58 protein-coding genes and 2 pseudogenes (1 of these 60 only partly in view) are annotated in these 55,446 nt (G+C 71.8%); 34 read left to right on the forward strand and 26 right to left on the reverse strand.

All coding sequences use genetic code 11. The features are described 5' to 3' along the window. Positions 1-174: 174 nt before the first annotated feature. Positions 175-1,215 (reverse strand): diacylglycerol kinase family protein, encoded by a 1,041-nt coding sequence (locus ACFVYR_RS28570; protein WP_384260369.1) that lies wholly within the window; start codon positions 1,213-1,215, stop codon positions 175-177. A gap of 155 nt (positions 1,216-1,370) precedes the next feature. Here ACFVYR_RS28570 and ACFVYR_RS28575 point away from each other — a divergent pair, with 155 nt between their 5' ends. Next, positions 1,371-2,654, forward strand: a complete 1,284-nt coding sequence (locus ACFVYR_RS28575; protein ID WP_384260367.1) for an adenylosuccinate synthase — start codon at positions 1,371-1,373, stop codon at positions 2,652-2,654. A gap of 118 nt (positions 2,655-2,772) precedes the next feature. Here the strand turns inward: ACFVYR_RS28575 and ACFVYR_RS28580 are convergent, their stop codons facing one another. After that, a complete protein-coding gene (locus tag ACFVYR_RS28580; RefSeq protein ID WP_384260365.1) occupies positions 2,773-4,668 on the reverse strand; it encodes a serine/threonine-protein kinase in 1,896 nt (631 codons plus the stop codon). Between the two features lie 175 nt (positions 4,669-4,843). On the opposite strand from ACFVYR_RS28580, the gene ACFVYR_RS28585 reads away from it, so the two are divergent. Both ACFVYR_RS28585 and ACFVYR_RS28590 read left to right on the forward strand, forming a co-directional pair. Continuing rightward, a complete protein-coding gene (locus tag ACFVYR_RS28585; RefSeq protein ID WP_384260362.1) occupies positions 4,844-5,506 on the forward strand; it encodes a DUF4956 domain-containing protein in 663 nt (220 codons plus the stop codon). After that, complete coding sequence (locus ACFVYR_RS28590) at positions 5,503-6,309, forward strand: VTC domain-containing protein (RefSeq protein ID WP_384260359.1); 807 nt, start codon at positions 5,503-5,505, stop codon at positions 6,307-6,309. Before ACFVYR_RS28585 ends, ACFVYR_RS28590 begins: the two co-directional genes overlap by 4 nt. Here the strand turns inward: ACFVYR_RS28590 and ACFVYR_RS28595 are convergent. The 3 genes from ACFVYR_RS28595 to ACFVYR_RS28605 all read right to left on the reverse strand — a co-directional run bounded on the left by ACFVYR_RS28595 (position 6,248) and on the right by ACFVYR_RS28605 (position 8,749). Continuing rightward, complete coding sequence (locus tag ACFVYR_RS28595) at positions 6,248-7,606, reverse strand: sensor histidine kinase (protein ID WP_384260357.1); 1,359 nt, start codon at positions 7,604-7,606, stop codon at positions 6,248-6,250. The genes ACFVYR_RS28590 and ACFVYR_RS28595 overlap by 62 nt on opposite strands. Before the next feature lie 3 nt (positions 7,607-7,609). After that, positions 7,610-8,305, reverse strand: coding sequence for a response regulator transcription factor (locus ACFVYR_RS28600; RefSeq protein ID WP_384260354.1), 696 nt, complete (start codon positions 8,303-8,305; stop codon positions 7,610-7,612). A gap of 99 nt (positions 8,306-8,404) precedes the next feature. Further along, positions 8,405-8,749, reverse strand: coding sequence for a hypothetical protein (locus ACFVYR_RS28605; protein WP_384260352.1), 345 nt, complete (start codon positions 8,747-8,749; stop codon positions 8,405-8,407). 34 nt (positions 8,750-8,783) lie between these two features. Between ACFVYR_RS28605 and ACFVYR_RS28610 the strand changes: the two genes are divergently transcribed. The 6 genes from ACFVYR_RS28610 to ACFVYR_RS28635 all read left to right on the forward strand — a co-directional run bounded on the left by ACFVYR_RS28610 (position 8,784) and on the right by ACFVYR_RS28635 (position 15,711). After that, complete coding sequence (locus ACFVYR_RS28610; protein ID WP_384260349.1) at positions 8,784-8,963, forward strand: hypothetical protein; 180 nt, start codon at positions 8,784-8,786, stop codon at positions 8,961-8,963. Between the two features lie 550 nt (positions 8,964-9,513). Continuing rightward, positions 9,514-10,872, forward strand: a complete 1,359-nt coding sequence (locus ACFVYR_RS28615; protein ID WP_384260347.1) for an aspartate aminotransferase family protein — start codon at positions 9,514-9,516, stop codon at positions 10,870-10,872. A gap of 127 nt (positions 10,873-10,999) precedes the next feature. Then, complete coding sequence (locus ACFVYR_RS28620) at positions 11,000-11,695, forward strand: GntR family transcriptional regulator (RefSeq protein WP_384260345.1); 696 nt, start codon at positions 11,000-11,002, stop codon at positions 11,693-11,695. After that, positions 11,692-14,160 carry a dolichyl-phosphate beta-glucosyltransferase gene (locus tag ACFVYR_RS28625; RefSeq protein ID WP_384260343.1) on the forward strand — a complete coding sequence of 823 codons (2,469 nt, stop codon included), beginning with the start codon at positions 11,692-11,694 and terminating at the stop codon, positions 14,158-14,160. Before ACFVYR_RS28620 ends, ACFVYR_RS28625 begins: the two co-directional genes overlap by 4 nt. 113 nt (positions 14,161-14,273) lie before the next feature. After that, on the forward strand, positions 14,274-14,924 hold the full coding sequence (locus ACFVYR_RS28630; RefSeq protein ID WP_384260340.1) for a hypothetical protein: 651 nt from the start codon (positions 14,274-14,276) through the stop codon (positions 14,922-14,924). A 142-nt stretch (positions 14,925-15,066) separates the two neighbouring features. Continuing rightward, positions 15,067-15,711: a dihydrofolate reductase family protein gene (locus ACFVYR_RS28635; protein WP_384260338.1), complete on the forward strand. Its 645-nt coding sequence runs from the start codon at positions 15,067-15,069 to the stop codon at positions 15,709-15,711. Positions 15,712-15,775: 64 nt separating this feature from the next. Here ACFVYR_RS28635 and ACFVYR_RS28640 read toward each other — a convergent pair whose 3' ends face one another. Further along, complete coding sequence (locus ACFVYR_RS28640) at positions 15,776-16,579, reverse strand: SLATT domain-containing protein (protein WP_384260335.1); 804 nt, start codon at positions 16,577-16,579, stop codon at positions 15,776-15,778. A gap of 255 nt (positions 16,580-16,834) precedes the next feature. Between ACFVYR_RS28640 and ACFVYR_RS28645 the strand changes: the two genes are divergently transcribed. The 8 genes and pseudogenes from ACFVYR_RS28645 (at position 16,835) to ACFVYR_RS28680 (ending at position 22,845) form a co-directional block, all read left to right on the forward strand. Further along, positions 16,835-17,176 carry a YbaB/EbfC family nucleoid-associated protein gene (locus ACFVYR_RS28645; RefSeq protein WP_384260333.1) on the forward strand — a complete coding sequence of 114 codons (342 nt, stop codon included), beginning with the start codon at positions 16,835-16,837 and terminating at the stop codon, positions 17,174-17,176. A gap of 69 nt (positions 17,177-17,245) precedes the next feature. Continuing rightward, a complete protein-coding gene (gene recR, locus ACFVYR_RS28650) occupies positions 17,246-17,845 on the forward strand; it encodes a recombination mediator RecR (protein WP_384260331.1) in 600 nt (199 codons plus the stop codon). Next, positions 17,838-18,497, forward strand: a complete 660-nt coding sequence (locus tag ACFVYR_RS28655) for a DUF5063 domain-containing protein (RefSeq protein ID WP_384260328.1) — start codon at positions 17,838-17,840, stop codon at positions 18,495-18,497. Before recR ends, ACFVYR_RS28655 begins: the two co-directional genes overlap by 8 nt. 124 nt (positions 18,498-18,621) lie before the next feature. Then, on the forward strand, positions 18,622-19,005 hold the full coding sequence (locus tag ACFVYR_RS28660; RefSeq protein WP_384260326.1) for a type II toxin-antitoxin system RelE/ParE family toxin: 384 nt from the start codon (positions 18,622-18,624) through the stop codon (positions 19,003-19,005). Further along, complete coding sequence (locus ACFVYR_RS28665) at positions 19,005-19,337, forward strand: helix-turn-helix domain-containing protein (RefSeq protein ID WP_384260324.1); 333 nt, start codon at positions 19,005-19,007, stop codon at positions 19,335-19,337. The genes ACFVYR_RS28660 and ACFVYR_RS28665 overlap by 1 nt, the downstream gene beginning before the upstream one ends. An 89-nt stretch (positions 19,338-19,426) precedes the next feature. Then, positions 19,427-19,741 (forward strand): trypco2 family protein, encoded by a 315-nt coding sequence (locus tag ACFVYR_RS28670; protein ID WP_384260321.1) that lies wholly within the window; start codon positions 19,427-19,429, stop codon positions 19,739-19,741. 1,770 nt (positions 19,742-21,511) lie between these two features. After that, positions 21,512-22,057, forward strand: a pseudogene (locus ACFVYR_RS28675) (tetratricopeptide repeat protein); the annotation flags it as partial. A 56-nt stretch (positions 22,058-22,113) separates the two neighbouring features. Next, positions 22,114-22,845, forward strand: coding sequence for a tetratricopeptide repeat protein (locus ACFVYR_RS28680; protein ID WP_389613037.1), 732 nt, complete (start codon positions 22,114-22,116; stop codon positions 22,843-22,845). Here the strand turns inward: ACFVYR_RS28680 and ACFVYR_RS28685 are convergent. After that, positions 22,835-23,233, reverse strand: coding sequence for a hypothetical protein (locus ACFVYR_RS28685; protein WP_384260319.1), 399 nt, complete (start codon positions 23,231-23,233; stop codon positions 22,835-22,837). The two genes, ACFVYR_RS28680 and ACFVYR_RS28685, sit on opposite strands and share 11 nt — an antisense overlap. Before the next feature lie 84 nt (positions 23,234-23,317). Between ACFVYR_RS28685 and ACFVYR_RS28690 the strand changes: the two genes are divergently transcribed. The 8 genes from ACFVYR_RS28690 (at position 23,318) to ACFVYR_RS28725 (ending at position 30,993) form a co-directional block, all read left to right on the forward strand. Next, the gene (locus ACFVYR_RS28690; RefSeq protein ID WP_384260317.1) at positions 23,318-24,124 is read left to right on the forward strand and encodes a helix-turn-helix domain-containing protein; all 807 of its coding nucleotides are present in this window, start codon (positions 23,318-23,320) and stop codon (positions 24,122-24,124) included. After that, positions 24,121-24,321 carry a DUF397 domain-containing protein gene (locus tag ACFVYR_RS28695; RefSeq protein WP_384260315.1) on the forward strand — a complete coding sequence of 67 codons (201 nt, stop codon included), beginning with the start codon at positions 24,121-24,123 and terminating at the stop codon, positions 24,319-24,321. Before ACFVYR_RS28690 ends, ACFVYR_RS28695 begins: the two co-directional genes overlap by 4 nt. Positions 24,322-24,596: 275 nt before the next feature. Beyond that, complete coding sequence (locus tag ACFVYR_RS28700; protein ID WP_384260313.1) at positions 24,597-25,535, forward strand: hypothetical protein; 939 nt, start codon at positions 24,597-24,599, stop codon at positions 25,533-25,535. 50 nt (positions 25,536-25,585) lie between these two features. Beyond that, positions 25,586-26,269, forward strand: coding sequence for a Uma2 family endonuclease (locus ACFVYR_RS28705; protein ID WP_384260310.1), 684 nt, complete (start codon positions 25,586-25,588; stop codon positions 26,267-26,269). 230 nt (positions 26,270-26,499) lie between these two features. After that, positions 26,500-27,771, forward strand: a complete 1,272-nt coding sequence (locus ACFVYR_RS28710) for an aspartate kinase (RefSeq protein ID WP_384260308.1) — start codon at positions 26,500-26,502, stop codon at positions 27,769-27,771. Further along, positions 27,768-28,826, forward strand: a complete 1,059-nt coding sequence (locus ACFVYR_RS28715; RefSeq protein WP_384260306.1) for an aspartate-semialdehyde dehydrogenase — start codon at positions 27,768-27,770, stop codon at positions 28,824-28,826. Before ACFVYR_RS28710 ends, ACFVYR_RS28715 begins: the two co-directional genes overlap by 4 nt. A gap of 437 nt (positions 28,827-29,263) precedes the next feature. Continuing rightward, positions 29,264-29,839 carry a SigE family RNA polymerase sigma factor gene (locus ACFVYR_RS28720; protein WP_062774674.1) on the forward strand — a complete coding sequence of 192 codons (576 nt, stop codon included), beginning with the start codon at positions 29,264-29,266 and terminating at the stop codon, positions 29,837-29,839. Further along, on the forward strand, positions 29,836-30,993 hold the full coding sequence (locus ACFVYR_RS28725) for a hypothetical protein (RefSeq protein WP_384260302.1): 1,158 nt from the start codon (positions 29,836-29,838) through the stop codon (positions 30,991-30,993). Before ACFVYR_RS28720 ends, ACFVYR_RS28725 begins: the two co-directional genes overlap by 4 nt. A gap of 65 nt (positions 30,994-31,058) precedes the next feature. On the opposite strand, the gene ACFVYR_RS28730 is transcribed toward ACFVYR_RS28725, so the two are convergent. Continuing rightward, entirely contained in the window at positions 31,059-31,832 is a 774-nt protein-coding gene (locus tag ACFVYR_RS28730; protein ID WP_384260300.1) for an SURF1 family protein, read from the reverse strand. Between the two features lie 48 nt (positions 31,833-31,880). Next, on the reverse strand, positions 31,881-33,698 hold the full coding sequence (locus ACFVYR_RS28735; protein WP_384260427.1) for a prolyl oligopeptidase family serine peptidase: 1,818 nt from the start codon (positions 33,696-33,698) through the stop codon (positions 31,881-31,883). A 130-nt stretch (positions 33,699-33,828) separates the two neighbouring features. On the opposite strand from ACFVYR_RS28735, the pseudogene ACFVYR_RS28740 reads away from it, so the two are divergent. Continuing rightward, a pseudogene (locus ACFVYR_RS28740) lies at positions 33,829-34,653 on the forward strand (class I SAM-dependent methyltransferase). Between the two features lie 85 nt (positions 34,654-34,738). Here ACFVYR_RS28740 and ACFVYR_RS28745 read toward each other — a convergent pair. Beyond that, positions 34,739-35,272: a hypothetical protein gene (locus ACFVYR_RS28745; protein ID WP_384260298.1), complete on the reverse strand. Its 534-nt coding sequence runs from the start codon at positions 35,270-35,272 to the stop codon at positions 34,739-34,741. A gap of 219 nt (positions 35,273-35,491) precedes the next feature. Between ACFVYR_RS28745 and ACFVYR_RS28750 the strand changes: the two genes are divergently transcribed. Continuing rightward, positions 35,492-36,361 (forward strand): RNA polymerase sigma factor SigF, encoded by an 870-nt coding sequence (locus ACFVYR_RS28750; protein ID WP_384260424.1) that lies wholly within the window; start codon positions 35,492-35,494, stop codon positions 36,359-36,361. A gap of 37 nt (positions 36,362-36,398) precedes the next feature. Here the strand turns inward: ACFVYR_RS28750 and ACFVYR_RS28755 are convergent, their stop codons facing one another. The 4 genes from ACFVYR_RS28755 to ACFVYR_RS28770 form a co-directional block, all read right to left on the reverse strand. Beyond that, the gene (locus ACFVYR_RS28755; protein WP_384260296.1) at positions 36,399-37,019 is read right to left on the reverse strand and encodes a hypothetical protein; all 621 of its coding nucleotides are present in this window, start codon (positions 37,017-37,019) and stop codon (positions 36,399-36,401) included. Then, a complete protein-coding gene (locus ACFVYR_RS28760) occupies positions 37,016-38,068 on the reverse strand; it encodes a DUF6286 domain-containing Asp23/Gls24 family envelope stress response protein (RefSeq protein ID WP_384260294.1) in 1,053 nt (350 codons plus the stop codon). Before ACFVYR_RS28760 ends, ACFVYR_RS28755 begins: the two co-directional genes overlap by 4 nt. Beyond that, entirely contained in the window at positions 38,065-38,250 is a 186-nt protein-coding gene (locus ACFVYR_RS28765; RefSeq protein WP_384260292.1) for a hypothetical protein, read from the reverse strand. The genes ACFVYR_RS28760 and ACFVYR_RS28765 overlap by 4 nt, the downstream gene beginning before the upstream one ends. Before the next feature lie 119 nt (positions 38,251-38,369). Next, entirely contained in the window at positions 38,370-38,891 is a 522-nt protein-coding gene (locus ACFVYR_RS28770; RefSeq protein WP_384260289.1) for an Asp23/Gls24 family envelope stress response protein, read from the reverse strand. A 277-nt stretch (positions 38,892-39,168) separates the two neighbouring features. Here ACFVYR_RS28770 and ACFVYR_RS28775 point away from each other — a divergent pair, with 277 nt between their 5' ends. From ACFVYR_RS28775 to ACFVYR_RS28785, 3 genes are all read left to right on the forward strand, one after another. After that, a complete protein-coding gene (locus tag ACFVYR_RS28775; RefSeq protein WP_384260287.1) occupies positions 39,169-39,780 on the forward strand; it encodes an RNA polymerase sigma factor in 612 nt (203 codons plus the stop codon). Between the two features lie 71 nt (positions 39,781-39,851). Beyond that, a complete protein-coding gene (locus ACFVYR_RS28780) occupies positions 39,852-40,547 on the forward strand; it encodes an Asp23/Gls24 family envelope stress response protein (RefSeq protein ID WP_384260284.1) in 696 nt (231 codons plus the stop codon). Beyond that, positions 40,544-40,894, forward strand: coding sequence for an Asp23/Gls24 family envelope stress response protein (locus ACFVYR_RS28785; RefSeq protein ID WP_384260282.1), 351 nt, complete (start codon positions 40,544-40,546; stop codon positions 40,892-40,894). The genes ACFVYR_RS28780 and ACFVYR_RS28785 overlap by 4 nt, the downstream gene beginning before the upstream one ends. Before the next feature lie 28 nt (positions 40,895-40,922). Here the strand turns inward: ACFVYR_RS28785 and ACFVYR_RS28790 are convergent, their stop codons facing one another. The 5 genes from ACFVYR_RS28790 to ACFVYR_RS28810 all read right to left on the reverse strand — a co-directional run bounded on the left by ACFVYR_RS28790 (position 40,923) and on the right by ACFVYR_RS28810 (position 43,851). Continuing rightward, entirely contained in the window at positions 40,923-41,408 is a 486-nt protein-coding gene (locus ACFVYR_RS28790; RefSeq protein WP_384260280.1) for a hypothetical protein, read from the reverse strand. Positions 41,409-41,598: 190 nt separating this feature from the next. Beyond that, on the reverse strand, positions 41,599-41,997 hold the full coding sequence (locus tag ACFVYR_RS28795; protein WP_384260277.1) for an ATP-binding protein: 399 nt from the start codon (positions 41,995-41,997) through the stop codon (positions 41,599-41,601). Between the two features lie 161 nt (positions 41,998-42,158). Then, entirely contained in the window at positions 42,159-42,374 is a 216-nt protein-coding gene (locus ACFVYR_RS28800) for a hypothetical protein (RefSeq protein ID WP_384262936.1), read from the reverse strand. A 198-nt stretch (positions 42,375-42,572) separates the two neighbouring features. Beyond that, positions 42,573-42,980, reverse strand: a complete 408-nt coding sequence (locus tag ACFVYR_RS28805; RefSeq protein WP_384262933.1) for a rodlin — start codon at positions 42,978-42,980, stop codon at positions 42,573-42,575. A gap of 460 nt (positions 42,981-43,440) precedes the next feature. After that, on the reverse strand, positions 43,441-43,851 hold the full coding sequence (locus ACFVYR_RS28810) for a rodlin (protein ID WP_384262930.1): 411 nt from the start codon (positions 43,849-43,851) through the stop codon (positions 43,441-43,443). Between the two features lie 239 nt (positions 43,852-44,090). Here ACFVYR_RS28810 and ACFVYR_RS28815 point away from each other — a divergent pair, with 239 nt between their 5' ends. The 3 genes from ACFVYR_RS28815 to ACFVYR_RS28825 all read left to right on the forward strand — a co-directional run bounded on the left by ACFVYR_RS28815 (position 44,091) and on the right by ACFVYR_RS28825 (position 45,932). After that, positions 44,091-44,489, forward strand: coding sequence for a rodlin (locus ACFVYR_RS28815; RefSeq protein WP_384262928.1), 399 nt, complete (start codon positions 44,091-44,093; stop codon positions 44,487-44,489). 308 nt (positions 44,490-44,797) lie between these two features. After that, entirely contained in the window at positions 44,798-44,989 is a 192-nt protein-coding gene (locus ACFVYR_RS28820; protein WP_384262943.1) for a chaplin, read from the forward strand. Between the two features lie 121 nt (positions 44,990-45,110). After that, positions 45,111-45,932, forward strand: coding sequence for a chaplin (locus ACFVYR_RS28825; protein WP_384262925.1), 822 nt, complete (start codon positions 45,111-45,113; stop codon positions 45,930-45,932). A 180-nt stretch (positions 45,933-46,112) separates the two neighbouring features. Here the strand turns inward: ACFVYR_RS28825 and ACFVYR_RS28830 are convergent, their stop codons facing one another. Together ACFVYR_RS28830 and ACFVYR_RS28835 are read right to left on the reverse strand one after the other, a co-directional pair. Continuing rightward, positions 46,113-47,390, reverse strand: coding sequence for an FAD-dependent oxidoreductase (locus ACFVYR_RS28830; protein ID WP_384262923.1), 1,278 nt, complete (start codon positions 47,388-47,390; stop codon positions 46,113-46,115). Continuing rightward, complete coding sequence (locus tag ACFVYR_RS28835) at positions 47,383-48,684, reverse strand: ATP-grasp domain-containing protein (protein ID WP_384262940.1); 1,302 nt, start codon at positions 48,682-48,684, stop codon at positions 47,383-47,385. Before ACFVYR_RS28835 ends, ACFVYR_RS28830 begins: the two co-directional genes overlap by 8 nt. Before the next feature lie 139 nt (positions 48,685-48,823). On the opposite strand from ACFVYR_RS28835, the gene ACFVYR_RS28840 reads away from it, so the two are divergent. Then, entirely contained in the window at positions 48,824-50,026 is a 1,203-nt protein-coding gene (locus ACFVYR_RS28840) for a glycoside hydrolase family 26 protein (protein ID WP_384262920.1), read from the forward strand. Between the two features lie 31 nt (positions 50,027-50,057). On the opposite strand, the gene ACFVYR_RS28845 is transcribed toward ACFVYR_RS28840, so the two are convergent. The 5 genes in view from ACFVYR_RS28845 to ACFVYR_RS28865 are tightly spaced (each overlapping or abutting the next) and all read right to left on the reverse strand, a layout consistent with a single transcriptional unit that may run on beyond the window. Continuing rightward, complete coding sequence (locus tag ACFVYR_RS28845) at positions 50,058-51,176, reverse strand: GNAT family N-acetyltransferase (RefSeq protein WP_384262918.1); 1,119 nt, start codon at positions 51,174-51,176, stop codon at positions 50,058-50,060. After that, positions 51,173-51,823, reverse strand: coding sequence for a lipopolysaccharide biosynthesis protein (locus ACFVYR_RS28850; RefSeq protein WP_384262915.1), 651 nt, complete (start codon positions 51,821-51,823; stop codon positions 51,173-51,175). Before ACFVYR_RS28850 ends, ACFVYR_RS28845 begins: the two co-directional genes overlap by 4 nt. After that, on the reverse strand, positions 51,820-52,962 hold the full coding sequence (locus ACFVYR_RS28855; RefSeq protein ID WP_384262913.1) for a glycosyltransferase: 1,143 nt from the start codon (positions 52,960-52,962) through the stop codon (positions 51,820-51,822). The genes ACFVYR_RS28850 and ACFVYR_RS28855 overlap by 4 nt, the downstream gene beginning before the upstream one ends. Further along, complete coding sequence (locus ACFVYR_RS28860; protein ID WP_384262910.1) at positions 52,959-53,795, reverse strand: polysaccharide deacetylase family protein; 837 nt, start codon at positions 53,793-53,795, stop codon at positions 52,959-52,961. The genes ACFVYR_RS28855 and ACFVYR_RS28860 overlap by 4 nt, the downstream gene beginning before the upstream one ends. After that, positions 53,785-55,446: the 3' portion of a lipid II flippase MurJ gene (locus ACFVYR_RS28865; RefSeq protein WP_384262908.1), read on the reverse strand. Its footprint extends 123 nt past the window's final position; the window shows 1,662 of its 1,785 coding nt (coding positions 124-1,785); its start codon lies beyond the right edge, outside the window — the gene reads right to left on this strand; it ends in the stop codon at positions 53,785-53,787. The genes ACFVYR_RS28860 and ACFVYR_RS28865 overlap by 11 nt, the downstream gene beginning before the upstream one ends.

Raw genomic sequence — 55,446 nt, forward strand, 5'->3', positions numbered from 1 at the left:
CCACCGTAGCACTTATCATCCTTTCCCCCCATTGTCGTGGAAGCTTCCCTCTGGGATAGCGAGTACGCACATACCCCCGCGGCCCCGCCCCACAGACGAGCCACAGGCGCCCCGCCCCACAGACGAGCCACAGGCGCCCCGCCCCCGCCCCCCCCCGCACCCGCACACCCGAACTCACCGAGGCAACACAAGCCCCCAGGCCAGCGGCCGCACCGTCCAGGTCCGCGTCCGTACCGGCCCCGTCACCACCGCGTCCGCGCGATAGCGGAAGTCCGGCCCCGACACCGTCACCGCCCGCGCACGCGCCCGCACCGGTGCCGCCTCCGCCCCCACCGACGCGGGCCTGACCTCCACCTGGGCCAGGCCGCCGTCCACCGTGGTCACCCGTACGCCCTCGACCGGCTGGTCCAGGTCGACCAGGACGACGCCGTCAGCCTCGACCCGCAACCGCACCGGCCCGCGCCCCGCACCGGCCCCCGCCCCCGCGGCCGGTCGCGAAGGCCGCGCCGCAAGCGTGCGGACCAGGGACTGGCAGGTCCGCAACCAGGCGTGCCCCTCGCCGGCCCCACCGGCGGTCACCCTCGACACGACACCGGCCCCGGAACCCGGCCCGGAAGCCGCACCCGGCCCGGAAGCCGCACCCGGCCCCGCCCCGGCGGAGAGAGCCGCAGCCCCCACCCCGGCCCCTGAACCCGCACCCGAACCCGAACCCGAACCCGAACCCGAACCCGCACCCGAACCCGGACCCGGACCCGCACCGGAACCCGCCCCCGCCCCCACCCCCACCCCCACCGGCGGAATCCGCAAATCCGCCAGAACCACCCCATCACTCTCATCCACCAACAGATCGAGCCGCCGCTCCACCCCCTCCAGCACCGCCCGAGCCGCGGCCACCGGCCCCGCCGGCACCCCGAGGGCCCGCGCGAGCGTCTGTGCCGCGCCGACGGGGACGACCGAAACCGCGCAGTCGGCGAGTTCCCGCTCGCGGTGGAGGGAGCCGACCGCCCGCAGCAGCGCTCGGTCGTCGCCGATCACCACGAGACGCCGGGTACCCCTTCTGGCCAGCGCTTTCGTGAAGTCTTCGGGGCCGTCGGGGAGGCAGACGCGGACGGCCGCACCCGCGCCGAGTACGTCCTTCGCGATCCGTACCGACTCACCGTCCGTGCGCCGGGCGACCGGGTCGATGACGACTAGCAGCTGGTCGCGAGCCGACACGTGCGTCCTTCCTCGGGTAGCATCTTTGTGCAAGAGCCCCTTGCGCTATTGCGCCAGGGGCTTCGTCTATTCCGGGGCAGCATCCAAGGCACACCCATACGGCGGCTACGGCCCCCAGACCTTGGACATGCCCCGCCCGGAAGGGGTGTACGCCTGTGCCCGCACTTGTGCTGCTCGGTGCTCAGTGGGGTGACGAAGGCAAGGGAAAGGCCACCGACCTGCTCGGTGGCTCGGTGGACTATGTGGTGCGCTACCAGGGCGGCAACAACGCCGGCCACACGGTTGTCGTAGGCGACCAGAAGTACGCGCTGCATCTCCTCCCTTCCGGGATTCTCTCCCCGGACTGTGTGCCTGTCATCGGCAACGGAGTCGTCGTCGACCCGTCGGTCCTGCTCTCCGAGCTGAGCGGTCTGAACGAGCGCGGCGTCGACACGTCGAAGCTGCTGATCAGCGGTAACGCGCACGTCATCACGCCGTACAACGTCACGGTCGACAAGGTGGGCGAGCGCTTCCTCGGGAAGAGGAAGATCGGTACCACCGGCCGCGGCATCGGTCCGACGTACGCCGACAAGATCAACCGCACCGGCATCCGCGTGCAGGACCTGTACGACGAGTCGATTCTGCAGCAGAAGGTCGAAGCGGCCCTGGAGCAGAAGAACCAGCTCCTGACGAAGGTGTTCAACCGCCGCGCGATCGAGGCGGAGCAGATCGTCGAGCAGCTCCTGGAGCACGGCGAGAACATCAAGCAGTACGTCGCCGACACGACGCTGATCCTGAACAACGCGCTCGACGACGACAAGGTCGTCCTCTTCGAGGGCGGCCAGGGCACGCTCCTGGACGTGGACCACGGCACGTACCCCTTCGTCACCTCCTCGAACCCGACCGCGGGCGGCGCCTGCACGGGTACGGGCGTGGGCCCGACGAAGATCAGCCGCGTCATCGGCATCCTGAAGGCCTACACCACGCGTGTCGGCGCGGGCCCGTTCCCGACGGAGCTGTTCGACCAGGACGGCGAGGACCTGCGCCGCATCGGCGGCGAGCGCGGTGTCACCACCGGCCGTGACCGCCGCTGCGGCTGGTTCGACGCGCCGATCGCGCGCTACGCGACCCGCGTGAACGGCCTGACGGACTTCTTCCTCACGAAGCTGGACGTCCTGACGGGCTGGGAGCAGATCCCGGTCTGCGTCGCGTACGAGATCGACGGCAAGCGCGTCGAGGAACTCCCGTACAACCAGACCGACTTCCACCACGCGAAGCCGGTCTACGAGTACCTCCCCGGCTGGTCCGAGGACATCACCAAGGCCCAGACCTTCTCCGACCTGCCGAAGAACGCGCAGGGGTACGTGAAGGCCCTGGAGGAGATGTCCGGCGCCCCGATCTCCGCGATCGGCGTGGGCCCGGGCCGCACGGAGACGATCGAGATCAACTCGTTCGTCTGATCTCGTCTCCCCGTTCGCTGATCTTCCGGTTCGCCTGATCAGCGCACCCGAAGGGGTGGGCCGCGCCGAAGCGCGACCCACCCCTCTCGCGTCTCCTCCTCATGCCGGAGGGAGCGGTTCAGTACCCCTTGTCATACGTCAGCTCGCGGCTGCCGTCCGTGTCGGCGCGGCGGAGTTTGCCGTTGCCGAGGATCGTGATGACGCTCGGGTGGCCCGGTGTGCAGGACGCCATGGGTTCGCCGACCGTGATCTCGGTGGGGCCGATGAGCAGGCGGTCGCCGGACGCGGACTCCAGTTTTCCCCGGAAGACGCAGTGGTAGGTGCCGCCGGTGTCGGTCGGGCCGTCCGCCGTCACCGAGAGGACCGTGTCGCCCACCTCGCCCTGCCGGAGGGTGAGTTCGCGCGTGCTGTGACCGGTCTTGGTGTCGAGGCCGCCCGTCCAGGTGCCCAGGTACTTGTCGGGGACCGTGCCCTCCTCCGTGTCCGAGGCGGACGGCGAAGGGCTTGTCGGGTCCGGGGTCGAGGAGGTGGGTCCCGGCGTCCGCGAGGCGCTGCCCGCGTTGTTCTTGCGGTCGTGGCCCCCCTTCGTGCCGGTGCTGTCGCCCTTCATGACGGCGTAGACGGCGCCGCCCGCTCCGAGGGCCACTATCAACGCCACGGCGATCAGTGCGGCGGTCGAACGGCCGCTGCGCCGCGGGGACCCGGGCGGCGGGACGGGCCCGTACGGGGGCGTGGCGCCCGGTCCGTAGGGAGGCGTGGAGCCGGGGCCGTACGCGGGGGTGGGGCCGTAGCCGGGCGGTGGCGCAGACTGCTGCTGCGCGTACTGCGGGTAGCCGTAGGCGGCGGCCTGGGGGTGCTGCTGCGGGTAGCCGTACGCCGGTGATCCGGGCGGCTGCGCGGGCGGCGGGGCCTGGCCCGACACCATGGTGGGCAGGTGGTTGAGGGGCGGCGTGGAGCCGGGTGTGCCGGGGGAGGGGGGAGACGGGGGTTGTGGGGGAGTGCCTTCGGCGGGGGCGTCGGCCTCCGAAGCGTCTTCGGCGGGGCCGCCCGTACCTGCCGCGGCGGCCCCGGCCCCCGCCGCCCCCGACGCCTCCTCCGGGTCCTCCGCGTCCAGCAACTGCACCGCGTGCCGCCCGAGTTGGGCCACCAGCGCGCCCGGCAGCCAGGGGTCGATCGTGCGGCCGTCGCCGAGCGCCTCCGCCGCGCCCGTCCGCTCCTGGATCTCGTCGAGCGAGGGCCGGTCCGCGGGGTCCTTGCGCAGGCACGCGGCGATGAGTTCGGTGAGGCTCTCCGGGAGGTCCGTCAGGTCCGGCTCCTCCTGCGCGATGCGGAACATCAGCGCGTGCACCCCGCTGTTGGCCGTACCGAAGGGCAGCGCCCCCGAGGCCGCGTACGCGAGGACGGAACCGAGGCAGAACACGTCGCAGGCCGGGGTGATGCGGTCCCCGCGCACCTGCTCCGGCGCCATGAAGCCGGGCGAGCCGACCAGCGCGCCGGTGCGCGTGAGACCGCCGTCGGTGACCGTCTCAAGGGCGCGGGCGATGCCGAAGTCGATGACGCGCGGGCCGTCGATCGTGACCAGGACGTTCGACGGCTTGAGGTCGCGGTGGACGATGCCCGCGGCGTGGATGTCGCGGAGCGCGCCCGCGAGCCCGGCCGCGAGGATGTTCACGGAACGTTCGGGCAGCGGGCCGTGGTCGTGCGAGACGACGCTCTGCAGCGAGGGCCCCGCCACGTACCCCGTGGCGACCCACGGGATCGCCGCCTCGGTGTCCGCGTCGAGGACCGGCGCCGTCCACGCGCCGCCGACCCGCCGCGCGGCCTGCACCTCCTGCCGGAAGCGGTTCCTGAACTCGTCCTGCTCGGCGAGTTCCTGGCGGACGAGTTTGACCGCCACCGTCCTGCCGCGGTCCGACCGCGCCAGGTACACCTGCCCCATGCCGCCGGCGCCGAGCCGCGCCAGCAGACGGTATGCCCCGATTCTCTGCGGATCTCCGGGTACGAGCTTCTCCATCGCCGCACCGACCTCCCCCACTGGTGTGCAACAGAGTGAGGATAGTGCGGCCGTACGGCAGGGTGGGGCCCTTCTGCGCTCTACGGTTGCATAACGGGTTCGCCGGGGGATCGAAGACGGGCTCTTAACGTCCATGAGGGGCGGCCTTAACCCGCCGTTCCCTAGCGTCCCCGGCATGGACAGCACCAGCACCCTGACCCTCGCCGCCCACCTGGGCGTCGACCTCGCCGCCGTCTCCCTGCTGACCTTCGGCGTCTTCTACCCGAGGCACCGCAGGCGCGAGCTCGTCCCCGCGTACCTCGCCCTGAACGTCGCGTTGTTCACGGTGGTCGCCGGGCTCGGGACCGTCGGCGACTCCGGCGGCAACGGCGGGCTCGCCCTCGGCTTCGGCCTCTTCGGCGTGCTCTCGATCGTGCGGCTGCGCTCCGACGCCCTGCAGCACAGGGAAGTGGCGTACTACTTCGTCACCCTGGTGCTCGGCCTGCTCTGCGGCCTTCCCGAGCTGCGCCTGCCGGTGGCCGCCGGACTCGCCGCCGTACTGCTCGTGGTCATGTACGGCGCGGACCATCCGCGGCTGTTCGCACGCGACCGGCGGGCCGTCGTCACCCTGGACGCCGTCCACCGCGAGGAGGGGCCCCTGCGGGCCGATCTGGCGAGGCGGCTCGGGGAGCCGCTCGGGTGGACCGTCCAGGAAGTGGACTACGTACGCGACCTCATGGTGCTGGAAGTCCGTTTCCGTCAGCCGGAACCATCCGTGCCGCCCCGGGAGTTGACGGTACGACGACGCACGACCCGGTCCGACACGATCGCCCCCAGGTACCCGAAGGAGACCGTGTGAACCCCGCCGTACGCGCCATCGGCCGCGCCGCCCTCGCCGCGCACCCCATCGCGCTCGACGAAGTGAACGCAAGGGCGGAGCTGCTCGCCCGCTACGACAACAGCTATCTCGTGCCCGTGGAGATATTCGAGGACCTCGCGGCCCTGCTGACCGACCCCCGGCGGCCCAGCGGCCCCTTCCGGGCGCTCAGCATCGGCGGCCGGCGCTGGTTCCGCTACCACTCGACGTACTACGACACCCCCGACCTGGGCACCTTCCACGACCACCGGCAGGGCCGCCGATTGCGCTACCGGATCAGGGAGCGGGTCTACCAGGACAGCGGGGAGCGGCAGTTCGAGGTCAAGCTGAAGAGCGGGCGGGGCGAGACCGTCAAGCACCGCCAGCGGCTCGAAGGCGACGACCACGCGCTCGACCCGGTGCGGCTCGGCTTCCTCGCGGGTGTGCTGCGGGGTTCCTACGACATCGAGGCGCCCGGCGGCCTCACCCCGTCCCTCGTGACCGAGTACCAGCGGGCGACCTTCGTCGCCGACGGGCAGCGCGTCACGTGCGACGCGGGGCTCGTCGTGCGGGACACGGTGACGGGACGCAGCGCCGCCGCCGACAGCGGTCTGGTCCTGGTGGAGACGAAGACCAAGGGGCACCTGACGGAGGCCGACCGGGTGCTGCACCGCTACGGGGTGCGGGCCGCCGACTTCACCAAGTACTGCGGGGGGTATGCCGCGGTCCGGCCGGAGCTCGGGATCAACAAGTGGGCGCGCTCGGTGCGGACGGCGTTCCCCCGGGGGGCACGGGCGGGAAGCTGAGGGTGACGCGGGCGCCGGTGGCCTGTCGCGAGGTCCCGGCGCCCCCGTTCGCCGTCTCGAAGCGGCCGCCCGCCTCCTCGGCGGTGCGGCGGGCGATGTCCAGGCCGAGACCCGTGGAGCCCGCGCCGCTCGTGCCGCGGTCGGGGGCGCTCCCGTCGGGGAAGCCGGGGCCCTGGTCGGCGACGGTCAGCTCCGCGCCGCCTTCGGGCGTACGGCGGACCGTGATGGTGAACGCCGTGCCCTGCGGCGTGTGGTCCAGGACGTTGCCGATCAACGCGTCGAGGGCCGCGGCGAGTTCGTCGCCGGGGACCGGCACCAGGACCTCGTGGTCGGGTGTCGTGGTGCGGGTGGCGCGGTTCTGGTCCTCCGCGAGCGGCTCCCAGAACGCGGCCCGTTCGCGTGTCACCGCCGCCAGATCGGCCCGCGGCGCCTCGCGCAGGGGGCGCCGCGCCTTGCGGATCACGTCGTCGACGCTGCGTTCCAGGGCCGCGACGTCCGCCGCGACGCGCCGCGCCCCTTCCGTGTCGCCGAGGGTCTCCGCGTCCAGGCGCAGCGCGGCGACCGGGGTACGGAGGCGGTGGGCCAGGTCGGCGGCGTTCTCCCGCTCGGCGGCGAGCAGTTCGTCGATACGGGCCGCGAGGCGGTTCAGTTCGCCCGCGATCAGGCGCAGTTCGGGCGGTCCCTCCGGTTCGGCGCGGGCCGACAGGTCGCCCGCGGCCAGCCGGTCGGCGGTGCGGGCCAGCCGTCGGGTGGCCCCGACCAGGCGCGCGCCGAGCCGGTCGGCGAGCAGGAGGCCGATGAGGACGAGCCCCACGCCGATGCCGGCGAGCACGAGCCACGACGTGAGGGTGCCCGCGTACAACTGCTTCTCGCCGATCGTCACCTGGACCACCGCCGTGCCGTCCTTCGCGCCCTGGACGGGGACCAGGACGAGGCGGCTGCCGGAACTCGTCTCGTAGGTGAAGGCGCGGCCCGTGCGGGCGAGGCGGACGGGGTCCGTGACGGAGGGGATGTGGTGCGGGTGCTCACCGATGACCGTGCCGTCGGCGAGGATCAGCGAAGTGCTGGGCAGGCCGGGCCCGTTGACGCTCTCCACCGTCTGCTCGGCCGTCCCGCGCTCGTCGGCGGTCGCCAGGGCGGGGCCCAGGGCGTGGGCCACCCACTGGGCGCGGGCGGTGGCCTCGGCGGTGGCGCGGTCGGCGGCGTGGGTGCGGGTCAGCAGGGTGAGCGGGACGAGGAGGGCGGTGAGGACCAGGGCGGTGGTCGCCGCGGTCAGCAGGAGGAGGCTGCGGCGCATCGGTCAGTCCGCGTCCCGGCCCTCGGGGGCCGCGAGCTTCACGCCGACCGTGCGGACCGTGTGCAGGTAGCGGGGCCGCTGGGCGGTCTCGCCCAACTTCCGCCGCAGCCACGACAGATGTACGTCGACGGTCTTGTCGGCGCCGCCGAGCGGCTGCTGCCAGACCTCGGCGAGGAGTTCGCGGCGCGAGACGACCTGGCCGGGGCGGCGGGCCAGGTAGGCGAGCAGGTCGAACTCGCGGGGCGTGAGGTCCAGGGCGGCGTCGTCCAGGGTGACCTCGCGGGCGGCCGGGTCGATGGTGAGCGCCCCGACGCGCAGCGGCTCCTCCGTACCGCTCGCGCCGAGGCGGCGCAGCACGGCCTTGATCCTGGCGTCCAGCTGGGCGGCGCCGAAGGGTTTGACGATGTAGTCGTCGGCGCCCGCTTCGAGGACGGTGACCATCTGGGGCTCGTCGTCGCGGGCCGTCGCCACGATGACGGGGACGTCGCTGACCGCGCGCAGCATCCGGAGGACCTGCGCGCCGTCGACGTCCGGCAGGCCGAGGTCGAGGACGACCAGGTCGGGCCCGTCCGTCACCGCGGCGTCGAGCCCGGCCATGCCGCTGGGCGCGGTCGCCACGGCGTGCCCCTTGTCGCGCAGGGCCCGTACGAGGGCGCCGCGGAGCTGGGGATCGTCCTCGACGACGAGAAGATGTGCCATACAACCACCGTAGTCAGGGGTGGGGGCGGGGCCTTGTCCGGGTCAGGACGTGCTCAGGGCGTGCTCAGGGCCTGCTCAGGACGCGCTCTTAACCGGGCGTTAGGAAACGATGCGGCACAGTGGCGGGATGAGGAAGTGGCGGAACGCCGTCGTGACGGCGGCGTGGGTGGCCGTGGGGACGGCGGCGGGGGCGTTGGGCGCGTGGCAGCTGGCGAGTTCCGACGGGGAGGGCGGGGCGGCGCACAGTCGTCCGTTGGACGAGGCGGCGGTGCGGAGGGCTCTGGCGGCGTCGTCCGCGCACCCTTCGGGTTCCGCGCCCCCGAAGTCCCCCTCGTCCCCGTCCCCCTCGCCCCCGTCCCCCTCCTCCTCGCACCCGTCCTCGTTTCCCTCGGCGACCGCCTCCCCGGAACGTTCCACCGTCCGCTTCACGGGGGGATCGGCCACGGCGGAGTGCCGCCTCGACGGGACGGTCTACCTGGTGTCCTGGAGTCCTGCGGACGGCTTCCACATCGACGACGACGTGGAGCGGGGGCCTTCGGCGGTTGCGCGCCTTGAGGCGGAGCCGGGCGATGACGACGAGCGGGAGGACCTTCCGTACGAGATCCGCTGCGGGCGGTCGGGCCCCTGGGCCAAGGTGGTCCCGGACCTGGACGACTGACGCCCGCTCCTTGTGCCTGCGGCGCGCTTCTTGTGCCTGCGGCGCTCCTTGCGCCTGCGGCGCGCTCCTTGCGCCTGCGGCGCTCCTTCCGTCTGCGGCCCGCCTCTTCCGTCTGCGGCCCGCCCGTGGCTGGTCGCGCAGTTCCCCGCGCCCCTGAAGCAAGACCCGCGGCCCCCACCCGCCAAGGCGACGCTCAGGGCGGCCTCGTCCCCCGGGCCCGCGCCCCTGAAGCAAGACCCGCGGCCCCCACCCGCCAAGGCGACGCCCAGGGCGGCCTCGTCCCCCGGGCCTCGCGCCCCTGAAGCAAGACCCGCGGCCCCCACCCGCAAAGGCGACGCCCAGGGCGGCCTCGTCCCCCGGGCCTCGCGCCCCTGAAGCAGGACCCGCGGCCCCTACCCGCAAAGGCGATGCCCAGGGCAGCCTCGTCCCCCGGGCCCCCGCCCCCCCCCCCAAAAAAAACCCGCCACCCGACACTCTGTCGGGTTCCGCGACACACGTCAGACAAGACGCCCATGTCCCGTCCACTCCGTGGACACTTACCCTCGGCCCCATGACCCCTCAGCCGAATCCCCAGGTCGGCGCCGCCGTGAAGGCCGCGGACCGCGCACACGTCTTTCACTCCTGGTCCGCACAGGAACTCATCGACCCGCCCGCGATCGCCGGCGCCGACGGCTCGTACTTCTGGGACTACGAAGGAAACCGCTACCTCGACTTCACCAGCGGCCTCGTCTACACCAACATCGGGTACCAGCACCCGAAGGTCGTCGCCGCGATCCAGGAGCAGGCGGCGACGATGACGACGTTCGCGCCCGCCTTCGCCGTCGAGGCCCGCTCCGAGGCCGCACGCCTCATCGCCGAGCGGACCCCGGGCGACCTGGACAAGATCTTCTTCACCAACGGCGGCGCCGACGCCGTCGAGCACGCCGTGCGGATGGCCCGCCTGCACACGGGCCGCCCCAAGGTCCTCTCGGCGTACCGCTCGTACCACGGCGGCACCCAGCAGGCCATCAACCTCACCGGCGACCCGCGCCGCTGGGCCTCCGACACCGGCACGTCGGGCGTCGTCCGCTTCTGGGCGCCGTTCCTCTACCGCTCCCGCTTCTACGCGCAGACCGAGGCGCAGGAGTGCGAGCGCGCGCTCCAGCACCTTGAGGACACCCTCGTCTTCGAGGGCCCCGGCACCGTCGCCGCGATCATCCTGGAGACGATCCCCGGCACCGCGGGCATCATGACCCCGCCCCCCGGCTACCTCGCCGGCGTCCGCGCGCTCTGCGACAAGTACGGCATCGTCTTCGTCCTCGACGAGGTCATGGCGGGCTTCGGACGGACCGGCGAGTGGTTCGCCGTCGACCACTTCGACGGCGTCACGCCGGACCTGATGACCTTCGCCAAGGGCGTGAACTCGGGATACGTGCCGCTCGGCGGCGTCGCCATCTCCGCGGAGATCGCGGAGACCTTCGCCAGGCGCCCCTACCCCGGCGGCCTCACCTACTCCGGCCACCCGCTGGCCTGCGCCGCCGCCGTCGCCACGATCAACGTCATGGCGGAGGAAGGCGTCGTCGAGCACGCCGCCGCCCTCGGCGCCCAGGTCATCGAGCCGGGCCTGCGCGCGCTCGCCGAGCGCCACCCGTCGGTCGGCGAGGTGCGCGGCGTCGGCATGTTCTGGGCCCTCGAGCTGGTGAAGGACCGGGAGACCCGCGAGCCGCTCGTGCCGTACAACGCGACCGGCGAGGCGAACGCCCCGATGGCCGCGTTCGGCGCCGCCGCCAAGAAGCAGGGCCTGTGGCCGTTCATCAACATGAACCGCACCCACGTGGTCCCGCCGTGCAACATCACGGAGGCCGCGGCGAAGGAGGGCCTCGCGGCGCTCGACGAGGCGCTGACCGCGGCGGACGAGTACACGGTGTAGCCCGCCCGCACCCCCCGGTGACGACCCCGGTGCCGGAACCCCGACCACGTAGTCTGACGTGCTCGTAAGCAAGACGACAGCACGACGACAGCATGACGACCACGTCAGACTCCGTGGGGGAATCCAGATGCCCGGCACCGACGGCTCCGCCGTCATCCGCAGCACCCTGCGCCAGCAGATCGCCGACGCCCTGCGCGACGAGGTCCTGGCCGGTCGGCTGGAACCCGGCCAGGAGTTCACCGTCAAGGAGATAGCCGAGCAGTACGGCGTCTCCGCGACCCCCGTCCGCGAGGCCCTGGTCGACCTCACCGCGCAGGGCCTCCTCGACGCCGACCAGCACCGCGGCTTCCGCGTCCACGAGCACACCCTCGCGGACTACCGCTCCATGCTGGAGGCCCGCGGCCTCGTCGCCGACGGCATCTTCCGCGACCTCGTCGCCCACGGCTCCCGCGAGGACGCCGGCGCCGGCCTGATCTCCGTGCGCCGCCGCGGCGAGGAAGCGGCCCGCGCGGCCTGCGCCGGCGACCTGACCGTCCTGATCGGCTACGACCTGCGCTTCTGGCGCGAGCTCAGCGCCCTCTTCGGCAACCCCTACCTCTCCGACTTCCTGCACCGGCTGCGCGTGAAGTCCTGGGTCTGCGCCGTCACCCACCTCCGCCGCTGGTCCGAGAGCAGCGGCGAGGACCTGCGGGGCCTCCTGTGGTCCCGGCACACCGAACTCGTCGACGCCCTGGCGCGCCGCGACCCGCGGACCGCCCACGGCATCGTCGAGGAGTACAACGCGCACTCCCTCGCCCTGATCGAGCGACTGGCCGCCGCATGAGCGTGGATCTGACCGTCGTCGTCCCCGCGTACAACGAGGAGCGGCGCCTCGGCCCCACCCTCGACGCGCTGCGCGAGCACCTGGACGGGACGGACGCCGGCACCTGGGAGCTGATCGTCGTCGACGACGGCTCCACCGACCGCACCGCGGAGATCGCCGAGGAGGCGGCCGAAGCCGACCCCCGCGTCCACCTCCTGAGCAGCGACCGCAACCGCGGCAAGGGCCACGCCCTGCGCCTCGGCGTCCTGGCCTCCTACGGCCGCCGCGTCCTGGTCACCGACGCCGACCTCGCCGCGCCCATCGAGGAGCTCGACCACCTGGAGAAGGCGCTCACCGACGGCCACGCCGCCGCGATCGGCTCCCGCGCCCGCCCCGGCGCGAGCATCGGCGCCCACCAGCACCGGCTGCGCGAGCTGCTGGGACGTACCGGCAACTTCGTCATACGCACGGTCGCCGTCCCCGGAATCCGCGACACCCAGTGCGGCTTCAAGCTCTTCGACGGCGACCGGGCCCGAGAGGCGTTCGCCTCGTCCAGGCTGCACGGCTGGGGCATAGACGTCGAGATACTGCAGTACTTCCGGCGGGCGGGCTGGCCCGTCGCCGAGGTCCCCGTGCGCTGGTCGCACCAGGAGGGATCGAAGGTCAGGCCGCTGGACTACGTGCGGGTCCTCGCCGAGCTGACCGCCCTGAAGGCCCGCGCGGTGAACCGGGCCGACGTCCGCGTCGCCCTCCTCTTCCTGACCCTGTCGGTCATCCTCTTCTCCGGCCGCCTGCTGGACCCCGCGCACCGCTACTTCCCCGACTCCATGCAGGACCAGAACCAGTGGGAGTGGTTCTTCGCGGTGACTGCGGACAACGTCCGCCACCTCCACAACCCCCTCTTCACCACTCTGCAGAACGTGCCGGACGGCGTGAACCTCATGGCCAACACGGTCATGCTCGGCCTCTCCGTCCCGCTCGCCCCCGTCACCTGGCTCCTCGGCCCCGCCGCCGCCCTGAACGTGGCGATGACCGGCGGCCTCGCCGCCACCGCCGTCTCCTGGTACTGGCTGATCCGCAGGCGCCTGGTCCCGCACCGCGGCGCCGCCGCCGTCGGCGCGGCCCTCGCCGCCTTCGCGCCCCCGATGGTCAGCCACGCCAACGCCCACCCGAACTTCGTCGTCCTGTTCATGGTTCCACTGATCATCGACAGGGCGCTGCGGCTCTGCGAGGGCACCCGCGTCGTACGCGACGGAGTCGTCCTCGGCCTCTTCACCACGTACCAGATCTTCCTCGGCGAGGAACCGCTCCTCCTCGCCGCGCTCGGGCTGCTGCTCTTCGCCCTCGCGTACGGGATCGTCCGCAGGGACGTGGCGAAGGCCTCTTGGCGCCCGCTCGTCCGCGGCACCGCGGTGGCGCTCGCCGTCACCGTGCCGCTGGTCGCCTTCCCCCTGTACTGGCAGTTCTTCGGGCCGCAGAGCTACAAGAGCGTGCTCCACGGCGACCAGGCGGGCAACAGCCCGCTCGCCTTCCTCTCCTTCGCGGAACGCTCCCTCGCGGGCAGCGCCGAGAGCTCCGACCCGCTCGCGCTGAACCGCACCGAGCAGAACGCGTTCTTCGGCTGGCCGCTCGTCGCCCTGGCCTTCGCCATCGTCGTACGCCTCTGGGAGCGCCCGGCGGTCAAGGCGCTCGCCGCCACCGTGTTCGGGGCGGCGCTGCTCTCGCTGGGCCAGAAGTTCCGCATCCCGCTGACCGACATCGTCCTCCCCGGCCCCTGGGCGGCGCTCTCCGACCGTCCGCTCTTCGAGTCCGTCATCGAGGCGCGCGTGGCGATGGTGTGCGCCCCGGCGCTCGGCATGCTGCTCGCGCTCGCCCTGGCCCGCCTGCCGGCCCTCCCGCGCCGTGCCCACCGGTACGCGGGCGTCGCTGCCGTCGCCCTCGCGCTGCTGCCGGTCCTGCCCGCGCCGCTGAAGGCGGTGGACCGCGCCGAGGTGCCGCCGTTCATCGCGAAGGGCACCTGGCGCGCGTACCTGGGCGAGGGCGAGACCCTCGTCCCGGTCCCGGTGCCGGACGCCGCCCACGCGGAGGCCCTGCACTGGCAGACCAGCGCCGACCTGGCCTTCCGCATCCCCGGCGGCTACTTCAACGGTCCCTGGGGCCCGGACCGCGTCGGCATCTACGGGCCCGTGCCCCGCAACACGTCCAACCTCCTGCGCGGCGTCGGCGACTCGGGCCGCGTCCCCGAGGTCACCCCGGCCTGGCGCGCCGCGGCCCGCGAGGACCTGAGGTTCTGGAACGCGGGCGTCGTCGTCCTGCCGCCGCAGCAGAACGACGGACAACTGCGCATCACCGTCAGCGCCCTCCTCGGCCGCCCCGGAAAATGGGTGGACGGCGTATGGGTATGGGACCTGCACCCGGGCAAGGGAAGGGCAGGAACGGCGGGAGCGCCGGGGACGACAGGAACGGCCGTGCACGAGGGCAGCTGACAGGCCCCGTCCCCGACTACGCTGCCTGCCACGCCGGACGCCGACGCACAGCGAGAGCGCCGGTATCCCCGCCCCATTCGTACCGTCCGAACGACCGACCCGAGGAGCCCTTCTTGGCCTGCGACCTGTGGCTGGTCCCCCTCGTCGACGTGCTGTGCCACAGCGCCGACAACCCCTTCGCGGAAGAGCTCGCCGTCTACGACAAGGCGCTGCACGAGGCCGGGCTCCCGGCCGTCCCGGTCTTCGCCTACATGCCGGGCCTGTCCGGCGACGTCGCCCCCGTCGCGGGCTTCGACTACGACGCGCTGCATTTCCTGCGCCGCGCCTACCTCCTGCGGATCTGCGGCCTGGAGGTCACGCCGGTCGACGAGCTGGGCGGTGACTACGAACAGCTCCTGGAGATGTTCGACGCCACGGCACAGCAGTCGCATCTGGTCTGGCACTACGACCACGCGGGCGCGTACGTGCCGGTGGACTTCCCCGCCCCGCTCTCCAACGACGAGCTGCTCTCCGGCGGCGGCCCGCTGGGCTCCTCGCAGGGGCTCCTGCGCGAGCTGGAGTTCGTCGCCCCCTCGATCGGCATAGACCCGGCGAACCCGCCGCAGGCCCCGGCCCCGCCCCGGGCGCCCACGGCCCTGGAGGAACCGGCCACCGTGCCCCCGTCGGACGAGAGCCCCTTCGCGCGGGAGCGGCACGTCTGGCTCGGCCTGCACGCGGCGGCGACCCGGAGCCTCGCGCAAGGCTCGATGATCGTCTACAGCTAGCCTTCGCAACCGTCTCCGCAGCCCGTCTCCGCAGCCCGTCTCCGCAGCCCGTCTCCGCCGCGCCGATGAGTTCGTGCGGTCCGTGCGGTCTACCCGTCGTCGCCCACGCGTCGTCGGTGACACATGAGGAGGAGCAGGACCCGTGCCACAGTTACTGAAAGTCCAGAACTTCACCGTCTCGCAGGACGGCTTCGGCGCAGGTGAGGGCCAGAGCCTGGAGCGGCCCTTCGGCCACGCCGACCCGAGGGTCATGGCCGCCTGGGCCGGTGCCACGGCGAGCTGGCCGAACCGCACCGACTCCGGCGGGACCCGCGGTCTCGACGACTACCTCGCGCGGGACTTCCACCACAACATCGGCGCCGAGATCATGGGCCGCAACAAGTTCGGGCCCCAGCGCGGGCCCTGGCAGGACCACGAGTGGCGTGGCTGGTGGGGCGAGGAGCCGCCGTTCCACACGCCGGTGTTCGTGATGACCCACCACGTACGCCCGTCGTTCACGCTCTCCGACACCACGTTCCACTTCGTCGACGGCGACCCCGCCACGGTCCTTAAGCAGGCGAAGGAGGCGGCGCAGGGCAAGGACGTACGCCTCGGCGGCGGCGCCACGGTCATCCGCGAGTTCCTGGCGGCCGACCTGGTCGACACCCTGCACGTGGCGGTCTGCGAGGTGAAGCTCGGCTCCGGCACCCGACTCTGGGAGTCCCCCGACGAACTGCGCGACCGCTTCCACGTGGACGTCGTGCCCAGCCCGAGCGGTGTGACCCACCACTTGTTCTGGCGGAAGTAGCCCCGGCCGTACACCTGGTACCGGGGGATCAGCTGGTACCGCGGGATCAGCTGGTACCGCGGGATCAGCGCGGCTCCGGCGGTCGCTGGCGGGGCATGTTCGGCCGGGTCCCGGGCGGCAGCGGGAACCGTCCCGGGGCGGCGGGCGCCTCCCGGGGCGGGCTGACCGGCACCATCGCCTGCATGGCAAGGGGCACGGGCCCCGCCCGGAACTCCACCATCCAGTCCGACGTCTCCGCCCGCACCAGCTCCGTCACGTCCTCCGTGAACTTCCGCAGCACCCCGAGACACCGCTCGGCGGCCTCGCCCGCGGTGCCCTCGGTGGGCCCGAGGACCTCCCGTACGCTCTCCGAGGCCCAGTCGAACTGCAGCACCTGGAGCCTGCGCTGCACGGCCTGCGCCGTCGCCACGTCCCGCATCCACCCGGACGTGAGCCCGAAGAACCGGTCGCACCCCACGCACGCCACCCCGGCGAGCAGCGAGACGAACCCCCAGGAGGCCACGGGCCCCACGCCTCCGGACAGCTCGATGAGCGGCAGCACCCCGCCGCCCACGGCGCCCAGCGCGGCACCGGCCCGCAGCAGCCGCGCCGCACGCCGCTTGCGGCCGCGGTCGGTGAGGTACCAGGAGGCGGTGTTCAGGGCGCCGCGCTCGACCCAGCGGTACAGCTCGTCCAGCCGGTCGGCGGGCTCGCCCCAGTCGCCGAGCGGAAAGGCCCGGCCGGTGAGATCACCGAGCAGCGCGCCGGGACCCGCACCGGCCCTCGGGTCCGCCCCCGCCGCCCCCGCACCCGGTTCCGGATTCGCCCCGCCCCCCGAACCCTGCCCCTCGGGGGGCACCCCCTCGGGCTGCATCTCCGGCTGGCTCACCCGGCACTCCTCCAGATCGCGCGTATCGGCGGGGGTTCAAGGACAGGCCCTAATTCCTACCGCCCAATGGGTGGCCCCGAGACCGGGTTCACGGCTTTTCTACCCGGAAGGGGTGCTTGATCAGGTATAGGAGGGCGGCCGATCTCACTCGAAAGTGTGCCGGGGAGAGTGCTGGGGCGACCCGCCCGCCGACCACGTAGGCTCGGACCAGGCGGAAAATCCCGCTGGACGGACCCGTACGAAACGGAGCTGATCGTGATCCCCGGTGGTGGCCAGCCCAACATGCAGCAGCTGCTGCAGCAGGCCCAGAAGATGCAGCAGGACCTCGCCGCGGCGCAGGAGGAACTGGCGCGCACGGAGGTGGAAGGCCAGGCCGGCGGCGGCCTCGTCAAGGCGACGGTGAACGGCTCCGGTGAGCTCCGCGGCCTGGTGATCGACCCGAAGGCGGTCGACCCCGAGGACACGGAGACACTGGCGGACCTGGTCGTCGCGGCGGTCCAGGCGGCCAACGAGAACGCGAATGCGCTCCAGCAGGAGAAGCTGGGCCCGCTGGCCCAGGGCCTGGGCGGCGGCGGCATCCCGGGGCTTCCCTTCTAAGAAACCCCCCGGCCAACTACCGTACGTAGAGGGCCGACACCCTCCAGAGGACTTCAGGAAAGGCGTTCCGTGTACGAAGGCGTGGTTCAGGACCTCATCGACGAGTTGGGCAGGCTGCCCGGCGTCGGTCCCAAGAGCGCGCAGCGGATCGCCTTCCACATCCTCCAGGCGGAGCCGACGGACGTCCGCCGTCTCGCGCACGCCCTGATCGAGGTGAAGGACAAGGTCCGCTTCTGCGCGACCTGTGGGAACGTCGCGCAGCAGGAGCTCTGCAACATCTGCCGCGACCCGCGCCGCGACCTCTCGGTGATCTGCGTCGTCGAGGAGCCGAAGGACGTCGTGGCGATCGAGCGTACGCGCGAGTTCCGGGGGAAGTACCACGTCCTGGGGGGCGCGATCAGCCCGATCGAGGGCGTGGGCCCGGACGATCTGCGGATACGCGAACTCCTCGCGCGGCTTGCGGACGGCACGGTCACGGAGTTGATCCTGGCCACCGACCCGAACCTGGAGGGCGAGGCCACGGCCACGTACCTCGCGCGCATGATCAAGCCCATGGGCCTGAAGGTCACCCGCCTGGCCAGCGGACTCCCTGTCGGGGGAGATCTGGAATACGCGGACGAGGTCACTTTGGGCCGCGCCTTCGAGGGGAGACGACTCCTAGATGTCTGACGCCACGCTGAACACCGTGACCGACAACCCGGACGACTTCGCGGTGCAGATCTCCGACCAGATCGAGAGCTTCATCGTCTCGGTCAGGGAGATCGCGAAGGGCGACGAGCCGGATTCGGCCGTCCCCTTCCTCCTCCTGGAGGTCTCCCAGCTGCTCCTGGCCGGCGGCCGCCTCGGCGCGCACGAGGACATCGTCCCCGACGAGCGGTACGAGCCGGACCTCGGCCCCGAGCAGGACGTCGACGACCTGCGCGAACGCCTGGCCCTGATGCTCGACCCGATCGACGTCTACTCCGAGGTCTTCGACCCGTACGAGCCCCGCAAGGCCCCGGTGCCCTGCCGCATCTCGGACGACCTGGCGGACGTCGTCGCCGACCTCTGCCACGGCCTGGCCCACTACCGCGCGGGCCGCACGACCGAGGCCCTGTGGTGGTGGCAGTTCTCCTACTTCTCCAACTGGGGCTCCACGGCTTCGGGCGCCCTGCGCGCCCTGCAGTCCCTGGTGGCCCACGTCCGCCTGAACCAGCCCCTGGAAGACCTCGACGGCCTCGACACCGACGAGGACCTGGCGGCGGAGGGCCTGGAGGAGGAGGCGGGCAAGGTGATGGCGGAGGAGATCGCGGGACCGCTCGGTCTTCGGACGGTGAAGTAACCCGTCCCTGTACCAGCTCCGCCCTGGCTCTGCACTGTGCCGCCTCGGGCCGACTTTCACCCGTTGAGCTGAACGTATAAGGATTCCCTTTTACCCTGCCGCGTCCTACGCTGGGATGCGGAGCATGAACTGGGAGATCAACCTCCACTCCTCGGTGGAGAAATGGATGCTCACGCTCGCGGAGGAGGACTCTGTGTCGGCCGACTTGGTCGAGGCGGCCGTCGACATGCTGGCGGAGCACGGCCCCTCGCTGGGTCGCCCGCTCGTCGACCGGCTCACTGGCTGCCGGACACACAACCTCAAGGAACTGCGACCGGGCAGCTCGGGTCGGACGGAGGTCCGCATCCTCTTCGTCTTCGACTCCGCGCGCCAGGCAATCTTGCTGGTGGCCGGCGACAAGGCCGGGCGCTGGAGGGACTGGTACGACGAGGCGATTCCGGTGGCAGAGGCCCGCTATGACGAGTACCTGGCGGCGCGGCACGGAGAAGGAAAGGGCGGAGGCGCCTGATGGGTGAGCACAGCAGCTGGGCAGAGGTGAAGCGCCGGATGCGCGAAAGCGCCCCCGACGTGTCCGACGCCGAGTGGGAGCGCCGCAAGCAGTCGGCGCGCACCGCCACCGAGGCGTACGTCCTCGGACACCACCTGCGGGAGATCCGCGAGGAACAGAACCTGACCCAGGCGGATGTCGCCAAGGCGGTCGGAATCTCCCAGGCGCGGGTCTCGCAGGTCGAGCGGGGCGAAATCCACAACCTGGAAACCATGCGGACGTACGCGGCGGCGCTCGGCGCGAGGATCACGGTGTCGATCGAGTACGGGGATCGGACTGTCGGCGCCGCATGAGGTGCTCAACTTCACCTATGGCAGGTCCTATTGGTGTGCTCCGGCGATAGGCTGCCGCGACATCGGGATCTCTGAACGGGGGCCGCGCCATGGCGGACGAAGCGTGGGTGGGGCTGGCCGAGGCGATCGGGGCGGTGCGTGCGGAGTTGGGGCGGGCGGCCGAGGAGGGGCGGGGGCAGGGCCTCCAGTTCCGTACGGGACCGGTCGAGTTGGAGTTCACCGTCGACGTGCGCAAGGACGGTGAGGCGCGGGCAAAGGTTCTTGTTCTGCCCTTCGGCGCGGAAGCGAAGGCTGCGCGGTCCCGGGGCACGGTGAACCGGCTCAAAGTGACGTTGCAGCCGGTCGACCCGGAGACGGGTGAGGACGCGCGGGTCGGGGACGACGTGGGGGAGCGCCCCCGGTAGGGCGGCGGGCGCGTCATGGACGTACGACGGGTCGTGGAGGTCTGGAACCCCCGTGCGGGGTGTGCCGGGACCGGGTACCTGGTCGCGGACCGGATCGTCCTCACAGCGCTGCACAACGTCCAGGGCGCCGGGGGACTGGAGGTCCGCCGACTCGACCCGGGCGGCCGTGAGCAGTGGACCGAAGCCGATCTTCTCTGGCCCGACCCAGGGCCGGACCCGCAGCCGGACGCGGCACTGATCCGCGTGACGGGCACGTCCTGGGCGCCGCTGCCGCCCGATGCGGCTCCCCTGCGGTGGGGCCGCATCGATCCGACCGTCACCGAAAGCCGACTCGGCTGCCTGGCCGTCGGCTTCCCGCGTTCCGAAGTGCGGGACGGCGTCCGGGATACGAAGGAGATCCGGGGCCGCGTCGAGACCCTGACCGGCCTGAAGTCGGGCGGTGACGTGATCACCGCGTACGTCGACCGGGTCGCGGCCCCCAGCAAGGCGGATCCGGACGAGACGTCCCGCTGGTCGGGAGCGTCCGGCGCGGCGCTGTTCGCCCGCGGCCGGCTTGTCGGTGTCGTCACGACCGACCGCGCACGGGACTATGAGGCGGACCAGCTCACGGCGGTGTCCGTGGCGTCGCTCGCCGCGCGGCCCGGGTTCGCGATGGCGGTGAAGGCGGCGGGCGGGGACCTGGTCCTGGAGGACGTCAGCGCGGCGTCCGACACGGGGCCGCCGCGCACGGCGTACGACGTGGAGGTGCCCCGGGGACTGCACAATCTGCCGGACCTGCCGTCACGGTTCTTCGTCGGCCGGGACGAGGCCCTCGCCACGCTCAGCCGCGCCCTGTCCGAGGACTCCCAGACGATCACCCAGACCCTGCACGGTCTGGGCGGCGTCGGAAAGACGACGCTGGCGCTGCACTACGCCCACGGCCACCGGGACGCGTACCGGCTGGTGTGGTGGCTCCGAGCGGACACGCCCGACCTGATCGACACGGGCCTGGCGGCGCTCACCGACCGTCTCCGGGGGGACAGGGCCCCCGTCCTCGCCACCGCACAGGCGGCTTCCTGGGCCATCGGGTGGCTACAGACCCATCCGGGCTGGCTGCTCGTCTTCGACAACGTGAAGAGGCCGGAGGACGTCCGTACGGTGACGGGGCAACTCCGCGACGCAGGTCGCCAGTTGATCACCAGTCGCTGCAAGGGAGGCTGGTCGGGCGAGCCGATCCCCCTCCCTGTACTGGACGCCGTAGCCTCCCTGGACCTGCTGGCACGCCTGACAGACGGTGGCGACGAGGAGGAGGCCCGCGCCCTGGCCGAAGAGCTGGGCCACCTGCCCCTCGCCCTGGAGCAGGCGGGCGCCTTCATCGCGCAGACCTCGATCACGGTCGGGGAGTACCGCGAGATGCTCCGCGAGTACGCGCGGCACACGACGGACGCCGCTCCCGAGGGCTCGAACCCCGCGCAGACGATGGCCCAGATCTGGCGCATCACGTTGGACGCGCTCCACGAGCGGGACCCTCGCGCGGTGGACCTCCTGCGGATCGCCGCCTGGTACGCCCCGACGGGCATACCCCGCGACCTCTTCACCCCGCTCGCCGAGAACCCCGTCGACCTGGCCGCGCTCCTGGCCCTCCTGGCCAACTACAACATGATCACCCTCGACCGTTCGACCCTCGGCGTCCACCGCCTCGTCCAGACAGTGGCCCGCACGTCGTCGGAGGACGATCCGCACCGCACCGATTCCCTGATCACGGAGGCCCGCGACCGAGCCGCGGCCTGGATGTGCGACGTGCTCCAGGGCGACCCGCTGGGCAACGTGGCTGTATGGCCGACGTGGAGAAGGCTTCTGCCGCATGCCGAAGCCCTGTTGGAGGCGTGGGGTTCTGGCGAGGACACCGAGGACACGTGCGTAGTGATCAATAAGGTCGCGTCTTACCTTGAAGGTCAAGGGGAAGTCCGTAAGGCCATCAGTCTCTTTCACCGCGGTGCGGAATCTGCCACCCGAGTGTTTGGTGAGTCTCACCCGGACACGTTGAAACTGCGGAACAACTTGGCGGGTGCCTATGAGACATCCGGTGATGTGGGTCGAGCGATCTCTCTGTACGAGCAGACGTTGACTGATTTGCTGCGGGTGTTGGGTGAGGATCACCCGGACACGTTGAGGGCGCGGAACAACCTGGCCTTCTCGTACAGGACGGCGGGCGATATGGGCCGTGCGCTTCCCTTGTACGAGGAGACGCTGGCCGCGCGGCTGCGGGTGTTGGGCGAGGATCACCCCGACACCCTGTCGTCACGCAACAACCTGGCGGGCGCCTATAAGGCGGCGGGTGACGTAGGTCGTGCGACCGCCTTGTACGAGGAGCGCTGGCCGCGCGGCTGCGGGTGTTGGGTCCGGATCATCCCAACACCTTGTCGTCACGGAACAACCTGGCGGGCGCTTATCAGGCGGAGGGCGATGTGGTTCGTGCGCTTGCCCTGTACGAACAGATTTTGGCGGACAGCATCCGTGTGCTGGGTGCGGACCACCCGGGTACGTTGACGTCGCAGAACAACCTCGCCTTTGCCTATGAGTCGGCGGGGGACGTGGAACGTGCGCTCGTGCTGTACGAGCAGGTGCTGGCCGACTGCGACCGGGTATTGGGCGCGGACAGCCCGCAGACGCTGAAGTGCCGGAACAATCTGGCAGGTGCGTACATGTGGACGGGTGATGTGGGCCGTGCCCTTGAGTTGTACGAGCAGGTGCTGACGGACTGCGCCCGGGTGTTGGGCGCGGACAGCCCGCAGACGCTGATGTCCCGGAACAATCTGGCAGGGGCGTACTTGGCGATGGGTGACGTGGGTCGCGCTATCCCTCTGTATGAGGAGACGTTGGCCGCTCGGCTGCGGGTGTTGGGCGCGGACCACCCGGACACACTGCTGTCGCGGAACAACCTCGCGGGAGCGTGCGAGGCGGCGGGCGACCTGGGGCGTGCGGTTCCCCTGTGCGAGCAGGCGCTGAGCGACTGCGTTCGGGTGCTGGGGACGGAGCACTCGACCACCGTGGTCGTACGCCAGAACCTGGCTGCCATGCGCGCCCGGTACCGGGACTGGCAGTTCGGGAAGTCTACGGACTGACCAGGTCCAGGACTGTCAGCAGGTGAGCCGGTACCACGTACGGCGCCGTCGGCGTCGGTTCCGAGTACCAGAGCAACGGCCACGTGTTGCCGTTCAGGGCCGGGACGCCGATGTACGTCACCGTGCGCGGGGTGCCGAAGCGCTGTACGCCCAGCGGCCACGTGTGGTCCTTGGCCGTGCCCGGGGCCACCAGGAAGTACATCCACCGGAACCCCGTCGCCTCGCAGATGACGGGGCCGGCGTCCCCGTCCGCCTCGGCGAGCAGTCGTGCGGCGACCTGTTCCCCTCGTACGCCCTGAATGCGGAGCGCGTCGAAGTGCACGCCGGACACCCGGAGTTGGTGACCGGCCACCGGGACCCACTCGGGCCAGTGAATTGCGTTCGTCATGGTCACAGCGTGCGTAGTGCGGGGCTACGCTCGGTAGTGACTGAGGGGATACGCGCCTCCGTGTATCCGACGGAGGTGGTCGCTGTGTCCGTGCAGTACAACCCGACCTGGCGCTACAGCGGGAACCAGTTGAAGCGGTGGCGGATGAAGGCGAACGTCACGCGGGAGGAGCTGGGTGCCGCCTCCAATTACGCGCCGGACACCATCAAGGCCATGGAGCAGGGCGTCCGGATGCCGACCACCCGGGTGCTGGACGTGGCCGACGGGATGTGTGGGGCGGACGGGCTGTTGAGCGCGGCGAAGGATTACGTACAGGCGGAGAAGTTTCCGCCACGGGCCCAGGACTTCATGGACCGCGAGCGTGAAGCGATCGCCCACTGGTCGTACGAGCTGGCCTTGGTACCCGGCCTGTTGCAGACTGCGGAGTACATGCGATTCCTGATCGGCAACCGCCGTCCGCCGCTCGATGAGCACACGGCCCGGGAGCGGATCGCGGCGCGCGAGGAGCGACAAAGGCTCCTGACGCGTCGACCACTCTCATCCTTCGGCTTCGTGCTGTACGAGGCTGTTTTGCGTTGCCCGTTCGGTGGTCCGGACGTGCAAAAGGGCCAACTCCTGCGGCTGCTTGAGGCGGCGGAGCTGCCCAACATTGAGCTGCAGGTCCTGCCGTACGACCGGGCCATTTCGACGGCACTCATCGGCCCAATGGTGTTGCTCGAAGCGCCTGACCACGAACGGTTCGCCTACTCAACCGGCCAGTCCGTCAGTCAGCTGACCACCGATCCACCGGTGGTCAGCGCGCACATCGAGAGGTTCAGCATGATTCGCGCAGTCGCCTTGGATCCCGTCGAGTCGGCCCAGTACATCGGACGGTTGGTGGATGCGCTGTGAGCGGCCAGCTGAAGTGGTCCAAGTCGAGCTACAGCGATGACGAGGGAGACAATTGCGTGGAGGTGGCGACCTGCACCGCCCCCGGTGCCCCCATCACACTCCACGTCCGGGACTCAAAAGACCCGGCGAGCCCCGAGCTCACCGTCTCGGCCCCCGCCTGGACCACCTTCATCGCCGCAGTTCAGCCCGGGGCTTGAGCCTCGGGACCCGAGCTCTTCCCTGGGTCTGGTTCACCGATGAAATGAACCCAACCAACGTGGCCAGAAGCGGAGTTGAGGGCTCCGTCACCCTCAAGAGTGACGTTCCGTAGTCAGCTTGCGTCGGAACGTAAAACCGCCCTAGGTTCGCGGCAATAGAACGGCCCCGGTCGGTGCGCCAACACCGGATCCGAGGCCTAGCCCTACGAGTCGAATCAAGGTCGACCGTGACTTGCTCTCAGCCTAATCCCGTCCTGCCCTCCCCGTCCCACCCGATGGCCAAATCGGGCTACGGCAAACGCCTCGCGGGTGACGCGGAACCGGACACCGAGCCCGACTTCGCACACTTGATGCCCCGCGACGCGGAACTCGCGACGTTCGTCGATCACCTCCCCGACGGGGCCGCGATGGGCCACAAGGTCATCGCCGCCGAACACCCCCGCTACGGCCAGCAGGCCACCCGCACCTCCCTGCGGCGCCTCACCGAGGCCGGGCACCTGCGCTGGGTCAAGGAACACATCACCGTCGAGGACAACTCGATGCGGTGGGTGACCAGGACGTATTGGTCCAGGGAGCCCAAGTCCCCGGAGTGGTGGGTCGAGTTCGTGCGGGCCCGGCACGGGCGGGACGTCACGGACGCCTACCAGTCGGGCCTGGCCAGGGCGACCGAGCCGGAGGAGGGGGAAGCGGCGGCCCCCGCCGACGAGCCGAGCGCCGCCCACCACACCCTCGCCCAACTCCGTACCGCCGACCGCCGCATGGCCCTCTCCGAGCAGGAGTGCAAACAGCTCGCGCCCCGCGCAGCGGAGTGGCTGGAGCGTGGCGCGACGCCGCAGGACATCACCCGCGCCCTCACCGAAGGGCTGCCGCCCACCGTCACCAACCCGGGCGGTTTCGCCCGGACCAGACTGGAGAACAAGATGCCCCCCAAGCGCCAGGCCCCCGCCAAGGCACGCGGCCGTGTCACGCGAGCCGTCATGATCTGCCCGTTCTGCGAGGAGCCCGAGACCTCCGTCGAGCTGGTCAACGGAATCTGCATGGACTGCTGCCCGCCGGAGGAGCGCTCGGGGTACGTCCCGGACACGTTCCTCGCACGGCCGCCGATCCCGCCGCGCCCGCACCCAGCGGGATACGACGACGTGGTGGACGTGACCGAGCGGGTGGCGGAGCTGCGCCGGGCCGCCGGACTGCCGACGCCCCGGGGCGGCGTATGAGCGTGCAGGACGTGCCGGTCCGGGCACCATGGAGTCAAGGAGGCGACGCCATGACCCCCAGCACCGAAGAGCGCCCGGAGATGTCCGTCGAGGATTTCGAGGAACTCGTCCGCAGGGCTCCGGAAACCGTGCGCAACAGGCTCGAATTTCTCGGCGGGAGGTTGTGCGTGAAGCATGGCCCGATCGATGTCGAGGACTTCGAGGAACTCGCCAGGGTGGCGCCCGAGACGGTGACGCTCGAACTCATCGACGGGAAGCTAGAGGTCAAGCCCGTGCCCGACCTGCGTCATGGAGCCATCATCATGTGGCTGCTGCGCACGTGCATGCAGCAGCGGCCGGAACTGGCTCTCTACCCGGAGCAGGCGCTGGCGGTGCCGGCCTACAGAGCTGGGCGAGCCCGAGCGGACGGAGCTCTCGCCCCCTTGGACCACTTCGCGGACCAGGAAGGCGAGTGGGGGGACCCGGCGGGCGTCCTCATGGTCGTCGAGGTCACCTCGTACGACCGCGACACCGATCGCCGCGACCGCCACGAGAAGCGTCACGGGTACGCGCGGGCGGGCATCCCCGTCTACCTCCTCATCGACCGGGACAGCGACAGCCTGACGGTGTTCAGCGACCCGCACGACGGCGACTACCGGCAGAGCCCTTCGTACGCGTACGGCGCCACCGTCACACTCCCCGCCCCCGTCGCCATCGCGCTCAACACCGAGAAGCTCAAGGACTACGCCGACTGATGCCGGCGGCCGGGGCGGGACTGTGACCCGCCCCACTTTCCGGAGTGCCCCGCTCCGAACCGGGCATGTGCCCAGCCGAGCGGCCGGAACGTACTCCCCGAACAGCGGGGGCGTATGCCCCTGGTGATCAACTTGTGAGCGGGACATCTCACGATGCGATATGACCGAGGCGGATTTCGGCCGCTCGTTAGACTGAGCCGACCGCACAACGGATTGAGCGAGGAGCGCACGTGGGCCTTGTCGTGCAGAAGTACGGAGGCTCCTCCGTAGCCGATGCCGAGGGCATCAAGCGGGTCGCCAAGAGAATTGTCGACGCCAAGAAGAACGGCCACCAGGTCGTTGTCGTGGTGTCGGCGATGGGCGACACGACGGATGAGTTGATCGATCTCGCCGGACAGGTATCCCCGATTCCTGCCGGGCGCGAATTCGACATGCTGCTGACCGCCGGAGAGCGGATCTCCATGGCCCTGCTGGCCATGGCGATCAAAAACCTGGGCCACGAGGCCCAGTCGTTCACGGGCAGCCAGGCCGGCGTCATCACCGACTCCGTCCACAACAAAGCGCGGATCATCGACGTCACCCCCGGGCGGATCCGGACCTCGATCGACGAGGGCAACATCGCCATCGTCGCCGGGTTCCAGGGCGTCAGCCAGGAGGGCAAGAACATCACCACGCTCGGCCGTGGTGGATCCGACACGACCGCCGTCGCCCTCGCCGCCGCCCTCGACGCCGAGGTCTGCGAGATCTACACGGACGTGGACGGTGTCTTCACCGCCGACCCGCGTGTGGTCAAGAAGGCGCGGAAGATCGACTGGATCTCGTTCGAGGACATGCTGGAGCTCGCGAGCTCCGGGTCCAAGGTGCTGCTCCACCGCTGTGTGGAGTACGCGCGTCGTTACAACATCCCGATCCACGTGCGGAGCTCGTTCTCCGGACTGCAGGGCACGTGGGTCAGCAACGAACCGCAAGGGGACCGCAAGGTGGAGCAGGCCATCATCTCCGGTGTCGCGCACGACACCTCCGAGGCCAAGATCACGGTCGTCGGCGTGCCGGACAAGCCGGGCGAGGCCGCCTCGATCTTCCGCGCCATCGCGGACGCCGAGGTCAACATCGACATGGTCGTGCAGAACGTGTCGGCCGCCTCGACGGGCCTGACCGACATCTCCTTCACCCTTCCCAAGGCCGAGGGCCGCCGCGCCATCGACGCCCTGGAGAAGACCCGCACGGCCGTCGGCTTCGACTCGCTGCGCTACGACGACCAGATCGCCAAGATCTCGCTCGTCGGCGCCGGCATGAAGACGAACCCGGGCGTCACCGCGACCTTCTTCGAGGCGCTCAGCGACTCCGGCGTGAACATCGAGCTCATCTCGACCTCCGAGATCCGCATCTCGGTCGTCACGCGCGCCGACGACGTGAACGAATCCGTCCGCGCCGTCCACACGGCCTTCGGGCTCGACTCCGACACGGACGAGGCCGTGGTCTATGGAGGCACCGGGCGATGAACCGGAAGCCGACGCTCGCGGTCGTCGGAGCGACCGGGGCCGTCGGCACCGTCATGCTCCAGATCCTGTCGCAGCACGCCGACATCTGGGGCGAGATCAGACTCGTCGCCTCACCGCGCTCGGCCGGCCGCAAGCTGGCCGTGCGCGGTGCGGAGACCGAGGTGCTCGCCCTGTCGGAGGACGTCTTCGACGGGGTCGACGTCGCCATGTTCGACGTCCCCGACGACGTGGCCGAGCGGTGGGCGCCGATCGCCGCCGCCAAGGGCGTCGTCGTGGTCGACAACTCCGCCGCCTTCCGGATGGACCCGGACGTGCCACTCGTCGTGCCGGAGGTCAACCCGCACGCCGCGCGCGTGCGCCCGCGCGGCATCGTCGCCAACCCCAACTGCACGACGCTCTCGATGATCGTGGCCGTCGGCGCGCTGCACGCCGAGTTTGGGCTGCGCGAGCTGATCGTCTCCTCGTACCAGGCCGTGAGCGGCGCGGGACGGGACGGCGTCGACACGCTCCGGCGTCAGCTGCGCCTTGTCGCGGGCACGGAACTCGGCACCAGCCCCGGTGACGTACGCCGCGCGGTCGGCGACGACACCGGCCCCTTCCCGGAACCCGTCGCGCTGAACGTGGTGCCCTGGGCCGGATCGCTCAAGGACGACGGCTGGTCGTCCGAGGAGATGAAGGTCAGGGACGAGTCGCGGAAGATCCTCGGACTGCCCGGCCTCCGCGTCGCCGCCACCTGCGTACGCGTGCCCGTCGTGACCACCCACTCCCTGACCGTCCACGCCCGCTTCGAGGACGAGGTCACGGTGGACAAGGCCCGCGAGATCCTCGCCACCGCCCCCGGCGTCGTACTGTTCGACAACCCGGCCGCGGGGGAGTTCCCCACCCCCGCCGACGTGGTCGGCACCGACCCGACCTGGGTGGGCCGGGTGCGGCGCTCGCTGGACGACCCGACCGCCCTGGAGCTCTTCGTGTGCGGGGACAACCTGCGCAAGGGCGCCGCGCTGAACACGGCGCAGATCGCGGAGCTGGTGGCCGGGGAGCTCACGGCCGGTTGAGCGGCCCGGCTCACGGGCGCCCCGTATTGGTATGGACCACCCCGAAGCGGACCCCTTTGTTGGATCTGTGTAAGTTCTGTGTCCAACTTGGTGGTCGTGAGTCCTTGAACTGGATCATCTCCGCGTTCGAAGATTCGCCTCTGATCAGTTGCAACCGACGGCGAGGCGGGGGGCGTCTTTAGCGGTCGCCCGCAGGGGTGGCTCGAGCGCTGTCGAATATGGGGCATAGGGGAAGAGCTGGTACGCATGGGGGCATTTGATGCATCGTCACGAACGGTGCCCGCGCAGCATGCCGCAAACGCGAGCCCGGATGCGTACAACCCTGATGGGGGGAAGCGTGTCCAACAAGCGTGGCAGAGGTACTCGATTTCACAGTGGTACAGGCGAGAGGCGCGGCCGGGCTGCGCCCCGCTCGTCGACCCCGCACGACCGGCGGCATGCCGGTGATCGCTCCCATGCCCGCAGCGCGGCCCGCCCGCATCCCGGCGCAGCGCGAGGGCGATGACTTGCGCGTGACCGCGGGCACCACAGTCGACCATCTCACCGAGACCTATCGCGCCCATTACCGCTCGCTGCTCGGCCTCGCCGCGCTGCTCCTCGACGACACCGCGTCCTGCGAGGACGTGGTCCAGGAAGCGTTCATCCGGGTCCACTCGGCGCGCAAACGCGTGCGCGACCCGGAGAAAACCCTCGCGTACCTCCGCCAGACCGTGGTCAATCTCTCCCGTTCCGCGCTGCGCCGGCGCATCCTCGGGCTCAAGCTTCTCTCGAAGCCGATGCCCGACATGGCGAGCGCGGAGGAGGGGGCGTACGACCAGCTGGAGCGTGACGAGCTGATCAAGGCCATGCGCGGCCTGCAGCGGCGCCAGCGCGAGGTCCTCGTGCTGCGCTACTTCGCCGACATGACCGAGGCGCAGGTCGCCGAGACCCTGGGAATATCCCTCGGCTCGGTGAAGGCGTACGGCTCGCGCGGCATCGCGGCCCTGAGGGTCGCCATGGAGGCGCCGGCATGAGTGAGCGCAAGCGTGATGAGCAGGGCGGATCTGAGCACCATGGCAGGAACGGAAACGTGAACCACGGCCCCGAAGACGGCCTCGGGCCGGACAGCGGGCCCGAGGGGTCCGGCGTCGAGGAGAACGATCCAGGCGTCGAGGGAAACGATCCCGGAGCCGGTGACCCGGACTCCCTCGCCGACGAACTCGCGCTGCGGCGGATGATGCGGCGGGCCGTGGAGGAGATCGAGCCGAGCGAGCGCTCCCTCGAACACCTGCGGCAGGCGGTGCCCGCGCGCAGGGCCCGCAAGCGCCAGGCCGTCGTCGGCCTCGCGGCCGCCGCGCTCTTCATCGGCACCGCCGTCCCCGCCCTGGTGCACGTCACCAATTCGGCGGGCGACTCGGACGACCGGACCTCGATCGCGGGCAACAGCGCGGACGCGCAGGGCGGGTCGAGCCAGGGCAAGGGCCCCGACGGCGGCGAGAAGGACCCGGGCCAGAAGCCCGGCAAGTCCAAGAGCAAGGACAAGAAGGACAAGAAGGACAAGAAGGAAGGCAAGGAGAAGGGCGGCACGGGCGGCGGCGGCACGGGAGCGCCGGACCCCTCCACCTCCGAGGCCGCCACCTCGCCGGTCTGCGACGCCACCCAGCTCGGTGCCACGGGCAGCGCGGGCGCACCCGAGGCCGACAACAAGGTGTACGGCTCCTTCCGCGTCTCCAACGTCTCCGACAGCAGCTGCACCATCGAGGCCGCGGGCGCGGTCGGTACGGTGGCGCAGGGCGCGGCCGACCCCGCGAAGATCACCGTGGTCGACCACACGGCGGGGGACGCGGCGACCGGCCTGCCGGACCCGTCGCAGGAGGCCAGCCCGTTCGTGCTGCAGCCCGGCGCGGCGTACGAGGTGCGCTTCCTCTGGGTGCCTTCGGAGGCGTGTCCCTCGGGCGGCGGGGACCCGACGCCCGACCCGACGCCCACGGAAGGCGGCACCGGCACTCCCGAGGGCGGTACGCCCGGCGGCGTGGAGCCGCAGCTCGAGCGGACGGACGGCGGCGTGACCGACGGCAGCGTCGTGATCTCCCTGACCGCGGAGGCGGGCTCGCCCTCGGCGGGGACGACGATCGCCAACGCGTGTGCGGGGACGGTGTACCGGACCGGGGTGCTGCCGGCTTCATAGCCGGGCGGCGGCTCGCGTGGCGCGGCTCGCGTCGCGCGGCTCGCGTGGCGCGGGGGCGGGGCGGGCTACGGAGCCGGGAGCAGGCCCAGGCGGGCGTCGCGGGCGAACTCCGCCTCGCGGCGGAACAGGCGGAACCACATGAAGACGACGAAGCCCGCGAAGACGAACCACTCACCGGTGTAGCCGAGGTTCTGGAAGGCCTTCAGGTCCAGGCCGGTGTCGTTGGGCGCGGTCGCCGGTACGGGCTTCATGCCGGAGTCGGCCTTGCCGAGCGTGACCCACGCGTCGTACAGGTCGTCGCGTACGAGATTGACCAGCGAGGCCGAGCTGATCGCGCCCAGCTGCCCCGCGGGCAGCCCGCCCGTGGCGCTGACGCCGTTGGAACCCGGGCTCTCCGGGGCCTGCAAGGCGCCCGTGACCGTGACCTCGCCCGTGGGGGCGGCCGGGGCCTTCGCGGCGCTCGCGTCGCCGGGGAGCCAGCCGCGGACGACGGGCAGTGACTTGCCGCTCTCCGTACGCAGCAGAGTCAGCACGTAGAAGCCGGGCTTGTCGTCCAACTCCCGGTCCGGCACGAGCAGTTGCCTGCCGTAGCGGCCGGTGGCCGTGGCCTGCTCGCCGGAGGTCTCCTTGTCGACGGGCAGCAGCGAGTCGAGGGGACGCCCCCGCGTGTCCCGCTCCTTGCCCTGCTCCGCGACCTGCTCCTTCGCGGTCTCATGATCCTGTACGCGGTCCTCGAAGCGGCCGAGCTGCCAGGACCCCATGAATATGCAGAAGGGGATGGCCAGCACGACGAAGATGTTGATCCCCCACCAGCGGGGCGTCAGCAGAAACCGGTACACACCTCCACGGTACGGGGCCCCTGCGGGGGGCTGGGCTGTGGGGTGGGCTCAGCCCGCCGCAGGCAAATGCCGCGCCGCGAACGACAGCTCCAGGGCGACCTGTTTGATGCGCTCGTCCACGACCAGTGACCCGTGGCCCGCGTCATACCGGTACACCTCATGGACCGCGCCCCGCGCGGCGAGACGGTCCACGTAGTTGTCGATCTGGCGGATCGGGCAGCGCGGGTCGTTGACGCCCGCGGAGATGTAGACGGGGGCCTTCACCTCGTCCACGTACGTCAGCGGGGACGAGGCACGGAACCGCTCGGGCACCTCCTCGGGCGTGCCGCCGAGCAGCGTGCGGTCCATCGCCTTCAGGGCCTCCATCTCGTCGTGGTACGCCGTCACGTAGTCCGCGACGGGCACCGCAGCCAGGCCCACCGCCCACGCCTGTGGCTGCGTGCCGAGGCCGAGCAGGGTGAGGTAGCCGCCCCAGGAGCCGCCCGCCAGGACCAGGCGGTCGGGGTCCGCGAGGCCCGACGTCACCGCCCACTCCCGTACCGCCGCGATGTCCTCCAGCTCGATGAGGCCGACGCGGTGCTTGAGGGCGTCCGTCCACTCGCGGCCGTACCCCGTGGAGCCGCGGTAGTTCACCCGTACCACCGCGTACCCGTGGTCGACCCAGGCCGCCGGGCCGGCCGCGAACGAGTCGCTGTCGTGCCAGGTGGGGCCGCCGTGCACCTCGAAGACGGTGGGGAGCGGCCCCGAGGAGCCCGCGGGCCGCTGCACGAGCGCGTGGATGCGGCCGCCGGGCCCCTCCACCCACACGTCGTCCACCGGGACGGACTTCGGCGCCTTCATGCCGGGCGGGTCGAGGACCACGCCGCCCGCCGTCGAGCGGACCACCGGCGGCTCGGCCGCCGACGACCACATGTACTCCACGGCGCCGTCGGGCCGCGCCGTCGCGCCGGACACCGAGCCCGCGGGCGTCTCGATGCGGACCAGCTCCCGGGAGGTGAGGTCGTAGCGGAAGAGCTCGCCGCGCGCCTCGAAGCCGTGGGCGATGAGCAGGGCGGAGCCGTCCGGATACCACTCGGCGCTCACATCGCCGGGCAGGCCGAGCGCGAGGTCGCTCTCCTCGCCCGTCGCCACGTCCCACACCATCGGCTCCCAGCGGCCCCGGCGCTGGTGTCCGATCAGCAGGCGCGAGTCGCCCTCGACCGGTGCGAAGCCGAGCACCTCGAGGCCGAGCTCGACCGTGCCGCCCTCGGTGTCGTCGAGCTCGGCGACCGTGGAACCGTCCGGGCGGATCACCCGCAGGGCGGAGTGCATCGCGTCGCCGTGCTCCGTGTGCTCCACGGCGATCAGCGTGCCGTCGTACGAGAGGTCGCCGACGCCCGCCGACTCGCGGTGGCGGTACACCTCCACCGGGCCGCCGTCATCGGGGCCCACGACATGGATCGTCGAGCCGTCCTCGTCCGTCGAGCGGCCGACGACCACCGTCCCGTCATGCCTGCCGAGGGCGAGACCCGCGGGGTAGGAGGCGTCCAGGCCCGGCACCGCGGGCTCGTCGGCGCCGCCGCCGAAGGGCTGGCGCATCCATACGCCGAACTCGTCGCCGTCCTTGTCGTTGAACCACCAGATCCACTCGCCGTCGGGCGAGAGCGTGCCGTCCGTCGTGCCGTTCGGCCGGTCCGTCACCTGGCGCTGGACGCCGGTCGTGCGGTCCCACGCGTACAGCTCGTACGTCCCTGTCGCGTTCGACACGAACAGGGAGCGCTGCGGGGCGTCCTCCGCCCAGTCCGGCAGCGACACCCGAGGCGCCCTGAACCGCTTCTCCCAGTCCGGCATGGCATCAGCCCCCGTGCCCACCGCGCCCGCACTCATCGCGCCTGCCTCCCTCGCGCCCGCCGGACCCGTGCCACCCATGTCACCCGTCTCGCTCATGCCCCCATAGTGCCTGTCCCCGCCGACAATCCGCTGGCGCGATCCTCAGCCTGTGGATAACTTTCCGATCATGTACACCCCGACGCCCCCCGACTGGCGAGAGACCAACCGGAGACGTTGGGACGAGCGCGTCCCGATCCACCTCGCCAGCGACCACTACGACCTCGAAGCCTTCCGCGCGGGCAAGGACGCCCTGCGCGCCTACGAGCTCACGGAAGTGGGTGACGTACGAGGAAAGTCCCTGCTGCACCTGCAGTGCCACATAGGGCTCGACACCCTGTCCTGGGCGCGGCACGGCGCGTCCCGCGTGGTCGGCCTCGACTTCTCCGAACCCGCCGTCGAGGCCGCCCGCGAGCTCGCGGCCGGGCTCGGCCTCACGCCGGAGCAGGCCGCCTTCGTCGCCGCGGACGTGTACGACGCGCCCGATGCGGTGCCCGACTCCTCGTACGACATCGTCTACACCGGCGTGGGCGCGCTCGGCTGGCTGCCCGACATCCGGCGCTGGGCGGAGACCGCCGCCTCGCTGGTGGCGCCGGGCGGCTTCCTCTACCTCTCCGAGTTCCATCCGCTCACCGACGTCCTGGACGACGCGACGGGCTCCCGTATCGAACACGACTACTTCGCCCGGGACGCCTGGGTCGAGGAGGAGTCCGGAGGTTACGCGGACCCCGCCACGCCCACCGTCCACAACCGCAGCGTCGAGTGGCAGCACCCGATCGGCGACGTCGTCTCCGCGCTCGCCGCCGCGGGCCTGCGCATCGACTTCCTGCGTGAGCGCGACTAGACCCTCTTCGAACGCTTCGGGGCGCTCGAACTGCGCGACGGCGCCTACCGGTTTCCGCCGGACCGCCCGCGCGTCCCGCTCATGTACTCACTGAAGGCGAGCAGGACCTGACGAGCAGGGCCCGACGACGAGCAGGGCACGACGAGCAGAGCCCGACGAGCAGGCCCGGGTGTGTGCAGCAGCCGGCCGGGCCCGCTCACGGCATCGGTGACGGTGGCCGCAGCCACCCCTCCCGCCCCGGCGTGAACTCGCCCAGCTTCCGCCAGTCCCACTCCTGCAGCACCTCCCGCCCCTGGTCGTCGTCCCGCTTGAGTACGGCGACGACGACGTCGGACGTGTGCCGGGTGAGGAGCAGTGTCCGCAGGCGGGAGGCGACGCCCGCCCTGCGCCCGGCGGGCGTCACCATCAGTTCGCTGAGCCGGAACACCCGCCCCGAGGACGTCTGCTCCCCGAACTCGGCGGGCAGCACGCTCCGGAACACCTCCCACCACTCGCCGCTGCGCTCGGCGCGATAGCCGTAGAGGCAGCCGACCAGGCCCGCCGCGTCGGCCACGACCATCTCGAAGTCGGTCTGCTGGACGTCGTGGGCGAAGCGGCGCAGGAAGTCCTGCCGGTCGCGGTACTCGGCTCCCACCGTGCCGCGAAAGGCCTCTACGTACAGGTCGGCCACGGCCTCCCGCTGCTGCTCCGCCTGCCAGCGGCTCAGCCGCCGCAGAAACACCTCTGACATGTATGCGCCTCCCGCCCCGCCCCCATGAGGGCCGCTCCCCCTACACCCTTGACTCCGCATGGTGACAGTACGGACCGGCGAGCGGAACGGGGGGACGCGGGCGCGCCGAACTCCGGGGTGAATCAGTGTGCTTAACCCGGTTCCAAACGGGCAGGCGGACTGTTGTCGTACCGTCCGATGTCCCCGACCGAAGGTGAACCCGTGAGGCCGCCTACACAGTTGACCGCAGCATCGACGTACGAGGAAGCACGCACGGCGGGCCCCTGGGAAGAGACGTCCAGCAGCGAGCTGCCGTGGGTGGAGGACGCGGGCAGCGTCGCGCCCAAGGACGCGCGGGCCCTGTCGAAGATCTTCTTCGACCGGCTGCAGTTCCTCGAAGAGGGCACGCACGAATACCAGTACGCGCGCAACACCCTGATCGAGATGAACCTGTCCCTCGTGCAGTACGCGGCCGCGCGCTTCCGGGGTGGCAGCGCCGACGTCGACGACATCGTGCAGGTCGGCACGATCGGCCTGATAAAGGCCATCGACCGCTTCGAACTCTCCCGCGACGTCGCGTTCAGCACCTTCGCACTGCCCTACATCACCGGCGAGATCAAGCGGTTCTTCCGCGACACCACCTGGGCCGTCCACGTGCCGCGCCGCCTCCAGGAGCTCCGGGTCGACCTGGCGAGGGCCAAGGAGCGGCTGGCCGGCGAGCTGGACCGCGAACCGACCGTCCGGGAACTCGCCGACCACCTCGGCCTCACCGAGCACGAGGTCAACGACGGCCTCGTCGCATCGAACGGCTACACGGCGGGCTCCATCGACGTCCCCGTCGGTCAGGACGACGGGACGCAGGGACGCGACTTCGCGGACGTCCTCGGCGACGACGACCCCGCGCTCGACCTCTTCGAGGAACTGCACACGCTGGCACCCCTCATCGAGCAACTGGACGACCGCGAGCGCCACATCATCGAGATGCGCTTCGGCCAGGAGATGACGCAGGCGCAGATCGGCGAGGTGCTCGGGATCTCCCAGATGCACGTCTCACGCCTGCTGACGCGCACGCTGGGCAAGCTCCGCTCGGGCATGCTCACCGAGGCCTGACCCGGACGTGCTCACCGAGGCCTGAACGGAACGGCCGTCAGCGCAGCCGACGCCGTCCCCGCCCGCGTGACCGTGCCTTGGGTGAGCGCGCCTCGCGCGACCGCATGGTGAGTCGTACGTCGACGGCCAGCGGGCGTGGCGACGTCGCCGCCCGCGCCTCGGCCACCGTATGCCGGGCCAGGTCGCGCAGCACCGCCTCCGGGGAGCTGTCAGGCAGCAGCACCAGCGTGACGCGGGCGCGCAGCCGCCGCGGGCTCCCGCGCAGGCTCACGTAGGCGTGGGCCACGCCGTCGACGGCGCCCGCGCGCTCGGCCATCACCGCGGCGAGCGCAGGCCCGGACAGGGTGACGTCGGGCTGCCCGAGCGGCAGTTCGCGCAGCCGCCCGCGGCGCACCGCCGCCACGGCCCACCCCAGGAACAGGAGTACGCCGACACAGAGCGCGGCGACGACCAGGGGCGTCCACCAGCCGTGAGCGCGCCAGCGCGCGAGATCCGCCCCGTCGAGCCAGACCCGGTCGCCCCCGAGCCGCGGCCAGCCGGACGGCAGCCGGTCACGGACGGGTCCTGTCGCCGACGCGAGCACGGCTCCCGAACCCAGCAGGACCGCCGCCACGCAGAACAGGGCGGCGCGATTGGCGCCGGTGCGCAGTCGTGTCACGGGCCGGTACCCCCTTGCGTGGCGCTTCCTTGCGTGGTGCCTTCTTGCGGGATGCTCCCGTACGTCGTGGTGGCGCCGTCGCCGTCCGGGGTGGGCCTGGGCGCCGTCGGCGTACGCCAGAGAGGGTCCGCCCGCAGGCGGACCCGGTATCGCGGTGTGCGCCCGAGGCCCCAGGACGCCAGCGTCCGCTCCACCGCCCCGGTCAACTCCGCCCGGGCCGCCTCCAGATGGCCGAAAGCGAGCCCCGCGCGTACGCGGACCCGGCGGCGGCCGACGTCGACCCGCACCCGGGTGGTCCCCGGCAGCTCCGACACGGCGTCCCGCAGCAGCGCCGCCGCCGCACTCCGGTCGAGGACCGCGCGGATCTCCGGCAGCGGCTCCCGCATGGGGAGCCGGCCGCGGAGCCCGGGTGTCACGGCGAGAACCAGCAGCCACACGCCGAGCCCGAACACGGCGAGTGCCGCCGCGAGGCCGGGCCAGGCGCTGCCGGCCGGGCCGTGCGCGGTGAGCCACTTCGTCAGGTCGGCCCGCCACGGAGCGGGCGGCCGTCCCGCGGCGTGCACGGCCAGTAGGTCGTACAGGAGCACACCGCAGACCGCTGCGGCGGCGAGCGCCAATGCCCCGACGGGAAGCCGCCGTTGGGACCACGGCCGCCGCACCCGACGGCCACCCGTCTGCTCCTGCCCCTCCTGCCCCTCCTGCCACCGCTCCGGAACGGCGTGCGGAAGGGGTTCTTGCACCGGCTCCCGCAGCCGCAGCCCCCCGACCCTGACCCGCGCCGAAGGCACGACGAGGCCGGTGAGCCGCTGGGTGCGGTCGGCGACATGCGACCGCACGCGTTCGCCCGCCTCGTCGAGCACCTCGGGGTACGGCAGCGTCACGGTGACGGCGACCCGGGCCCGGCGTCCGCGTACCGTCGCCGCACCCCGGACGGTCCTGACCTCGCCGGGAGCCAGCGCCTCCGTGGCGGCCCGCTCCGCGACGCGCCGCACCGCGCGGTCGGCGACGCTCGTCGAGCCGCGGTCCCCCGCAGGCGTCCGCACCCTCATCGCCGCCCCCGGTCACGGCCGCCGAGGAAACCACGGATGTCCGTGCCGTCGTCCACGAGGCGCCCCACGACGAAGCCGACCGCGCCGAGCGCGGCGACCAGGAGGAAGGCGCCGAAACCGCCGAACCAGCCCGCGAATCCCAGGGCCATCCCGGCGACCAGGCCCACCAGAGCTGTGCTCACCACTCACCTCACACCACAGAAGGAGACCGTCACACCACAGTTGGGGCCCTCGCACCACGTACGGGGGTGACACCGCTGCCGTACCCCGGGTCGGACGCGGGATGCCTGCGAGAAGGCGCCTACTCCACGCGCGTCTCGCCGCCGGAGTCCGTGCTCTCGTCGTCGGGCAGCCGTACGTCGTTGACCGCGACGTTGACCTCGACGACCTCGAGGCCGGTGATGCGCTCCACCGCCGCGACGACGTTCTCGCGCACGTCGTGGGCGACATCGGTGATCGGGACGCCGTACTCGACGACGATGTCCAGGTCGATGGCCGTCTGCCGCTCGCCCACCTCGACCTTCACGCCGCGCCCGACGTTCGGACGGCCGCCGGGGACACGGTCGCGGACGGCCCCGAGCGTGCGGGAGAGCCCGCCGCCCATGTCGTACACACCGGGGATCTCCCGCGCCGCCATACCGGCTATCTTCACCACCACCACATCGGCGATGGAGGTCTTCCCGCGCGTCGCGGCCGGCTCGGTGGCGCCGGTGCCGCCCGTCACCGTGGTGCTGCCCGGCACGCTCGGCCGCGCGCCGCCGGTGAAGCCCGTCGCCTCGCCGCCGGAATCGGCCGTCTTCGAAGTGAACTCCTGAGTCGCCATGAAGCCGTCTCCTCGTAGTCAGGGACTTGCCGCTGTCGGACCTGTCGCTGTCGGACTGTCGCTGTCACACGTGCGGCCGCAGCCGTTCGCTGCGCCTGCCGACCGAGCGCTCGGTGAAAGCCGAGTGCCCGGCCCGCCACTCATCTGACACCCGCGTACGGGATTCGTGACGCGGCTCGGCCGAAATTCTTCCCCGCCGGATCACGCGTCCGCGTCGCGTAACGCGGGCGGGCGGCGCAGTGTCATAGGTGTACGAGCCGAGTGAGAGGAGCCGCGGGTGCCGGGGGACCGGGACAGCGCGCGCGAGGACGCGGACGAGTCCGTACGGGAATCCGCGGGCGGAGCCGCCCTGCGCGAGGACGGATTGCTGGCGGTACGGGCCGCCGAGGGCGACGAAGAGGCCTTCGAGCAGCTCGTGCGCCGCCACGCGCCCGCACTGCTGCGGCTCGCCACCCGGCTGCTCGGCAGCCGGACGGAGGCGGAGGACGCGGTGCAGGAATCCTTCGTGAGCGCCTGGCGCAAGATGCCCGAGTTCCGCGGGGACGCGCGGTTCGGCACATGGATGCACCGCATCGTCACGAACCGGTGCCTGAACGTCCTGCGGGCCCGCCGCCCCTCCGTGGACCTGGGGGAGGTGCCCGAGCCGCAGGCACCGGAGCACGAGGCGTCCCCGGCCCGGGTCGCCGAGTCGCACGCCGCCGTGGTGGCGCTCGGCAGGGCGATGGAGGGGCTGTCCCCGGAACAGCGGGTGTGCTGGGTGCTGCGCGAGCTCAACGGCGTCGCCTACGAGACCATCGCCGAGACGGTCGGCATCAGCCCGGAGGCGGTACGGGGCCGGGTCTTCCGGGCACGGCGCTATCTCACGGAGGCGATGGCCGCATGGCGGTGAACGAGGAGCGAGGGCCGGGCGGAGAGATGCCGAGCGGAGGAACGCCGGGCGGAGAGATGCCGAGCGGAGGAATGCCGACCGGAGAGATGCCGGGCGGAGAGATGCGGGACGGAGAGATGGCGGGCGAACCCAACGAGTTCCTGCCCTGCGGACGCGACGTGTGGGGCGTCTGGGAGCGCGCGGAGAGCGGCGGGAGCGATCCGCACGCCGCCACCTGCCCGCACTGCGCCGACGCCCTGGACACGCTGCGGAGCCTGGAGGACGTCGTCTCCGCCGCCCGCGAGGCGGAACCGCGGGAGGCGGAGCCGGACGCCTCGGCGCTCGTCGGCCGCGTCATGGACGTGGTCCGCCTCGAACTGCGGCCCGGCCGCACCCTTCCGCTCGGCGAGGAGGACGAGGACGCGTGGATCGTGGAGGCCGCCGCCGCCCGGACCGTCCGCGCCGCCGCGGAGACCGTGCCGGGGGTACGGGCGGGCAGCTGCCGCATCGAGCCGTTCACCGGCGAGGACCGCACCGCCACCTCGGCGTCGCGCGGCTCGCGCGGCTCCCGCGCTCCTGTGCGCATCCGCCTGGCGGTGGCCGTGGCCCTCACCCGGAATCTCCAGGAGGTCGCGGAGCGGGTCCGCCACCGCGCCCTGGAGGCGGTCGACGCCGAACTGGGCATGCGCGTCGCGGCCATCGACGTGACGATCACCGACATCACCGATATCACCGACAGTGCCCGCGTCACCGACGACGACGGCGTGGAGAGGCGGCGGCAGCCGTGACCGAACGACTCACCCCCGAGGTCCCGGCCGACGCCACCGACGCCGACCTCACCGAAGCCGTCCGGGAAGCGGTGCTCGCCACGCCGGGCGTCGCCTTCCTGCGACCGGGCCTCGCCGACCTCCTCCGGTCCGCCCTGCGCACGCCGTCCCGTTCCTCGGGCGTACGACTCACCCGCACAGGTGACGCCCATGTCCGGCACGCCGACATCCACGTCGTCCTGCACCGGGGCCACCGTGCCGTGGACGTCACCCGTGAGGTGCGCGCCGCGGTGACCGAGGTGCTGCGGCGGCGGGACGGCCGGTCACGGCCACCGCGCGTCTCGGTGACGGTGACCGGCCGCGTATGACCCGGCCTGCGGACCAGGCCGCCCGGAGTCAGGCGAACGTCACCTCGCCCGCCGTCTCGGCGAGGTTGCGCACCTCGGCCGTACGGGGGTCCTTGCCGGTCAGCGTCACCTTGACCTTCGCCTTGCTGCCCTTCGCACCCGGCCCGTAGAAGGTGCTCTCCCAGCGGTGGGGCGTGGCGCTGCCGTCGCAGGAGACGGGGTGGGACTGCTCGCTGAGGTTGTTCGAGGAGCTCGTCGTCGGGACGGGGACGCCGGGGACGCCCAGCCACTGGAAGACGTGTTGCACCGTCGCGGTCTCCGCGGGGGTGAGCGGTCGCGACTGGTCCGTACGGAGCGAGACCTTGAGCCGCACGGTGCCGGTGTAGCCCTCGCACGTGTAGGTGCCGGAGAGGACGGCTCTCGAACCGTCCGCACTGGTGCGGGCCGTGCTCTCCACGGTGACCGCGTGCCGCTCGGCGGCGATCGCCGCGCCGGGCGCCAGCGCCGCCGTCGCGGCCGTCGCTGTCACGAGCATGGTCTTCAGGATTCGCTGCACGGCGTAACCGGCCCTTCCAGGTAGGCGGATGGTGACAGGTGATGACGGGATACGCCGGATCGGGAGGCGTATCGCTTCATGGAACCCCGTCGTCGTCCGCTTCGCCCGGCAGGCACACGGTGAGGGGCGGGTCCGCTGGTCCAGCAGGGTGGCCGGTGCGGCCGCGGGCTCACGCCGCCAGTGGCACGCGGGCGACGATGCGTTTCCCGCCGCAGGGCAGGCGCGTCACGGTCACGTCGTCGGCAAGGCGGCACACGGAGGGCCAGCCGTGTCCGCCGCTCATCAGGGGGCTCGGCCTGGGGCGGGTCACCGGGACCTCGTCGCTGCCGTCCTCGACGGCGATCTCGACGGATCCGGACCTCATGCGGCACTCGAAGCCGCGCAGTCCGCCGCCGTGCCGGATGGCGTTGGTGACCAGTTCCGAGGTCACGAGGACGGCGTCGGCGACGGCCAGGTCACCGATGCGATGGGTGCCCTGGCACAGCAGGGCGCGTACGACATCCCGGGCGGCGCCGGGGCTGCGGGGACAGGTGAGGAGTGCGGTGTCCGGCGTGCTGTCGATTGTCACAGCGCATCACTTCCACCGATCTTGATGGGGGCTGTTTCTCTTCGGTTGCCCTCCGACCGTGGGCCCACACGCATCGATGCGGATGATTGGTCCGAATGGGATGAAACGCGCGGTGGCCGCACACGGGGAGACCCGTGGCGGCCACCGCGAAGCCGTGCCCGTCAGAGCAGCCCAATGTCCAGCAGGTGGTCGTGGTTGTAGTAGTGGTGATGGTGGTGACCGTGGTGGTGGTCCCAGTCGTCGTCCCAGTCGCCGGCGGCCTGCTGGGCGGCCGGAGCGGCGGTGACGGCGGGGGCCGCGGCGGCGACGCCGACGGCCGGGACGGCCAGTGCCGCGGTGATGCCGGCGATGGACACGGCGCGGGCTATGCGCTTCATGGTCAGACCCTTCGGTGTGGGTGCGTGCGCACGCATCGAAAGTGCGTGCGCGAACGCTCACCACGCTGAAGGGTCCTACGGATGGCCGCCCGCCGGACTGGGCCGGACGGGTGACACCGACGCGGGTCCGGGGAAGGCGCCGTCACCTGCGTACGGGCCTTCCCCGGCACTGCCCCCGGCCATGGGGGTGCGCTCGAATCAGTGGTTGTCGACGCCGTTGCCCGAGAGCAGCGGGATGTCCTCCAGGATGTGCGAGAGCGGCTCGTCGCCCTTGGCCTGCGTCGAGTTCTCGACACACTGCTGGGTCTGCGGCGCGGAGAGGATCGGGAGGTCCTGGATTCCGACGTTGACGAGGGCGACGATGTTCTGGATGTTGGCCTTGGCCGGGAGGCCGACGCAGAGCTTGTTCAGCGAACCCTGGACCAGGGTCATCTGCGGGCTCATGTTGCCCTTCGTCGCGGAGTTGCCGAACGACTGCCCGGCGCCGTTTCCGCTGACCGACTGGGTGTTCGAGTCGTCGCCGATGGCCATGGCCTGCGGGGTCGCGGTGGCGGCCAGGCCGGCGGCGGACAGGGCGACGAGGGTCGTTGCGAGCAGCTTCTTCATGGTGAGGAGTTCCCTTCGAGTGAGGCTCCACTCCGGAGCCGCATGGTGATCAACTGAGCTATGGGACGGGAGTTGCGGCGATTGCACTGTTCGGGGGATAAATATGCTGATCTTCGGCGAACGTCAGCTTTCCCCTCAACGGCACCGTTTCGTCGCGCACTTCGGCAGGAACGAAGACGGAGACGCTCCCCACTCTCGGCGAGGAAAAATGGCTGACCGCACAGGACCATGGCAGCGGCTGGGTGTCATTCCGACGAGCAGACAGTCCCCGGAGTGCCGCACCGACCCCATCTACGATTCCGTGCTGCGGAGTTGGTACGCGCAGGGAAAGACCGTTCCGGGCCGGCCCGATCCCGAGTGGCGGAGGCTGGTCGAGCGCGACCCCTGGCCCAGGAACTGAGATACGGCAGTGGGCCGCCGAAGTGGAAGATGGCGGCCCACCGAAGGGCGTGCGGGTGTGTCAGTGGTTGCTGACGCCGTTGCCCGAGAGCAGCGGGATGTCCTCCAGGATGTGCGAGAGCGGCTCGTCGCCCTTGGCCTGCGTCGAGTTCTCCGTGCACTGCTGGGTCTGCGGCGCGGAGAGGATCGGGATGTCCTGAAGGCCGATGTTGACGAGGCCGACGATGTTCTGGATGTTGGCCTTGGCCGGCAGGGCGATGCAGGGCTTGTTGAACGAGCCCTGGATGAGCGCCATCTGAGGGCTCATGTTGCCGTGCGTGGCGGAGTTGCCGAACGACTGCATGGCGTTGTTGCCGCTCATGGTCTCGGTACCGCTGTCGTTGCCGGTGGCGAGGGCCGTGGGCGCGGCGGCGGCGGACATGCCGACGACGGAAGCCGTGACCGCAGCCGCGGTCATAACCTTCTTGATCACAGGTGTTCCTCTCTGAGTTAGCCCCGTCCTCGGAGCATCATGAGCAACTGCCCCGAACTGGAGGGGTTGCTGAAATTCACTCCGATGGCCCAATGCGCGGCCGCTCGCGTGGATGAGTGATTTCGTCGTCGCGTCGATCACCGGCGATCCGATGGAGTGAATGCCCGGAACTAAACGTGGAGCGGGGAGTTGAGCAGGCCGCAGTAACGTGAGCGTCTGCCCCAGAAAAGGATCCACAAATGCTTCAGAAGGCAATGGCAATGGCAGTGGCCGCGGTGGCCGCGGCCGGTATCGCTTCCCCGGCGATGGCCATCGGTGACGACTCCGGCACCCAGTCGCTGAGCGGCAACGGTGCTGAGCAGTCGTTCGGTAACTCCGCCACCAAGGGCGACATGAGCCCGCAGCTCTCCCTGGTCCAGGGCACGCTGAACAAGCCTTGCATCGGCCTCCCGGTCAAGGCGAACATCCAGAACATCGTCGCCCTCGTCAACGTCGGAATCCAGGACATCCCGATCCTCTCCGCGCCGCAGACCCAGCAGTGCACCGAGAACTCGACGCAGGCCAAGGGTGACGAGCCGCTGTCGCACATCCTCAGCGACCTGCCGATCCTCTCGGGCAACGGTCAGCACAACGGCTGACCCACCGCCCGGTAGAGACTGCTCGGGTCGCCCGCCCTTTTCCTCCTCGGGCGGCCCGGGCTTTCTCATGTCACGGCGAACTCCGCTGTCCGAATCCACCGTTCAGTGGCGCCTCGCATTCGAGTGAACTTCCGAATGGTGTCAACACGGCGGTTTCTTCGGTCCCGGCCACTCGTTGAGTAGGGCTCAGGTCGCGGCGCGGGAACAGGGAATGCCCGCCCGGCTCCGGCCGCCGTTTAGGCGTGGCCCGAAAGAAGGGAAAAGCTGTGAAGCTCAAGAAGAGCGCGACGATTATCGCCGGTGCCCTCATGGCGCTGAGCCTGGGCGCCCCGGCGTTCGCCGACGCCGGTGCCGAGGGCGCGGCCGTCGGTTCCCCGGGTGTCCTCTCCGGCAACAACGTGCAGGTGCCCATCCACGTGCCCGTCAACCTGTGCGGGAACACCGTCGACATCATCGCTCTCCTGAACCCGGCGTTCGGCAACAAGTGCGCCAACGACTGACGTAACGGCTCAGCTGTTCCTGCTGTGCCTCAGCCGGCCCTGGCCGCCCTTCCGGCGCCAGGGCCGGTTGCCCGACGGACAGAGAAAGACCACTAGATTGCGACAGGCCCTCAGCAAAGGAATGCTCTCCGCCGCGGCTGCCACGAGCATCCTGTCCCTGTCCGGCGCCCATGCGTTCGCCACTTCCGGAGCGGACGGGCAGGCATCGGACTCGCCCGGCATCTTGTCGGGCAACAACGTGCAGGCCCCCCTGGAAGTACCGGTCAACGCCTGCGGCAACACGGTGAACGCCGCCGCGGTGGGCAACCCGGCTTTCGGCAACAAATGCGGCCCCGCCGGCTCCCACCACAGCTCTTCCCCGCACCACCCCGCCCCGCACCACCCCGCCCAGCACGGCTCCGCGTCCCCGCGGACGACGCAGAGCGCCACGGTGCCGGAGCCGCGGGCCGGACAAGGCGGCCAGAGCGGCGCCGGTGCCCAGGGCTCGGCGGCCGACGCGCCCGGCGCCGTCTCGGGCAACAACGCGCACGCACCGGTGGACGCGCCGGTGAAGGCCTGTGGCAACACGGTGGGCATCGTGGCCGCGCTCTCGAACGCCCTCGGCAACAAGTGCGGGAGCGAGCCCCCGCACCCGGACGCCCCGCACAGCGCCCCGCCGCACGCCGACGCCCCGCCCGCGCCGCACTCCCCCGAACCGCGGCCCCGGGCCATGCCCCACGCCCCTCGTCACACGGTCCCTGAGGACCCCGCCGCGGTGCCGGAGACGGCGCCGCGCCACACGCCGCACGGCACCCGCGTCCACCTTCCCGCGCAGGCCGCCGCGGCACAGGACCAGCTGGCCATGACGGGCGGGGACCCCGCGCTGCTCGTCGGGGCGGGCGCCGGGCTGCTGCTCGGCGGCGCGATTCTGTACCGGCGTGGATTCGCCGGGACCCGGCGGTAGAGCAAGGGGTCGGGCGCACCGCGTCCGATCCGGTACACGCCGAAAGGGAAGCCCGGACGGAAGGGCTTCCCTTTCGGCGTGGAAGGAGGCGGTGACCGGCCCGTTGGGGTGGTCGCTCCCCGTCGGCATGACTGCCGACGGCTGGCGGGGAGCGACCCGTGCCTGTCCCATGAAGCGCATTCAGTGCATCACTGGACGGCTCTCGGCGGAACCGCGGTTCACCCGTTCGCCCGCCCTGTCACTCAGAAGAGCGGCCGGGAAGTGCCGTAGCCGTACATGCCGTTCGACGCCCCGCACCAGCCGTTCCGCGGTGAACGAGGCCCCGTACACGAAGCGCATGGCGGGGCCGAAGCTCGACGCCGTCGTCAGTCCTGCCAGGAAGAGCCCGGGGCAGGACGTCTCGAAGCGGTCGCTGACGTACGGGGTGCCGTCCGCCAGACAGTGGAGGCGGGTGCGGACCTCGGGGGCCAGGACGTCGATGCGGCGGGTCGTCGCCCGGAAGCCGGTGGCGGCGATGACGTGGTCCGTCGCGAACCGCAGGCCCTCGCCGGTGAGAGCGGCCGTCCGCACCTGTACGCGCCCGTCGGCGAGCGCGGCCGACTCGACGCGGTGGCCGGTCCGCACCTCGACGCCGGCCTCGACGCGTTCCCTGATCCACCACGCCCCGGCCGGGCCGAGCGCGCCCGCGGCGACCCGGGCGCGGGCCTGTTCGGGCAGGCGCCGGAAGAGGTTCGGGGTCCGCGCGTAGAACGCGTTGCGCCAGCCGCAGCCGAGGCCGGTGTGCGGGGCGCGCACCGACTCCCACCACGGCCGCCGCCAGGGCGCGGGCGCGGTGTTCCAGGACACGTGCGGGGACCGGGCGACGATCCGTACCCGGGTGCCCTGCTCCGCGAGGAGCGCCGCCGTCTCCAGGGCCGCCTGCCCGGCGCCGAGCACCGTCACGTCCTGGCCGCGGAAGCGGCGCAGGTCGGCGTGGTGGCTGCTGTGCGAGACGTGGTCGGCGCCGAGGCCACGTACGGCCTGGGGGATCTCCGTGAAGGGCAGCACGCCCACCGCGAGGGCCACGGCCCGCGCGCGGCAGACCTCGCCGTCCCGGGTGCGCACCTCGTAGCCGCCGGGGGTGAGCCGTACGGAGGCGATGAGGCGTTCGTCGACCGGCGGGGCGGCCCGCTCGGCGAACCAGAGACCGTAGGACGCGAAGTGCTCGATGGGCAGCGGCCGGCCGTGCTCGGCGGGCAGGCCCTCGCGGGCGCAGTAGGCGGCCAGGCCGTACCGGCCCGCGGGGTCGGAGAGGTCGGAGGCCCAGGGCTCGGACTTCAGGAACATGCCGCGCGGCATGTGGTCGCGCCAGGACGCCATGGTCCGGCCGAAGATCCGCACGTCGAGGCCGGCCGCCGCGGCGTGCGAGGCGATCGACAGGCCGTAGGGACCCGCGCCGACGATCAGCAGGTCATGCATCGGTGACTGCTCGCTCTCTGTTCGGCGTGCCGGGCAGGACGGCGGGTGCGTGCTCCCGCGCCCTGCTCGAAAGGAAGGTCAGGACGGTGCCCAAGCGGTGGGTGAGGCCGTCGCGCAGCCGCCGCAGCACGTGGCGGCCCCAGAGGCGGCGCAGGGCCGACCCGGGCGCGAGGTCGTCGGCGGCGTGCCAGGCGAGCTCGCCGGACGGTGACTTCGCGCGCGGGAACGGCCGGGGAAGGGCACGCAGCGCGGTCAGCGGGGCGTAGTTCTCCACGACGAAGGTGCGGCCGGGCAGGGGCGCTGCCGGCGGTACGGGGCGGTGGGTCAGGTCGAGGTGGAGGGCGCGGACGACGTCCGTGCCGGTGCCGTCCGCGAAGAGGCGGAACTGGGCGCCGGGGCGCGGGTTGAAGTCGATGAGGTGGTAGTCGCCGGTCGTGGCGTCCCTGCGGAAGTCCATGTCGAAGATCCCCCGGTACTCCAGGGCCGCCACGATCTGCGTGGCGGCCGACCAGAGGCCGGGTTCCGCGGCCCACTCGCCGCGCACCGTGAGACCGGCGGAGCGCGGCCAGGAGCGGTGCTTGCGGCCCGTGCCGCCGCCGCGTACGACACCGTCCCGGCCCGCGCAGCCGTGCACGAACCAGTCCGCGCCGCGCGCCCCGGGAACGAACGCCTGGAGCAGCAGGGGGCTGCCCGCCTCTGCCCTGCGGTCGAACAGCGCGGCGGCCTCGCGCGGGGAGCCGATCACGGTGGTGCTGCGCAGTCCGGTGTCGCGGGGCAGCAGCCAGGGGCGGCTCCACTTCGCCACGGCGGGGGCGCCGAGCCGGCGCACGGCGCCCGCGGCCTCGGCGGCGGACTCCGGGGCCAGCGTCGCCGGGTGGGCCACACCGGCCTGCGCGCAGACCTGGGCCAGGGTCGCCTTGTCCGCGACCCGCTCGGCGACGTTGTCGCCCGCCCGGGGCAGCAGGAAGAGGCCGGTGAGCTCGTCGTACAGGGCGCCGACCGCGAGGGCGCCCGCGTCGTCGAGGGGGATCAGCACGGCGGGGCCGGGGAGGCGGTGCGAGACCCGGCGCAGTACGGCGGCCACCTCGGCCAGGGACGCTCCGGGGGCGGGCGGCGCGTGCAGCTGGTGCAGGTACCGGGACCGTCGTACGGGGCTTTCGTGGTCGTCGGCCACCAGGTGGACCTCGACGCCCGCCCGTCCCAGCGAACGCACGGCACCGAGGGTTCCGTGGTGAAAGGGATTCCTGTCGATCCGCAGGAGGACCGCAGGAATGCGTGTATCGAGAGGCTGCAACGTCATCCTCGCTTATCGATCGCCCATGCGGGCGATGTGGGGGAACTAAGGATTAGAAACCCGTTTGGCGCAATAGAAATACATATGACGGATTGTCAGAGAGGTGCGGTCGGGAACGGTCGTAGAACGAGGAGCTGATATGTCCCCACAGCGTCGTCAGCGCGGTAAACGTCTCGCCTTCATCGCTGCTGGAATCGTCTCGTCGGTGGCCCTGGCATCCGTGCCGGGACACACGGTGGGCGTCGTACGCGACGGCGAACCTCCGGGGGGACCCGCGACCGCGCCGAAGACGCCCGCCTTCGGCGCGTACCTCGACTACGGCCCCCGCGGGGTCGAGCGCATGAGCGAGCTGAGCAAATGGCTCGACGGCGCCGAACTGCGGGTCGGCCACACCTATCTTCCGGGCGATCGCTGGAGCAACATCGAGGGCGCCCCGAACTTCCTGGAGAAGTGGGCCGAGTGGCGCAAGCAGAAGGACGATCGGCTCTTCGTCCTGAACGTCCCGATGCTCGAACGCAACGAGGAAGGGGTCGGCGACGCCGAGGTGCAGCGGATGCTGCGGCAGGGCGCCGCCGGTGAGTTCGACCAGCACTTCCATACGCTTGCCGAACGCCTCGTCGCCCTCGGCGTCCCCGACACGGTCATCGTGCTCGGCTGGGAGATGAACGGCACGACGTACACCCATCGCTGCGGTCCTGACCCGGAGTCGTGGAAGAAGTACTGGAACAGGGTCGTCACCGCGATGCGTGCGGTACCGGGGCAGAAATTCCGGTTCGACTTCACGCCGAGCAGAGGGCGGGACGCGGTTCCCTGGACGCAGTGCTATCCCGGGGACGACGTCGTCGACATCATCGGAATGGACTCGTACGACCAGCCGCAGGGAATGCCGTTCGACGAGCAGATCTCGGAGCCTTACGGGCTGCAGCGGCACGTGGACTTCGCGAAGGAGCACAACAAGCCCATCTCGTATCCGGAATGGGGCCTGTTCCGCAACGGCGACAACGACGTGTACATGCGCCGCATGCTGAATTGGATCGACGAGAAGAAGCCGCTGTACAACACCGTCACCGACTACTGCCCGCACGGGGTGTGGCAGTGCAAGGAGAATCCCGCCGCCGCCAAGGTCTACCGCGACCTGCTCTCGGGCCGCGAAGCGCTGCCGGCTGAGTCGGCTGAGCCGACGGTGCCCACCGTGCCGACCGCGCCCACCGTGCCGACCCGGCCGGACGAGCCCGCGAAGGCCCCGCTCTGCACGCCGGTGGAGCTCGGCGACTGGGTCGAATACTGGACGGGCGGGCTGTGCCTGCGCATCGACTGGTGGCACGCCCTGAAGCGCCCCTGAGAAGCTCGCGGCGGCGCGGCGGCGCGAATCGTCACGACGAGGTTCCGCCGCCGCGCGCCGCGCGCTCGCGCAGCCGCCGCTTCGCCCACTCGCGGCCCGCCGCGCCCCAGGCCACCGCGCACACCAGCGGCGACGTGCGCCTGCGGGCCAGCAGGAAGCGCCGGTTGTGGACCGGCTCGGGCCGCCAGTGGTGCTTGTAGGACTCGTTGCCCCGCAGCAGGCTCAGCGCGCGCGGGTGCTCGCCGCCGGTGTGGCGGGTGCAGGCGTCCAGGAGCATCGTGGCGACATCGACCTTGCGCTCCCTGAGCCGGGGGTGGGCGCCGTACAGATAGCCGCCGGCCAGCGTGCCCGAGAGCAGCGTCAGATCCGCGGCCAGCACCTCGCCGTCCAGCCGGAACTCGGTCACCACCGCCTCCCCGGCCGCGACCATCGGGCGCATGGAGCGGAGCAGGTGCTCGTGGAACCGCGGCTGGAGGTGCTCGGCGGTCACCTTGCGGCCCTGCCACTGCAACTGGTGCAGGTGCAGCAGCGTCCGCACCGACGTCTCCACCTCCTCGACGGGGACGACCCGGCTCTCCACCCCCAGCGCCGCCAGCTTGCGGATCTTGGCCCGGGTGCGCTGCGCGCGCGGCGCCGGAAGCCGCTTGAGCAGTCCGTCCATCGGCAGCGCGGGCAGCTCCAGGCAGGCCGAGTCGGCCAGCGTGCGCCGCGGCCCCGGCCACCGCTCGTACAGGCTCTCCACACACGCGCCGGGCCTGACTTCGCCGAAGTCGACCACCGCGGTCCTCGCCAGCGCGTAAAGACCCGCGAGGAGCGCCTCCGTGCCCGCCTCGCGGTGCGCGTCGTCGAGCAGGACGTCGGTGAAGTCGGAGATCTCGCCGCCCAGCGGCTTCAGCGCCGGGACCGGGGTGTCCACCCGCATCAGCGGCGCCGCCGCGATCAGCCGCCCGCCGTCGCGGACCAGGACCACCCGCAGCCGCCCGGGACGGCCGTACGAACGCCACCAGGACGACAGCCAGGCATGGCTCTGGAACGGTGTCGCCGCCGGGCACGACCGGTGCAGCCGCCCCCACGGTTCGGCCAGCGCCTCGAACTCGTCCTGGTCCACGCACAGTTCGGCCCGCGGTCGCTCGCCGGGCGCCGCACTCACGGGGCGCTCCGCACCAGCGCGGACGCGGGCCCGGGGACGGAGAGGCCGGACGCCTGCTCCGTACGTCCACGGGGGCGGACCAGCAGTGCGAGGCCGCCGAGCAGACCGCCGGCGCACCCGCCGACCAGGGTGGTCACGCCGGTGGAGAGCGAGGAGGGCGCGTTCGGCTCCAGGGCGCGGGAGAACGCCAGGAGTTTGACGCGGGTGCTGCCCTTGGAGTGGTTGGCGCTCCTGGCCAGCGACCGCGCCACCGCGTTGGCGGTGAGGGCGGCGGAGGAGGGCTGCTCGGTGGTCGCGGAGACCGCGATCATCGGCGCGTCGGGCGAGGTGACCACCTGCACGCTGTCCTGCAGCTGAGCCGGTGACATGCCCGCGGCCACCTGGGCGTCGCCGAGGACGGCGAGCTGCGTGGCCACCCGGCCGTACGCCTGGGCGAATCCAAGGGCCGTGGCCGGGTCCGCCTTCTCCTGCGATACGGCGACGACGTAACTCGTGGCCGTGTACTGCGGGGTCTGGAGCGCGCCGTACCCGGCGCCCGTCACCAGTCCGAGGGCCGCGCAGGCCGGCAGGGCCCACCAGCGGGGCAGCCGCGCGAGGCGGGCTCGCAGGTCGCCGATGCGCGGTCGCTCGTTCACGGAGTCGCTCATCGAGGGTTCACCTCCGGGGTCGGGCCGGGCACGAGGGACGCGTACACGCCCATCAGCTGCTCGGCGCTTCGGGTGATGCTGTAGTGCCGCACCGCGGCCGGGGCCGAGCGGTGCGGCGGGACGTCCTCGCGCAGCCCCCTCAGGGCTCGTGCGAAGGAGTCCGGATCGCTCGGGCAGTACGCGGCGCCGGACCGCTCGCCCGCGCTGAGGCCCTCCAGGGCCGGGCAGGACGCGTACAGCACGGGCAGCCCGCTGGCCAGGCCCTCCACGAGCGCCAGGCCGAAGGCCTCCTCGGGGGAGGGGGAGGCGAGGGCGTCCATGGCGGACAGCAGGGAAGGCAGGTCCGGTACGCGGTCCGCGCCACCGCCCTCGTGGGCGGACTCACCGGCGAACCGCACCCGCCCCGCGATGCCGAGCCGCTGCGCGAGCCGCCGCAGGCCCTGCTCCTCGGGCCCGCCCCCCACGAGCAGTACGACGACGTCCTCGGGCAGTGCGGCGGCCGCCCGCAGCAGCACGTCGAACCGCTTGCCGGGCGCCAGCCGTCCCACGCCGCCGACGACGAAGGCCGAGGCGGGCAGCCCCAGTCGGTCGCGCGTACGCACCCGGGCTGCCGGATCGAACCGGAAGCGCTCCACCTCGATGCCGTTGGGCACCACCCGGATGCGCCTGCGCGGCACGCCCCAGCGGTGCAGCCGCGCCCCGACGGCGGGCGAGACCGCGACCGTCATCCGGCCGAGCCGCTCCCCGGCCAGATACAGCGCGCGGACCCCCGCGGTCAGCGGCCGGCCCTCCATCTGGGAGTCGCCGAGGGAGTGTTCCGTGGCCACCACCGCCCGCACCCCCGCGAGCCGGGCCGCGACGCGTCCGTACAGGCAGGCCCGGTAGAGATGGGTGTGCACGACGTCGTAGCGGCCCGCGCGGATGAGCCGGACGAGGCGCGGCAGCGCCGCCACGTCGCGGTTGCCGGACATGCCGAGGTCGGTCACCCGGATGCCGTCGGCAGCGATGCCCCGCGCCACCGTGCCCGCGTCGGTCAGCGCGACGACGTCGCACGGGGTCGGCAAGTGGCGCAGCAGCAGGCGCAGTTGCAGCTCCGCGCCGCCCACCCCGAGCCCGGTGATGATGTGCAGGACCTTCACCCGAACACCGCCGAGCGCTCGTCGAACACCGCCGAGCGGTCGAGGACGCGGCGCCTGAGCCGGTTCGTGCGCAGCTTCAGGCGCATGCGCCAGGCCGAGTCACCCTGGCCGATGTGGACGCGCGGCAGGGCGAGGGGGCCGGCGAGGGCGCCGGGGGCGATCGCGCAGGCGTAGCGGTACCCGGCCTCGCGCACCGCGGCCGTCACGCGGGCGTCGACGTGGCCGTAGGGGTAGCAGAACCCCTGCACCTCACGGCCGGTCAGGGCGTACAGCGCGGCCCGGCTGCCGCCGACCTCGCGGCGCAGGAGGCGGTCGTCGGCCTTGGTCAGGTCGACGTGGGTGAGCCCGTGCGAGGCGATCTCCATGCCGCTCTCGGCGATGTGCCGGATGCCTTCGGCGTCCAGGAGCGGTTTGCGCGGGCCGAGCGGGTCCCAGGCGTTCTCCCCGCCGAGGCGGCCGGGCAGCACGAACACGGTGGCGGTGCAGTCGTGCTGCCGCAGCAACGGCAGCGCGTGGTCGACGAAGTCGCGGTACCCGTCGTCGAAGGTGAGGCCGACGAGGTTGTGCTCCTGCCCCTGCGCGCACGCCTCGAACAGGTACTTCATCGACACGCCGCGCAGCCCGTTGCGCCGCATCCAGCGCAGCTGCCCGGCGAGGCGCTCCGGCGCGACGGTGATCCCGTACGGGTCGTCGGCCGGGTCCGCGACGGAGTGGTACATCGCCACCCACGCCGGGGTGCGGGGCGGCCGGAACCGCAGGAACGGCTCCGTGCCGGACGGGGTGGACGGGGTCGGCGGAGTGGGCGGGTCGGACGGGGTGAGGTCAACGGACATGGCGGAGCTTTCTGGTCACGGAGCGGAGGGCGGACGGCCAGGGCTGCGCCCCCAGGAGCAGGCCCAGGAGTGCGAAGGAGACGGTCACGACCGCGCAGCTCGCGAGGACGGCGGCGGCGGGCGGCCCCGCCATCCGCCCGGTGCACAGGGCGCCGAGCACCGCCGCGCCGCCCGCGGCGAGCACCAGCCGGCCAAGGCGGCCGACGACGACGCGCTTCCTGACGGCCACGGTGTGCGGGCCGGTGCCGCGCAGCAGGAGCAGTGCGGCGACGCAGATGCCGACCGCGTTGGCCCCGGCGATCCCGCGGACGCCCCAGGCACCGACGGTCAGGAGGCCGAGCCCCGCGGTGGTGACGACGCCGGTGACCATCGCGCCGAGCGGGACCCAGGTGGTCCTCGCCACCGAGAAGTGGGCGCGGGCGAGCGCGCCCACCAGCGTGTGGCCGAGCAGGCCCAGCGCGTAGACGCGCATGACCGAGGCGGTGGCGGCGGTGTCCCGCGTGGTGAAGGCGCCGCGCTGGAAGAGCAGTTCGATGAGCGGGGGCGCGGCGGCGATGACGGCCGCGGCACCGAGAAGCACCATGCATCCGGCCAGGACGAGGTCGCGTTCCACGCGCTCGCGGGCGCGTTCCGTCTCGCCGTTGGCCAGGGCCCGCGCGACCACGGGGAAGGTGACGGTGCACACCATGAGGGAGAGCACCATCGGCATCTGCGCGACCTTCTGCGCGTAGTTCAGGTGCGAGATGGCGCCGGCGGGCAGCGACGAGGCGAGGAACCGCTCGATGAGCACCTGCGACTGGCGGCAGAGCGCGAAGAGGAGGACGGTCCAGATGATGGTGGTCTGGAGCGCCTGGGCCGGCGCGGGTTCCGGCGCCGGTACAGATTCCGATTCGGGTTCCGACTCAGATTCCGGTTCAGCTGCCCGTACGGGTACGGGTACGGGCACAGGTACGGGCGCGGGACCCGGTGCCGACCGCAGCTGGCGCCACAGCGACGGGGCCTGGACGGCGACCATGAGCGCGCCGCCCACCGCCACGCCCGCCGCCGCGGCCCGCACGCCCAGCGGCGCCGCGAGGGCGAACAGGGCGGCGATGATGGCCGCGTTGTACGCGACGTAGACCGCCGCGGGCGCCACGAACCGGTGGTGGGCCCGCAGCGCCGCGCTGCAGTAGCCGGCCAGACCGAACGTGAGGGCGCAGGTGGCGGTGAGGCGCGTGCAGTCGACCGCCAGGCGGGGGTCGGGGAGGCCGGGGGCGAGGACCGCGACCAGGTAGGGCGCCGCCGCGATGAGCAGGGCGCCCGCACCCGCGAACCAGAGCGCCATGCGAGGCAGCGACGCCCGCACGAGAGCGTGGACGGGGTCGGTGGCGGCGGCCGGGGTGTCCGCGCGGCGCGCGAGCGCGAGGCTGAACGCGGGGACGAGGAAGAAGGCGAGGCCGTCCTCGATGAGCAGGGTCGCGGCCAGTTCGGGCAGCGTCCACGCCACCAGGAAGGCGTCGGTGTCGGTCCCCGCGCCGAAGAAGTGCGCCAGCGCCTGGTCGCGTACGAGGCCGAGGAGTGACCCCGCGATGGACAGCACGGCCGTGACGATGGCGGCCTTGGCGAGGAACGAACCGCCGGACTTCCCGGCCGCCTCACCCGCGCCGGCCCC

The sequence above is a fragment of the Streptomyces sp. NPDC058284 genome (assembly GCF_042881135.1).
In the GTDB taxonomy this organism is placed as follows: domain Bacteria; phylum Actinomycetota; class Actinomycetes; order Streptomycetales; family Streptomycetaceae; genus Streptomyces.

Bases quoted from the DNA above. Each gene is read 5' to 3' on its own strand.
- ACFVYR_RS28655 (WP_384260328.1), top strand. From the start codon at position 17,838: ATGTCTGACGCCACGCTGAACACCGTGACCGACAACCCGGACGACTTC.
- ACFVYR_RS28620 (WP_384260345.1), top strand. From the start codon at position 11,000: ATGCCCGGCACCGACGGCTCCGCCGTCATCCGCAGCACCCTGCGCCAG.
- ACFVYR_RS28615 (WP_384260347.1), top strand. From the start codon at position 9,514: ATGACCCCTCAGCCGAATCCCCAGGTCGGCGCCGCCGTGAAGGCCGCG.
- ACFVYR_RS28585 (WP_384260362.1), top strand. From the start codon at position 4,844: ATGGACAGCACCAGCACCCTGACCCTCGCCGCCCACCTGGGCGTCGAC.
- ACFVYR_RS28840 (WP_384262920.1), top strand. From the start codon at position 48,824: ATGTCCCCACAGCGTCGTCAGCGCGGTAAACGTCTCGCCTTCATCGCT.
- ACFVYR_RS28790 (WP_384260280.1), bottom strand. From the start codon at position 41,408: ATGCTCGTGACAGCGACGGCCGCGACGGCGGCGCTGGCGCCCGGCGCG.
- ACFVYR_RS28700 (WP_384260313.1), top strand. From the start codon at position 24,597: ATGGCCAAATCGGGCTACGGCAAACGCCTCGCGGGTGACGCGGAACCG.
- ACFVYR_RS28800 (WP_384262936.1), bottom strand. From the start codon at position 42,374: ATGAAGCGCATAGCCCGCGCCGTGTCCATCGCCGGCATCACCGCGGCA.
- ACFVYR_RS28815 (WP_384262928.1), top strand. From the start codon at position 44,091: ATGCTTCAGAAGGCAATGGCAATGGCAGTGGCCGCGGTGGCCGCGGCC.
- ACFVYR_RS28595 (WP_384260357.1), bottom strand. From the start codon at position 7,606: ATGCGCCGCAGCCTCCTCCTGCTGACCGCGGCGACCACCGCCCTGGTC.
- ACFVYR_RS28705 (WP_384260310.1), top strand. From the start codon at position 25,586: ATGACCCCCAGCACCGAAGAGCGCCCGGAGATGTCCGTCGAGGATTTC.
- ACFVYR_RS28780 (WP_384260284.1), top strand. From the start codon at position 39,852: ATGCCGACCGGAGAGATGCCGGGCGGAGAGATGCGGGACGGAGAGATG.
- ACFVYR_RS28825 (WP_384262925.1), top strand. From the start codon at position 45,111: ATGCTCTCCGCCGCGGCTGCCACGAGCATCCTGTCCCTGTCCGGCGCC.
- ACFVYR_RS28665 (WP_384260324.1), top strand. From the start codon at position 19,005: ATGGGTGAGCACAGCAGCTGGGCAGAGGTGAAGCGCCGGATGCGCGAA.
- ACFVYR_RS28770 (WP_384260289.1), bottom strand. From the start codon at position 38,891: ATGGCGACTCAGGAGTTCACTTCGAAGACGGCCGATTCCGGCGGCGAG.
- ACFVYR_RS28685 (WP_384260319.1), bottom strand. From the start codon at position 23,233: ATGACGAACGCAATTCACTGGCCCGAGTGGGTCCCGGTGGCCGGTCAC.
- ACFVYR_RS28715 (WP_384260306.1), top strand. From the start codon at position 27,768: ATGAACCGGAAGCCGACGCTCGCGGTCGTCGGAGCGACCGGGGCCGTC.
- ACFVYR_RS28600 (WP_384260354.1), bottom strand. From the start codon at position 8,305: ATGGCACATCTTCTCGTCGTCGAGGACGATCCCCAGCTCCGCGGCGCC.
- ACFVYR_RS28670 (WP_384260321.1), top strand. From the start codon at position 19,427: ATGGCGGACGAAGCGTGGGTGGGGCTGGCCGAGGCGATCGGGGCGGTG.
- ACFVYR_RS28720 (WP_062774674.1), top strand. From the start codon at position 29,264: ATGCCGGTGATCGCTCCCATGCCCGCAGCGCGGCCCGCCCGCATCCCG.
- ACFVYR_RS28725 (WP_384260302.1), top strand. From the start codon at position 29,836: ATGAGTGAGCGCAAGCGTGATGAGCAGGGCGGATCTGAGCACCATGGC.
- ACFVYR_RS28580 (WP_384260365.1), bottom strand. From the start codon at position 4,668: ATGGAGAAGCTCGTACCCGGAGATCCGCAGAGAATCGGGGCATACCGT.
- ACFVYR_RS28805 (WP_384262933.1), bottom strand. From the start codon at position 42,980: ATGAAGAAGCTGCTCGCAACGACCCTCGTCGCCCTGTCCGCCGCCGGC.
- ACFVYR_RS28850 (WP_384262915.1), bottom strand. From the start codon at position 51,823: ATGAGCGACTCCGTGAACGAGCGACCGCGCATCGGCGACCTGCGAGCC.
- ACFVYR_RS28735 (WP_384260427.1), bottom strand. From the start codon at position 33,698: ATGAGTGCGGGCGCGGTGGGCACGGGGGCTGATGCCATGCCGGACTGG.
- ACFVYR_RS28830 (WP_384262923.1), bottom strand. From the start codon at position 47,390: ATGCATGACCTGCTGATCGTCGGCGCGGGTCCCTACGGCCTGTCGATC.
- ACFVYR_RS28860 (WP_384262910.1), bottom strand. From the start codon at position 53,795: ATGTCCGTTGACCTCACCCCGTCCGACCCGCCCACTCCGCCGACCCCG.
- ACFVYR_RS28625 (WP_384260343.1), top strand. From the start codon at position 11,692: ATGAGCGTGGATCTGACCGTCGTCGTCCCCGCGTACAACGAGGAGCGG.
- ACFVYR_RS28760 (WP_384260294.1), bottom strand. From the start codon at position 38,068: ATGAGGGTGCGGACGCCTGCGGGGGACCGCGGCTCGACGAGCGTCGCC.
- ACFVYR_RS28745 (WP_384260298.1), bottom strand. From the start codon at position 35,272: ATGTCAGAGGTGTTTCTGCGGCGGCTGAGCCGCTGGCAGGCGGAGCAG.
- ACFVYR_RS28660 (WP_384260326.1), top strand. From the start codon at position 18,622: ATGAACTGGGAGATCAACCTCCACTCCTCGGTGGAGAAATGGATGCTC.
- ACFVYR_RS28820 (WP_384262943.1), top strand. From the start codon at position 44,798: ATGGCGCTGAGCCTGGGCGCCCCGGCGTTCGCCGACGCCGGTGCCGAG.